Source organism: Blastocatellia bacterium (assembly GCA_016713405.1).
Classification (GTDB): domain Bacteria; phylum Acidobacteriota; class Blastocatellia; order Chloracidobacteriales; family JADJPF01; genus JADJPF01.
Genome location: JADJPF010000001.1, coordinates 346027 through 403697 on the forward strand (window position 1 = coordinate 346027; position 57671 = coordinate 403697).

At 34.5% G+C, this 57671-nt stretch carries 45 protein-coding genes (2 of these 45 only partly in view); 22 read left to right on the top strand and 23 right to left on the bottom strand.

What is annotated here, in order from left to right; translation table 11 throughout:
- Both IPK14_01495 and IPK14_01500 read right to left on the bottom strand, forming a co-directional pair.
- On the bottom strand, window positions 1-1392 hold the 5' portion of the coding sequence (locus IPK14_01495) for a PBP1A family penicillin-binding protein (protein ID MBK7992112.1). It extends 1083 nt beyond the left edge of the window; the window shows 1392 of its 2475 coding nt (coding positions 1-1392); its start codon is at window positions 1390-1392; its stop codon lies off the left edge, out of view.
- 283 nt (window positions 1393-1675) lie between these two features.
- Entirely contained in the window at window positions 1676-1924 is a 249-nt protein-coding gene (locus IPK14_01500; protein ID MBK7992113.1) for a hypothetical protein, read from the bottom strand.
- Between IPK14_01500 and IPK14_01505 the strand changes: the two genes are divergently transcribed.
- Genes IPK14_01505 through uppP form a run of 3 tightly spaced genes read left to right on the top strand, consistent with a single transcriptional unit; the run spans window position 1914 to window position 7685 of the window.
- Window positions 1914-2108 (top strand): hypothetical protein, encoded by a 195-nt coding sequence (locus tag IPK14_01505; GenBank protein MBK7992114.1) that lies wholly within the window; start codon window positions 1914-1916, stop codon window positions 2106-2108. The genes IPK14_01500 and IPK14_01505 overlap by 11 nt on opposite strands.
- A gap of 30 nt (window positions 2109-2138) precedes the next feature.
- On the top strand, window positions 2139-6797 hold the full coding sequence (locus tag IPK14_01510; GenBank protein ID MBK7992115.1) for a GAF domain-containing protein: 4659 nt from the start codon (window positions 2139-2141) through the stop codon (window positions 6795-6797).
- 36 nt (window positions 6798-6833) lie between these two features.
- Window positions 6834-7685: an undecaprenyl-diphosphatase UppP gene (gene uppP / locus IPK14_01515; GenBank protein MBK7992116.1), complete on the top strand. Its 852-nt coding sequence runs from the start codon at window positions 6834-6836 to the stop codon at window positions 7683-7685.
- A 21-nt stretch (window positions 7686-7706) separates the two neighbouring features.
- Here the strand turns inward: uppP and IPK14_01520 are convergent, their stop codons facing one another.
- Entirely contained in the window at window positions 7707-8180 is a 474-nt protein-coding gene (locus tag IPK14_01520) for a signal peptidase I (GenBank protein MBK7992117.1), read from the bottom strand.
- 308 nt (window positions 8181-8488) lie between these two features.
- On the opposite strand from IPK14_01520, the gene IPK14_01525 reads away from it, so the two are divergent.
- On the top strand, window positions 8489-9400 hold the full coding sequence (locus IPK14_01525; GenBank protein MBK7992118.1) for an MBL fold metallo-hydrolase: 912 nt from the start codon (window positions 8489-8491) through the stop codon (window positions 9398-9400).
- Between the two features lie 98 nt (window positions 9401-9498).
- Entirely contained in the window at window positions 9499-9693 is a 195-nt protein-coding gene (locus IPK14_01530) for a hypothetical protein (GenBank protein MBK7992119.1), read from the top strand.
- A gap of 67 nt (window positions 9694-9760) precedes the next feature.
- On the opposite strand, the gene IPK14_01535 is transcribed toward IPK14_01530, so the two are convergent.
- Window positions 9761-10168, bottom strand: a complete 408-nt coding sequence (locus tag IPK14_01535) for a YraN family protein (protein ID MBK7992120.1) — start codon at window positions 10166-10168, stop codon at window positions 9761-9763.
- Window positions 10169-10345: 177 nt separating this feature from the next.
- Between IPK14_01535 and IPK14_01540 the strand changes: the two genes are divergently transcribed.
- Genes IPK14_01540 through IPK14_01555 form a run of 4 tightly spaced genes read left to right on the top strand, consistent with a single transcriptional unit; the run spans window position 10346 to window position 15433 of the window.
- Entirely contained in the window at window positions 10346-11752 is a 1407-nt protein-coding gene (locus IPK14_01540; GenBank protein MBK7992121.1) for a response regulator, read from the top strand.
- A 52-nt stretch (window positions 11753-11804) separates the two neighbouring features.
- Entirely contained in the window at window positions 11805-13454 is a 1650-nt protein-coding gene (hutU, locus tag IPK14_01545) for a urocanate hydratase (protein MBK7992122.1), read from the top strand.
- Window positions 13455-13484: 30 nt separating this feature from the next.
- Window positions 13485-14060: a CDP-alcohol phosphatidyltransferase family protein gene (locus IPK14_01550; GenBank protein ID MBK7992123.1), complete on the top strand. Its 576-nt coding sequence runs from the start codon at window positions 13485-13487 to the stop codon at window positions 14058-14060.
- 2 nt (window positions 14061-14062) lie between these two features.
- The gene (locus IPK14_01555; GenBank protein MBK7992124.1) at window positions 14063-15433 is read left to right on the top strand and encodes an AI-2E family transporter; all 1371 of its coding nucleotides are present in this window, start codon (window positions 14063-14065) and stop codon (window positions 15431-15433) included.
- Window positions 15434-15490: 57 nt separating this feature from the next.
- Here the strand turns inward: IPK14_01555 and IPK14_01560 are convergent, their stop codons facing one another.
- Window positions 15491-18664 carry a glycosyl hydrolase gene (locus IPK14_01560; GenBank protein ID MBK7992125.1) on the bottom strand — a complete coding sequence of 1058 codons (3174 nt, stop codon included), beginning with the start codon at window positions 18662-18664 and terminating at the stop codon, window positions 15491-15493.
- Between the two features lie 126 nt (window positions 18665-18790).
- Window positions 18791-21439, bottom strand: coding sequence for an alanine--tRNA ligase (gene alaS / locus IPK14_01565; GenBank protein ID MBK7992126.1), 2649 nt, complete (start codon window positions 21437-21439; stop codon window positions 18791-18793).
- Window positions 21440-21657: 218 nt separating this feature from the next.
- On the opposite strand from alaS, the gene IPK14_01570 reads away from it, so the two are divergent.
- Entirely contained in the window at window positions 21658-22326 is a 669-nt protein-coding gene (locus tag IPK14_01570) for a hypothetical protein (GenBank protein ID MBK7992127.1), read from the top strand.
- A gap of 62 nt (window positions 22327-22388) precedes the next feature.
- On the opposite strand, the gene IPK14_01575 is transcribed toward IPK14_01570, so the two are convergent.
- Window positions 22389-23825, bottom strand: a complete 1437-nt coding sequence (locus tag IPK14_01575; protein ID MBK7992128.1) for a hypothetical protein — start codon at window positions 23823-23825, stop codon at window positions 22389-22391.
- Between the two features lie 281 nt (window positions 23826-24106).
- Window positions 24107-25396, bottom strand: coding sequence for a carboxypeptidase regulatory-like domain-containing protein (locus IPK14_01580; GenBank protein ID MBK7992129.1), 1290 nt, complete (start codon window positions 25394-25396; stop codon window positions 24107-24109).
- 247 nt (window positions 25397-25643) lie between these two features.
- On the opposite strand from IPK14_01580, the gene IPK14_01585 reads away from it, so the two are divergent.
- The 3 genes from IPK14_01585 to IPK14_01595 all read left to right on the top strand — a co-directional run bounded on the left by IPK14_01585 (window position 25644) and on the right by IPK14_01595 (window position 29784).
- Window positions 25644-26249, top strand: a complete 606-nt coding sequence (locus tag IPK14_01585) for a hypothetical protein (GenBank protein ID MBK7992130.1) — start codon at window positions 25644-25646, stop codon at window positions 26247-26249.
- Between the two features lie 471 nt (window positions 26250-26720).
- On the top strand, window positions 26721-29114 hold the full coding sequence (locus IPK14_01590) for a DUF4394 domain-containing protein (protein ID MBK7992131.1): 2394 nt from the start codon (window positions 26721-26723) through the stop codon (window positions 29112-29114).
- On the top strand, window positions 29101-29784 hold the full coding sequence (locus tag IPK14_01595) for a DUF11 domain-containing protein (protein MBK7992132.1): 684 nt from the start codon (window positions 29101-29103) through the stop codon (window positions 29782-29784). The genes IPK14_01590 and IPK14_01595 overlap by 14 nt, the downstream gene beginning before the upstream one ends.
- A 75-nt stretch (window positions 29785-29859) precedes the next feature.
- Here the strand turns inward: IPK14_01595 and IPK14_01600 are convergent, their stop codons facing one another.
- Window positions 29860-32064, bottom strand: coding sequence for a serine/threonine protein kinase (locus IPK14_01600; GenBank protein ID MBK7992133.1), 2205 nt, complete (start codon window positions 32062-32064; stop codon window positions 29860-29862).
- Window positions 32065-32308: 244 nt separating this feature from the next.
- On the opposite strand from IPK14_01600, the gene IPK14_01605 reads away from it, so the two are divergent.
- Together IPK14_01605 and IPK14_01610 are read left to right on the top strand one after the other, a co-directional pair.
- Window positions 32309-33052: a cyanophycinase gene (locus IPK14_01605; GenBank protein ID MBK7992134.1), complete on the top strand. Its 744-nt coding sequence runs from the start codon at window positions 32309-32311 to the stop codon at window positions 33050-33052.
- Between the two features lie 77 nt (window positions 33053-33129).
- The gene (locus IPK14_01610; GenBank protein ID MBK7992135.1) at window positions 33130-34662 is read left to right on the top strand and encodes a 4-hydroxybutyryl-CoA dehydratase; all 1533 of its coding nucleotides are present in this window, start codon (window positions 33130-33132) and stop codon (window positions 34660-34662) included.
- Here the strand turns inward: IPK14_01610 and IPK14_01615 are convergent, their stop codons facing one another.
- Genes IPK14_01615 through IPK14_01635 form a run of 5 tightly spaced genes read right to left on the bottom strand, consistent with a single transcriptional unit; the run spans window position 34663 to window position 39426 of the window.
- On the bottom strand, window positions 34663-36624 hold the full coding sequence (locus tag IPK14_01615; protein ID MBK7992136.1) for a PAS domain S-box protein: 1962 nt from the start codon (window positions 36622-36624) through the stop codon (window positions 34663-34665).
- A gap of 6 nt (window positions 36625-36630) precedes the next feature.
- Window positions 36631-37380 (bottom strand): DUF2470 domain-containing protein, encoded by a 750-nt coding sequence (locus tag IPK14_01620; protein MBK7992137.1) that lies wholly within the window; start codon window positions 37378-37380, stop codon window positions 36631-36633.
- 26 nt (window positions 37381-37406) lie between these two features.
- Window positions 37407-37835 carry a hypothetical protein gene (locus tag IPK14_01625; protein MBK7992138.1) on the bottom strand — a complete coding sequence of 143 codons (429 nt, stop codon included), beginning with the start codon at window positions 37833-37835 and terminating at the stop codon, window positions 37407-37409.
- Entirely contained in the window at window positions 37759-37986 is a 228-nt protein-coding gene (locus IPK14_01630) for a hypothetical protein (protein ID MBK7992139.1), read from the bottom strand. The genes IPK14_01625 and IPK14_01630 overlap by 77 nt, the downstream gene beginning before the upstream one ends.
- Window positions 37987-38004: 18 nt before the next feature.
- Window positions 38005-39426, bottom strand: a complete 1422-nt coding sequence (locus tag IPK14_01635; GenBank protein MBK7992140.1) for an MFS transporter — start codon at window positions 39424-39426, stop codon at window positions 38005-38007.
- Between the two features lie 232 nt (window positions 39427-39658).
- Between IPK14_01635 and IPK14_01640 the strand changes: the two genes are divergently transcribed.
- The 4 genes from IPK14_01640 to IPK14_01655 all read left to right on the top strand — a co-directional run bounded on the left by IPK14_01640 (window position 39659) and on the right by IPK14_01655 (window position 45839).
- Window positions 39659-40540: a hypothetical protein gene (locus tag IPK14_01640; protein MBK7992141.1), complete on the top strand. Its 882-nt coding sequence runs from the start codon at window positions 39659-39661 to the stop codon at window positions 40538-40540.
- An 81-nt stretch (window positions 40541-40621) separates the two neighbouring features.
- Window positions 40622-42406 carry a carbamoyltransferase gene (locus IPK14_01645; protein ID MBK7992142.1) on the top strand — a complete coding sequence of 595 codons (1785 nt, stop codon included), beginning with the start codon at window positions 40622-40624 and terminating at the stop codon, window positions 42404-42406.
- 383 nt (window positions 42407-42789) lie between these two features.
- Window positions 42790-43149, top strand: coding sequence for a PadR family transcriptional regulator (locus IPK14_01650; protein MBK7992143.1), 360 nt, complete (start codon window positions 42790-42792; stop codon window positions 43147-43149).
- A gap of 185 nt (window positions 43150-43334) precedes the next feature.
- A complete protein-coding gene (locus IPK14_01655; GenBank protein MBK7992144.1) occupies window positions 43335-45839 on the top strand; it encodes an ABC transporter permease in 2505 nt (834 codons plus the stop codon).
- On the opposite strand, the gene IPK14_01660 is transcribed toward IPK14_01655, so the two are convergent.
- The 8 genes from IPK14_01660 to IPK14_01695 all read right to left on the bottom strand — a co-directional run bounded on the left by IPK14_01660 (window position 45826) and on the right by IPK14_01695 (window position 54489).
- A complete protein-coding gene (locus IPK14_01660) occupies window positions 45826-46806 on the bottom strand; it encodes an RluA family pseudouridine synthase (protein ID MBK7992145.1) in 981 nt (326 codons plus the stop codon). The two genes, IPK14_01655 and IPK14_01660, sit on opposite strands and share 14 nt — an antisense overlap.
- A gap of 25 nt (window positions 46807-46831) precedes the next feature.
- Window positions 46832-47686, bottom strand: coding sequence for a hypothetical protein (locus IPK14_01665; GenBank protein MBK7992146.1), 855 nt, complete (start codon window positions 47684-47686; stop codon window positions 46832-46834).
- Window positions 47687-47765: 79 nt separating this feature from the next.
- On the bottom strand, window positions 47766-50261 hold the full coding sequence (locus IPK14_01670; protein ID MBK7992147.1) for a glycogen/starch/alpha-glucan phosphorylase: 2496 nt from the start codon (window positions 50259-50261) through the stop codon (window positions 47766-47768).
- Between the two features lie 138 nt (window positions 50262-50399).
- Window positions 50400-51332 (bottom strand): 1-phosphofructokinase family hexose kinase, encoded by a 933-nt coding sequence (locus tag IPK14_01675; GenBank protein ID MBK7992148.1) that lies wholly within the window; start codon window positions 51330-51332, stop codon window positions 50400-50402.
- 21 nt (window positions 51333-51353) lie between these two features.
- A complete protein-coding gene (locus tag IPK14_01680; protein MBK7992149.1) occupies window positions 51354-52124 on the bottom strand; it encodes a glucose 1-dehydrogenase in 771 nt (256 codons plus the stop codon).
- Between the two features lie 52 nt (window positions 52125-52176).
- A complete protein-coding gene (locus tag IPK14_01685) occupies window positions 52177-52575 on the bottom strand; it encodes a hypothetical protein (protein ID MBK7992150.1) in 399 nt (132 codons plus the stop codon).
- A 102-nt stretch (window positions 52576-52677) separates the two neighbouring features.
- Window positions 52678-53796: a hypothetical protein gene (locus IPK14_01690; protein ID MBK7992151.1), complete on the bottom strand. Its 1119-nt coding sequence runs from the start codon at window positions 53794-53796 to the stop codon at window positions 52678-52680.
- 48 nt (window positions 53797-53844) lie between these two features.
- Window positions 53845-54489, bottom strand: a complete 645-nt coding sequence (locus IPK14_01695) for an ABC transporter permease (GenBank protein MBK7992152.1) — start codon at window positions 54487-54489, stop codon at window positions 53845-53847.
- Window positions 54490-54632: 143 nt separating this feature from the next.
- Here IPK14_01695 and IPK14_01700 point away from each other — a divergent pair, with 143 nt between their 5' ends.
- A complete protein-coding gene (locus IPK14_01700; protein ID MBK7992153.1) occupies window positions 54633-55034 on the top strand; it encodes a hypothetical protein in 402 nt (133 codons plus the stop codon).
- A gap of 27 nt (window positions 55035-55061) precedes the next feature.
- The gene (locus tag IPK14_01705) at window positions 55062-55526 is read left to right on the top strand and encodes a peroxiredoxin (GenBank protein MBK7992154.1); all 465 of its coding nucleotides are present in this window, start codon (window positions 55062-55064) and stop codon (window positions 55524-55526) included.
- Between the two features lie 4 nt (window positions 55527-55530).
- Here IPK14_01705 and IPK14_01710 read toward each other — a convergent pair whose 3' ends face one another.
- Window positions 55531-56595, bottom strand: coding sequence for an SH3 domain-containing protein (locus IPK14_01710; protein MBK7992155.1), 1065 nt, complete (start codon window positions 56593-56595; stop codon window positions 55531-55533).
- Between the two features lie 233 nt (window positions 56596-56828).
- Between IPK14_01710 and thiO the strand changes: the two genes are divergently transcribed.
- Window positions 56829-57671, top strand: the 5' portion of a protein-coding gene (gene thiO / locus IPK14_01715) for a glycine oxidase ThiO (GenBank protein MBK7992156.1). The gene runs 291 nt beyond the window's last position; the window shows 843 of its 1134 coding nt (coding positions 1-843); the start codon lies at window positions 56829-56831; the stop codon falls past the right edge of the window.

Here is a 57671-nt window from a genome sequence, read left to right on the forward strand (position 1 = left end):
AGTGCTGTAATCCCGACCACCAACCATTGCAAGAATTTCACCTGTTTTAGGATTTATAGCAATCAAGGCTGCTTGTAAAGAACCAGGCTTAAAACGTTTGCTATTATCTTTTTCTAGTTGTGCTAGGCCGTTTCTTAGTGCTTGGTCAGCAGCACGTTGAAGATCCATATCTATTGTAGAATAAATACGATAAGAGTTTTGAGTAAAAATCTGATCTCCTAATTCTTCATTTACTTTAGTTTGTAGATAATCTAGAAAATATGGGGCTTCAGCATTGCTACTAGATGATTTAGGTCGTACTTGCAAATCCGACTTTTTAACTTCTTCTGCTTTTTGTGGGTCTAGGAAATTTGCTACAACCATTGAATCAATAACTTGATTGCGACGTTGGATTGCTCTATCAGCGTGTTGAAAAGGGGAGTAATAACCAGGGCCGCGAATAATGCCAGCTAAAAAAGCGGATTCAGATAAATTAAGGCGGCTAACATCCTTGTTAAAGTAAAATTTTGCTGCTTCTCCAAAACCATTAATTGAATAACTCCCGTCTTGACCTAGGTAGATTTCATTGCAATACATTTGAAAAATTTGCTTTTTTTCTAGTCTAGTTTCTAGCAAAACAGATATAAAAGCTTCAGAGAATTTACGCTTAAAAGTTCGCTCTGAGGTTAAAAAGAAATTTTTGACTAATTGTTGGGTGACAGTTGATCCTCCTTGTTGGACTTCGCCTTCTGAAAGATTGCGCCAAATTGCACGGGCTAGACCGCGAAAATCAATTCCAGGGTGATCAAAAAAACGACGATCTTCTATTGATACAATTGCATTAACTAACTCTTGTGGTAAGTCTTTATATTCTATATTTTTACGCTTTTCTTTATCGCTATTAACAGATGTAAGCAGTTCTGGTTCAATAATGGTTTCTGAAAGTTCTTTTTTGCTATCTAAATCATAAATAGAATTAAGGTTTTTTCCATCCTTAGAAAATTTAATTTGTAAATGTGGGAAAAAAATCTGCTCATCAATATTAGTGTTATCACTAGGATCAATTTCTATTAAATTATCTGTTGCAGTGTAAAAACCTCGTTTTGGGTCTCGTAACTTTGCATCATTAATATAACCAATGTGGTCTAAATAGGCAGTTAATTCAGCCTTTTTAGTATAAGGGCCTACTCTAAGTTTTACTGGGGCTGTATAAATACCAGTAGCACGAACAAAAATATCACCTTGGAGTTTTGCATCTATCATTTCAGAATAAATAACATAAAAGTAAGCAAAAATCCCTGTCATAGCTAATACTAGAATACCTAAACAAAAGACAAGTCTGGGTGTAAAAATACGTCGCCACAATCTTTTGCTTTTTGGGGTCACTCTTTGATTAATTACTCGTTCTACCATATTTTTTGTCCTTGGTTACTTTAGAGGGAATCTTTGCAAAAAGATACGAAACGACTTAAATTCTGTTGCTAATAAATTCTGATTATAGCAGTTTGTAGTTGAAGTGTTACAGGATTTATTGTGCTGTAAGTGTTTGGGTAGGAAAATAGTTTTGTGCTAGGCTAGATGGAAATTTTAACCCTACAAAATATAAATAAGTTATAGTTTTTGGAGATTTTAATTTTATGAAAAAATTTGTGATTGCGTTAGCTTTTGTTGTGTTTTTTGTGGCTTGTGATGGAAATCAGCCTAAACCAGTAAATGAAAATGAAAAAATTAATTCTTGAGAAGTAAAACCAGCAAGTACAACATCTGGTGGCACATATGGTAGTTCTCCAACATCTGGAGGGGATACAACTGCTGCTGCACCAGCCGCAGGAGCAAACACCAAAGTTCCAGAGCCAGAAAAGCCTGCCGAACTGGTTAATTTAGAAAAAGAGTATGAGAAAAATCCTAGTAATGCAGAAAATAAGAAAAAATTAGTGCAAGCCACTTATGAACTAGGACGTAAAATAGAGTATGATGAAGCTTTACCACCATTTGTTAAATATCGCCAAGCATTAAAGCTTTTTAAGCGTGTTTTGGAACTAGATCCAACACATAAGGAATCTTTAGCAGAAAAAGAACAAATAGAAGCAATTTATCGATCGATGGGGCGACCTGTTCCAGAAGTGTAATAATTTCGGCCATGTTAGGTTAAGTTCGAGATGAGCAGAACAGAGGATTTTGTACGTAGTTTACTACCAGCTAGGCAAAGCACTTTGCCTAGCCCATCAAAAATTTTCTCTGAAGCAGTTATTTTACTTGGGCAAGATTTTTCTGCTTCTAGGGTAGTGATTTTTACTATACAAAAAGGCCGCGCAGGGGCTAAAGCAACTTATGAGTATTGTGCTAATGGGATGAGTTCTATTTTAGGACAATCTTTTCCCTGGGAAGAAGATTATACAGAAGAATTACTAAATTCTTCTTTACCACTGCCTGTAAATGATATTGCTACAGATAAACGTTTTAACAACAAAAAAATAAGTTCTGATTGGAAGATAACTTCTTTAATGTCTATGCCTATTCAATTAGGCGATACAATTGTTGGACTAATTACTATACAAACTGAAGATTCTCGTAAATGGGAAATAAGCGAAATTTCCCATTTTGCCCATTTAATAAGTGGTCTATCTTATATTTTAGAACTAATTCGTCCTTATGCTGAATTACGCAAACAATTTGATAGGTATTTACTAGTTAATGAACTAGCTAGACAGTTTACACTAATTAATAATGTGTCAGATTTATTTCATACTCTAGTGGTAGAGTTAAGACGAATATTAGCTTTTGATTTTGTTAGTCTAAATATTATTGATGAAACTACAGGTCGTTTACTTAATACAGAACAGGCACGCTATAGTACAGGAAGGTTTCAATTTGGGCATTTTCTACCAGCAAGTTATTCAATTCCTGGATGGTGTGTTGCTAATTGGCGATATTTAATTATTCGTAATTTAGCTAAAGAGACTGTTTTAAGAGTAAGGCGAGAATGGCTAGATGCGGGGTTAATTGGTTGTGCTGCTTTTCCATTAACTTTTGCTGATCAAGTTATAGGAGCGATTTTATTTTTTACTCATTCTAAATCTGGATTTGATGATACAGAAGTACAAATTTTGCAGCAGTCTGTTGAGCAAACCTCAGCCGCAATTCATCGAGTACGTACCGTAGAACAACTAGTAAAAAATGTAGGAATTGATGTTCAAGCAGTCAGAAGAGAAGAGTTAATTAAAAGAATTAGTAAAGCTATTGGTTCACAGCTAGATTGGGAATTAGTTCTTCAACATGCTGTTAATGAACTTGGACGACATTTAGCCGTTAGCCGGTGTTATATTATTTTGTCTCCTCAAGAGGATGAAACTAGCAATATTGTTTTTGAATATCGTGCTAAAGATATATCCCCATTAACACGATCTGTTTTTCCAATAAAAAATAATTTTGGACTACAAGAAACCATTTCTAGTGGCGAAGTTGTAATGTATGTTGATGCACAAAGTGAAGAATTACTTAGATCTATAGAAGAATATCTTAAAGATAATAATGTACGATCTACTTTATATTACTTAATAGCAACAACAGGTGATAAACGAGCTTTTATTGGGCTAGATCAGTGTGATCGAACTCGGACATGGACAAAAGATGAGCAGAATTTAGTTATAACAGTTTCTCAAGAACTAGCTATAGCTTTAGAGCAAGCAGAACTAATTGCTAAACTACAAAGGCAAGCTGAAAGGGAAGCATTATTAAATAGGCTTACAGCATCAATACGAGCTTCTTTAGACCCAAAACAAGTTTTGCAAACTACAGTAGAAGAACTAGCAAAAACCTTAGCTATAGATCATTGTTTTATTGGATTAGCTGATAGCAACAAAAAGCAAATAGTTATTGAAAGTGAATTTTGTGCTACAGGAATAAAATCTTTGCAAGGACGAGCAGTTGATAGAAGAATTTTTGGAGATAATTTAGATTGGTCAAATAGTGGTAAATTTCTTTCTGTTACTAGTTCTGTAAGGTTTTCTAAAGAAGAGAGAGAAAAACAAGAGCAAGAAAATGAAGCAGAGACAACAGAATCAACAGGCGATACAGGGTTGCCGGCTGCGGCTTATGTTCCGGTTTATGTAGATAAAAGCTTAATTGCCATAATTGGGCTAAAACAACAGGGTAAACAACGTTTTTGGAAAAAAGAAGAAGTAAGTTTGCTTAATGCAGTTGCTGATCAAGTAGCAGTAGCGATTAGCCAGGCAAATCTTCTAGAGCAAAGTCGCGCACAAGCTGAAAAAGAAGTTTTGTTAAATCAGATGTTTAAGACCCTGGCAGACTCTTTTAATCGTAGTGAAATAATTGAAAAATTAGTTGTACAACTAGGACAATCTTTGCTTGTTGACCGGTGTTTTATACTACTTTATTTTGAGCCAATTTATGATACATCACGTCTTCATAGTTTAGAGCATAAAAGCGAATATTTAGCCACAGATATTTCTTCTGTAAAAGAGAATTTAGAGTTTTTTCATCCTAAACTCCTAAAATGGTTAGCCAAAAATCAACGTTTATTAGTAGTTAATGATGTTGCAGATTATCCTTTTGCTGAAGGTAAAACAGAACTAATTAATACAGGTGTAAAGTCTTTATTAATAGTCCCAATTGTTCAATCTGGAAAACTTATAGGTATTATGGGTCTTCATCAGTGCGAAAAAGTGCGTATTTGGCAAGAAACAGAGATTGACTTAGTTGCTGCAATTGCATCACAAACCGCAGTAGCAATAAATAATGCTTATCTATTTCGTCATATTGCTGATAGTCAAGAACATTGGCAGCGAACCTTTGATTCTATGACAGATGGCGTAGCACTGTTGGATCAAGAAGGAAAAGTAATTTGTGTTAACCAGGCATTAAACCGGCTTTGTAATCCTAATAATGAAGATTTGGTAGGAAAACATGGATCAAAGCTCTTTTCTGTTGCTCCTGAAGCTTATATTGGATTTGAACCTATTGCAGAATCATTAAAATCTAGTGTTAGTATGCAGGTGGAAGTTCAAGATTTGCGAAGTCGTATTTTAAGACAAAATATTGACCCTATTTTGGATGAAAAACGCAAAGTTGCCAACCTGATTTTAGTAGTAAGAGATGTTACTAAGGAAAGAGAAGCAGAAAAAGAGATGGCTCAGCGTAACCGTGAACTATCTACGCTAAATGCTATATCTGAAGAAATTAGTAAATCGCTAGAAATAGATAAAATTATTATTAGTGCTTTTGCTAAAACTGTTGAAGTGATGGGAGCCGATACAGGACTAGTTTTATTGTTAGATGAAATGCAAGAATCCTTACGACCTGTTGCCTATCATGGGCAACAGCCAGAATCAATTCTATCTTTAATCACCCAACCTAATAGTCAAAGAAGTTTGATTAAATCCGCAGCAGATTTTAAACAAACTTATGTAATAGAAAATATTGATAAAGATGAGATGCCAGATCCAATTTTTAGAGATATTGCTCATCGTTTAGGCTTGCGAGCAGTTTTAATTACTACTTTACAATCTAAAAATCGTGGTTTAGGACTACTTTTAGTTGCTCATCGTCAAAAACATAAGTTTCAAACCAATGAAATTCAATTAATTAATGCAATTGGTCGTCAAGTTGGCGTAGCAATGGAAAATGCTAGATTAGTTGCGAGTTTACAAGAAGCTCTACAAGAACTTAGAGAGGCTAACCGATTAAAAGATGAATTTCTTGCTACACTCTCTCATGAACTACGTACACCTCTAACTTCTATTCGTGGTTGGACAGAATTATTAATTGAACATGAAGGACTTGAGGAAGATGTTTACAATAGCTTAAAAGCTGTTCTAAATAATGCTGATTCACTTCAACAACTAATCAATGATTTATTAGAATTATCAAGAATTGAAAACCGAGTATTAAAACTAGAAATTGAGCCAACAGATATAAATCTAGTAGTAATTTCTGCTGTGCAAACAGTAAAACAAATGGCAGATAACCGAGCAGTTATAATTGAGCAGAATTTAACCATGAACTTGCCTGAAATAAGTGCTGATACTAACAGACTTCAACAAGTATTTTGGAATTTGCTATCTAATTCAATAAAATTTTCTCGTGCTAAGGGATATGTAAAAATTAGCACTTCTTACAATGATAAGTGGATAGAAGTAAGAGTAGAAGATAATGGTATAGGTATAGAACCAACTTTCCTACCTTTAGTTTTTGAACGCTTTCGTCAGGCTGATAGCTCATCTACCCGTCGTTACGGTGGTTTAGGTATAGGTTTATCTCTAGTAAAATCTCTAGTAGAAGTTCACGGGGGTGAAGTTCAAGCTGAAAGTGCTGGAAAGGATCAAGGTAGTACTTTTGTTGTACGTCTACCAATCTCACCACAAAGTATTATAATTGAAAATAGAGATAAACAATTTGATGGGGTAAAGATCTCTAGCAATCAACCGAGAATTTTAATAATTGAAGATTTAGAGGATAGTTTAAGGGTTTTGACTTCTATTATAGAACGTCAAGGTCATGAAATTTTAACTGCTCGTAGTACTGAAGCAGGTTTAAGAATGGCTGAAAGATTTTTGCCTAAAGTAGTTTTAATGGATGTTAATATGCCTGGGCGTAATCCTTATGATGTTATGCTAGAACTTCGTAAGTCTTCAGAATTAGCAAATATACAGGTAATAGCTATTTCTGGCTTTTTGGCAGAAAATGAGCGTCAAAAAATTCTTTCTACAGGCTTTGCAGGCTTAATTACTAAACCTTTCCGACGAAGCGAGTTAATAACATTAATCAATAATACACTAACTCCAAATAAAATAGATTAATAGATTAATAAATTTAATGTATTTTAAGGTATCGTTATGACTTTTTGGCAAGCTTTACTATTAGGTATTATTCAAGGTTTAACCGAATTTCTACCTATCAGTAGCACCGCACATATGACACTAACTGGTAAATTACTTGGAACAATGGATAAGCTTTCTCCAGAACAATGGACAGCTTTTATGGCTGTAATACAACTAGGGACATTACTTGCAGTGCTTGTATATTTTGCTCCAGATCTAATTACTATAACTAGGGAGTTTTTTGTTGGTAATTTATATTATCTAAAAGGTCGTGACATGATCCTTAGTCCAGATGCAAGACTTGGCTGGTATATTATTATTGGCTCAATTCCTATTGTAGTATCTGGTTTATTATTTAAGAAAACTATAGAAGGTGTTTTTACTAAAAATTTATATGTTATTGCAGGTAGCCTAATTGTTTGGGCTATATTTCTTTCTTTAGCTGAATTACACGGCAGACGTATCCGCACTGTAGAACAATTAACTATATTTGATACTATTTTTATTGGAATTGCACAAGCTTTTGCTTTAATTCCTGGCTCATCTCGTTCAGGTACAACAATTACAGCAGGGCTTTTTATGGGTTTAACTCGTGAGTCTGCTGCACGCTTTTCATTTCTTTTAAGTATTCCTTCTATTTTTGGTGCAGGAGTTTATGAACTTTATAAATATAGACAAGAATTAGTTGGACAAATGAATACTTCTGTAATAGTTGCAACAATTGCAGCCGCAATTGTTGGATATATTAGCATTGAATTACTAATGCGTTATTTGCAAACTCATACAACTTATGTATTTGTTGGTTATAGAATTACATTAGGAATAATAATTTTAACTTTGGTACTCACAAAAGTAATCAATGCTTAAATTTTTATATTAATAAAATAATTAATCTTTTTTTGAACGTTGTTTTAATCTATTCAATAAAGTAAATAACCGAGATAGTAATCTAGTAAAAGGATTATTAAGATTTATTAATTTATCTTTTCGTTCAATTAAAGTCACTCGACCTAGTACATTTGATTGTGGAATAGAGACATCATCATAACTAGAAGCATCTCCACAAGTGGTAAGATAACTTACTCCACTACGAACTTCAACTTTAGTAATTCTATGGACTAATGCAGTATTACTTATACTAGCAAATAAGATAATATCTCCAACATGAATTTTTTGTAGACCAACTGCTTCTACAGTAACAAAATCACCATCACAAATATTAGGTGTCATACTATTGCCAGAAACTTGCATACGAAAAGGACGCTTTTTAGCTAATTCCTGACGAGCTATTTCTAAAATATTTGGTAAGGTGAGACCAATTTCTCGGATAGATTTGGGTTTTGTCTTGCTATAAGTTTGCATATTGCTGACCTTTATAAAATAGCTACCTTTTAACAGTCCAATAGCTAAAACTTGCAGGCAGGCTTGGCTAAAGGGTCTATAAAAGTCTTTTTGCTTAGGGTTAATCATATTAAAAGCAGAGTAAGACGGCAAGAGCATTTTAAAGATTCTTGCCAGCTATTTGTTTGATTCTAAGCTATTATTAATAATCTTTCTCTAAATATCTTCTATTTAGTACAAAACTTCTATCTCCATAACTGCTAGAAAAAATTTTTAATAAAGGGTATAAAAAATACTTTGTTAAAAATTACTTAGGATCTAGTAAATAAATGCGTGTTCATCACTTAAATTGTGCTACCATGTGTCCCTATAGTTCTTACTTAGTTAATGGCCCTAGTTATGATAATACTAGCAATATAGATAGTAAAAAATTACCTTTTTTAACATTATTAGGTATAACTTCTGCTACTAAATATGGGTTTTTCTCTCCAGGTGAAATGGTATGTCATTGTTTATTAATTGAAACTAATGAAGGATTAATATTAGTTGATACTGGAATAGGTTTGCAAGATATTGAAAAACCAACAGTTAGACTAGGTAAGTTTTTTGTAGCAGCAGTAAGACCTAAATTAGATAGAGAAGAAACCGCTGCTCAACAAATTCTTAAACTAGGTTTTAAGCTAGAAGATGTTAAACATATTTTTGTTACCCACCTAGATCTTGACCATGCAGGGGGACTTTCAGACTTTCCAAAAGCTAAAGTGCATGTTTTTGAGACCGAATATAAAGCCGCTATGAACCCAATTAGCTTAAAAGAAAAAAATCGCTATCGCTCGCTTCAGTGGGAACATAAGCCTGATTGGGCAATACATTCTTTAGAAAAGGGCGAAACCTGGTTTGGATTTGATAAAGTACAAACTTTAGTAAATAATGAGACAGAAATATTACTAGTACCATTAGTTGGGCATAGTCGCGGGCATTGTGCTATTGCTGTTAAAACAAAGGAAAATTGGTTGCTACATTGTGGAGATGGATATTTTTTTCATGGAGAAATGTCTCCAAGCGGCTATCATTGCACTCCAGGATTATGGCTTTTTCAAAATATTGTTCAAGTAGATCCTGAAGCTAGAATAAATAATCAAGAGCGCTTACGTAGACTTGTACAATCTCATTCTAATGAAGTAAAAGTGTTTTGTGCGCATGACAAGGTAGAATTAACTAACTTTCAAAATGGAAAATAGGGTTTTATTCTTGACAGATTATAACGCAGCGCGTCATAATTTTGCTGCTACTAAATAACTTCAAATATGTTTTTTGAATAATAATAAAGGAAATTTACATGCAACAAGTAAAAGTTGGTCAAACTTGGCAAAGTCTATCTAACCAAAATGAAATTGTAATTAAAGATTTGCAAAACAAAATAGTTGTAGCTGAAGTTACTAAAACTAAAGGGCTTGTATTTGATACAGTGTTTAACCTTGTTAACTCTTATAAATTAATTAAAGAGAGTATTTCTACTAGCAAAACAAACTAGAAATAAATTAATATTTTGCTTTAGATATTATGTCCTACTTAAGGACTATTAGTAGTACTTTGCTTTTTTACAGATCAAAATTATTTTTGCTTTTATTAGAAAAGAAGTTTTTCTCTAACCTAATCTCTAATTTATCTTCCATTAACACAATAGCTACCACATCAAAACGATAAACTATATTCTTAAGCTGTAATAATTGTCTATATTTTTTAGCTACTTTTTTAAGTTTTAGTTGCTTACGTAAATCAACTGCTGCTTCTGGTGGTAAAAAATCGCTGCTTCTAGTCTTAACTTCAATAAAACAAAGTACATCTTCATCATATGCAATAATATCTATCTCTCCAGTGATAGGTTGGCCTGATAAACTACGACGTAGATATACTATAAAATTAGTTACAACAATTTTATAGCCTTCTTTTTTTAAGAAATCTTTTGCTATTTCTTCACCTTTTTTACCTAAAATTTGAGTAGATATATTTTCTGTTTTGCTGATCATAAACTTCCTAAATTAAATAAGATTTTTTATTATTGTGAATAGATGCAAAACTAAGAAATAAGCTGATTTGATTTGTCTCCCGCTAAAGCTTGCCTTAATATAGAAGCAATTTTCCCACTCTAAATCATTTATTAATTAACTTTTTGGGGTTCTATAATGAAGACAATTCTAGTAGCAGTACGCGATGAATCACTACTTACAATTATTAGTGAAGTCTTAAGCACTGTTGCTGCGGAAATGCAAACAGAAATTGATCCAACATTAGAAAAAATTGAAGAAACAATGCCTGCTTTAATTATAGTTGATTATACTGAACATCCAGAAAAAGTAGATGATTTATTTAGACAAGTTATTGAAAATGTTACTACTACAACTATTCCATTTATGTTTATTATCCCAGAATCAGGTAAATGGAGTGAAATAGAAGATTTTCGCTTAGGATTTGATACTAAAGTTTCAAGAGAAAGACCTAAATTAGGTATTCAACTACGTGTCCAAGCAATTCTAAAGAAAACCCGTACAGATGAAGTAGCTAATAGTAAAACAAAAGATTTACAACAAATTGTACAGTCAATCATTAAAAAAACTAAAGGTGTGGGTGAAGACACAGGTAGCTATTTAGCTGCTAAACCTTTAATACAACGTCCAAAACTATTGATTGCTGAAGATGAACCATTAACACGGGATGTTTTGCAAGCAGCCTTAGAAGAAGAATATGACCTAGTTTTTGCTTTTGATGGAAGTAAAGGCTATGAACTAGCTTTAAGAGAATTACCAGATTTAATTATTTCTGATTATATGATGCCCATTATGGATGGTATGCAGCTACTACAAAAAGTTCGTAGCCATCCAGAACTTAAAAGCATCCCTTTTCTTTTCCTAACTGCTAAAAGCAGCACCGACGATAAAATAGAAGGGCTAGAACAAGGTGCTAGTGAATATTTAAGTAAGCCTTTCTCTGTACGTGAACTACAATTAAGAGTTAGACGATTAGTTGAAGATGCTCAATATCGTCGTGGTACTTCAGGAGCTTTACAAGGCCAACTTTCTGAAGTAGCACTCCCAGATATATTACACATAATTAATAACAACCGAAAAAGTGGTGAGCTAGTAATTAATACTAGTTTTTTACGTGATCCAGTTCATATTTACTTTCAAGAAGGAAATATTATCAATGCTTCTTATGGAAAAAATTCTGGCTTAAAAGCTTTTTTTCGATCATTAACCTTAGAACAAGGCAGTTTCACTTTTGAAACTAAGGTATGTAATGTTAAGTCATTGATTAAAGATCGTATGGAAAACCTTTTATTAGAAGGTTATCGCCAAATGGATGAATTTGAGATGTTAAGAACTAAATTTTCTTCTGGCCTAGATGCTCACCTTAGACCAGGTACGGAAAAGGCTGTTCAATCAGGTCTCTCTAATGTTGATGCTATTGTACTTTTTGCCATTGGCGCACAAGCAACAGTTCAAGAAGTTTTAGAAAAAGTTGCTTTTACAGATTTTGAAGTAATGGAAAGTATTATTAACCTTCTTGACGCTAGATTAATTACCACAGATTAATAACTAATAAAGAAAGCCCAAAATAATTTTTTATGCTTATGGAGGCAATTTAATGCAGGAAATTCGCGCAGCACATGGTAATAAACTTCAATGCAAGGGTTGGCACCAAGAAGCTGCCTTACGTATGTTAATGAATAATCTTGATCCAAATGTAGCCGAAAAACCTGAAGATTTAATTGTTTATGGAGGAGTTGGTAAGGCTGCGCGTAACTGGGCATGTTATCAAGCAATTGTAAAAAGCTTAATTAATTTAGAAGACGATGAAACTTTGTTAGTCCAATCTGGTAAACCTGTAGCCATATTTCGCACTCATGAATATGCTCCAAGGGTTTTAATTGCTAATTCTAATTTAGTTGGTAATTGGGCAAATTGGGATGAATTTCATCGACTAGAAAAACTAGGTTTAATGATGTATGGTCAAATGACCGCAGGAAGCTGGATTTATATAGGGACACAAGGAATTGTACAAGGTACATTTGAAACTTTTGCCTCTGTTGCGGATAAGCATTTTGGAGGTAGTCTTAAAGGTAAATTAGTAGTTTCTGGCGGTATTGGTGGAATGGGTGGCGCACAACCTTTAGCAGCAGTAATGAATGGAGCAGCTTTTTTAGGTATAGATGTTGATCCATCAAGAATAGAAAAGCGCATTCAAACCCGTTATTGTGATCAAATTTCCTATTCTTTAGATGAAGCCTTAGATTTAGTTTTAACAGCTAAAGCCCAAGGTCAAGCTTTATCAGTTGGCTTAGTTGGAAATTGTGCTGATGTTTTACCAGAACTTGTAAGACGTGGCATTGTTCCAGATGTGCTAACAGATCAAACTAGTGCGCATGATGCTCTAAATGGCTATGTTCCCAATGGTTTGAGTTTGTCAGAAGCTTTTGCTTTACGTGTAGAAAATCCAAGCGAATATATAAAACTCTCTCAAGCTGCAATGGCTAAACACGTTGAAGCAATGCTAGAGCTACAAAAAATGGGTGCAGTAACTTTTGATTATGGCAATAACATTCGCGCTCAGGCTAAAGAACAAGGTGTAAGCAATGCTTTTAATATACCTGGATTTGTACCTGAATATATTCGTCCGCTATTTTGTGAAGGAAAAGGGCCTTTTCGCTGGGTAGCTCTCTCAGGGGATCCGGCTGATATTCGTCGCACAGATGATTTAGCCCTAGAACTTTTTCCAGAAAATGAAGCTCTAGCACGTTGGCTACGTTTAGCGCGTGAAAGAATCGCTTTCCAAGGTCTTCCTGCAAGAATTTGTTGGCTAGGTTATGGCGAACGCGCTTTATTTGCTGAAGCAATGAATGACCTAGTTAAACAAGGAAAACTTTCTGCCCCAATAGTTATTGGGCGAGATCATTTAGATTGCGGATCGGTTGCCTCTCCTTTTAGAGAAACTGAAAATATGAAAGATGGATCTGATGCAATTTCTGACTGGCCCATATTAAATGCTTTGCTAAATACGGCTTCTGGTGCTAGCTGGGTGTCATTTCATCATGGCGGTGGAGTTGGTATAGGTTATAGTCTACACGCAGGCCAAGTAAGTGTTGCTGATGGGACTGCCCTGGCCGCTAAACGTCTTAACCGTGTTCTTACTAATGACCCTGGCATAGGGGTTGCACGTCATGTTGATGCTGGTTATGATGAAGCCGTTGAAGTTGCTAATAATAAAGGCATAAAAATCCCTTTACTAAATCAATGATTAAACTAAAAGCTGTTAGCCTAAACTCTTGTGAAAAAAGAAGATTTAACTATTCCCAATCTATTAACATTACTTAGAATCCTGTTGATTCCGTTTTTTGTTTGGGAAATCCTAAAGCTAAATTTTACTTTAGCCTTGATAATCTTTTTTATTGCAGGTATTAGTGATGGTCTAGATGGTTTTTTAGCTCGCCGATTTAATCAACAAAGCAGACTTGGTCAATGGCTAGATCCTATAGCTGATAAATTATTACTTACTGTTACTTACCTGGTTTTAACTTTACCTGATAAAGGTTATCAACCCCTACCCATTTGGTTAACTGCTGCTACCATAATTAGAGATATAGGTATTGTTGTAGTAGCATTAATTATTCGCCAACTAACTGGCTTTAGTGACTTTAAGCCTTCTCAACCTGGTAAATGGAATACAACAATTTTATTAATTACAGTTTTAGTCTTTCTTATTAGTAATAGTATAGGTTACTATCAAGAATACTTAATTATTTTTTATGTTTTATCTCTGTTTATGACTGTTTTTTCTGGACTACATTATATTTATTTTGTAAACCAAGAATTAGTAGAGTATCGCCGCACACAAAGGGGTTAACTATGCCATCATCTACACAAAACCTACCACCTATTGGGCCAAGCTCTAACAAATGGCCTAAAATGTTTCCTTTTATTGTTACGCTTTTAGGCTTTCTATTGCTTGCTTATATGGGTATTGGTGTAGTGCAGCGTTTATCACAAATTATTGCTCCTGTTTTTGTTCCTCTGCTAATTTCTCTAGCCGTTGCATATATTTTAGAACCTTTAGTAGAACGATTTGAGGCTTATCGCTTTTCTCGTTCCAATTCAACTATTATTGCTTTACTGCTGACAGGTTTGTTTTTAGGTGTACTTTTATTTGTTTTCTTACCAAAATTCTGGCTACAGCTTTCAGATATTATTGCTAGACTTCCTAATGTTGTTAAATCTGTTGCTACCTGGGCCCAACCTAAATTAGATACTCTTCGCGCTCGCAATCCTGCGGCCTTTGAAAAAGTTTTTGAAAGCTTTAATGAATTTACTCAAGATCCTTCAGCCGTTACAGAACCTGTTGTTGGTTTTGTTAAAGGTAGTATCTTACAAATTGGTAGTATTACAGCTAGCGTATTAAACTTAATCTTAATCCCATTATTTATTTATTATATTCTAGTAGATTTCCGTATACTTACAGGAATGCTTTATCAAACTGTACCCCCACGTAATCGAGGAACAGTTTCTGAACTATTTGGACAAGTTGATGCTGTACTACGTAACTTTGTTAGAGGACAACTAATTGTATGTAGCGCGATGGCTACACTTTATGTTATTGCATTTTTCTTTTTAGACGTGCCTATGTGGTTTGCTTTAGGCATATTATCTGGATTTGGTCATATAGTTCCTTATATTGGTACTGGTTCAGCCGCAGTTTTAGTAATTAGTTTTACTGCAATTAGTCATCCTGAAGCTTGGCGAATAGTTGCGGTTATTGCTTGTTATCCAATTGTTCAAAGTATTGAAGGTTTTATCTTAACTCCAAAAATTTTAGGAGAAAAACTAGAACTCCATCCATTTATGGTATTAGTTGGCATTATTCTTGGACATCATTTATTTGGAATTTTAGGAATTGTTTTGGCTGCTCCTGTAATGGCTAGTGCTAAGATATTTATTGGCTACCTCTACCAACGTTACTTAAAATCCACTTATTATCAACGCCCTGCTAGCGTTTCCTCCCAAACTATCCCTTTTGTAGAAGTTGGTTCAAGTCAAATTGTTAGCGATAATAGTTTTGTTAGTTTTACTACAGGTAATACAGGTAAACTTACTATTCCAAAACTTATTAATCCTATAGTTACAGAAGCAACATTTATTATTGAAACAGAGAAAAAAGATAAAGAAAACCAACAAGAAGAAGATAGCAAAGATAGAGAAAAAGAATCTATTGAGACTTCTTAATTTTTAAGTTGATGATCTTGGCAATTTAAGAGCCAAGATCATCAATAAAAACAATGGTTATTTATTTCTTGCCTTTAAGATTATTGCTGGAAAGTTTTGCTCCTTAATTGATTGATTAAGATTCTTCAAATCTTGATCTATTAAACTAGAAAGTTTTTGTAACTGAACATCAACCTTGCCTGATAATTCTTGATAAACCGCATAAGCTTGTTTTGTAGGCTTATAATCTCCATCTCCAACCGTATCAGCCAACAAAGTTAACTTATCATTTAACTTAATAGGAAAATTAAGCGGATCTTGGGAACTACGATTCTTCGTCTGATAAAGCTCTTCTTCTACTGCTGTAAGCTTTTCTTTTAAGCTTTTAGCTAATTCCAAGCTATTTTTGGCTATTGCTTGGTCTTTTAATCGTGAAGAAATATCGTCAAGCTGTTTTTTTACTTCTCGAATTTGAATAATTGCTAAATGAGACTCATTGATTTTATTACTAATTTTTGTTAGCAAATCAAACTGCTCTTGAAAATCTTCTTGTGTGCTAGTGTGACGAGGATCTTTTTTTAGCTCAAAGTTTTGTGTAAATGTTTTATCTCCAACAGTTAGCTTTACTTGGTAATTACCGGGAACAACTCTTGGCCCTGCAGGAGTTCCACCCCATAAAATCATCCCAGCAAATTTAGTTGGGTTTTCAACTCTTAAATTCCAAATAAAACGATTTAGTCCTTGTTGATAAGTAAAACTGTCAGGTCTGTTTGGATCGTCGTCTCGCTTTTCTTCGCCATCTTTATCTTTGCCAACAAAAGTTTTTAGTAATATGCCTTTGCTATCAAAAAATTCTAATTTTACTTGGGTATTAGCATCAGGTTTATTCTTGAAATAATAGTTTACCACTGCTCCATTAGGCGCATTTTCTCCAACTGTTGCAGTTGGTTGGAGTTGTGGAGCAAAACCAGCCATTCTATAAGGATCTTCTGGCTTAAAAAGATGATAGTCTGATTTAGCTACTTCATCAGACATTTGATGTAAAAGTGTCAAATCATCAATTATCCAAAAGCTACGACCTTGAGTAGCTGCTATTAAGTCTTTTTCTCGCTTATGAATTACTAAATCTGTAATTGGCACAACAGGTAAGTTTAATTGTAGTGGTTGCCAGTTCTCACCATCATTAAAGGAAACATAAACCCCAAGTTCTGTACCAGCATAAAGTAGCCCTGCACGATTTGGATCTTCACGAATTACCCTTGTAAATGCTTGATCTGCAATACCATTAACTATTTTTTTCCAAGTTTTTCCATAATCGCTAGTTTTATAAAGATAGGGACGAAAATCATCAGATTTATACATTGTCCCAGCAATATAAGCCTTGGCTGCACTGTGTGGAGACGCTTCTAAGGAATTAATTTGAATCCATTCTGGTAAATCTTTTGGAGTAACATTTTGCCAGTTTTTGCCGCCATCTTGAGTAATATGCACTAGTCCATCATCACTGCCTACCCAAATTAAATCTTTTTGAAGGGAAGATTCCATTACAGCAAAAATTGTATCGTAATACTCTACGCTAGTATTATCTTTAGTAATTGGCCCGCCTGATGGCCCTTGGCGACTTTTATCATTACGTGTTAAATCTGGACTAATTTCTTGCCAGCTATCACCTTCATTTGTGGACTTAAATAAAACATTTGCTGCTGCATAAATAGTGCTACTATCGTGAGGAGAAAATAAAATAGGAAAATTCCATTGAAAACGATATTTTAAGCCTTCTGCGCCTGCTCCCATTGGGTTATCAGGCCAAATGCTAATATCTCTGGTTTGTCCTGTTATATGATCATAGCGAGTAAAAAAGCCGTCATATGAGCCAGCAAAAACAATATTAGAATTTTTTGGATGAGGGGCAATCCAGCCACTTTCACCACCGCCAATAGCATACCAATTACGGCGATCTATTGAACCTCCATTAGTACGACTTGCAATTTTTACTGTTGAATTATCTTGTTGCGCTCCATAAATGTTGTAAGGGAAGTCATTATCTACAGTCACACGATAAAATTGTGCTGTAGCTTGATCTTGTTCTGTCCAAGTCTTTCCACCATTAAAAGACACGGACGCGCCGCCATCATCACCATAAATCATACGTAGCGGATTATTAGGATCAATCCAAAGGTCATGATTATCTCCATGAGGAACGCTAATAGGTGAAAAGCTCTTTCCACCATCATTTGACTTATGAAAGTGGACATTTAACACATAAACTGTATCTAAGTTTTTAGGATCAGCATAAATTCTGGAGTAATACCAAGCGCGTTGTCTTAAATTTCGGTCTTCATTAACTCTTGCCCAAGTTTTGCCAGCATCATCAGAACGAAAAACACCGCCTTCTTCAGCCTCAACAATTGCCCAAACTCGATCATGATTTACTGGTGAAACTGTAACACCAATATTTCCAATTGTGGTTTTTGGTAAGCCTTTATTTTGAGTAAGCTCTGTCCAAGTGTCTCCACCATCAGTAGACTTAAATAGTCCGCTACCTTTACCACCACTTTCTAAGCTATAAGGAGTTCTACGGACTTCCCAAAGCCCAGCATAGAGAGTATTTGCGTTAACAGGGTCAATAATTAGGTCTGTTGCTCCTGTTTTTTCATTTCTATAAAGAATCTTTGTCCAATTTTTTCCGCCATCGGTTGAGCGAAAAACGCCGCGTTCCGTGTTATCACCAAATAAATGTCCAAGTGCCCCTACATAAACAATATCAGGGTTTTTTGGATGAATACGAACTCTAAAAATATGACGACTATCTTTTAATCCAATATGTTTCCAAGTGCTACCAGCATCAGTTGATTTATAGATTCCATCACCATGAGAGACATTGCCGCGAACAGTTCTTTCACCCATACCTAAATAAATTACATTAGGGTCACTTTCAGCAACAGCAATAGCACCTACTGAACCTGTTCCAATTTGTCCATCTGTGATTGGTCGCCAATTTTCGCCACCATCAATTGTTTTCCAAACTCCTCCACCTGTTGCACCAAAATAATAGGTAAACTCGTCTGATGCTACACCAGCAACAGCCGCAACCCGCCCACCTCGGTAAGGGCCTATGGAACGCCATTTTAGATTTTTTAATATTTCAGCAGATTCTTGTTTTTGTGCTTTAACACTGCTAGGGAAGTAATTAACTATACAAACTATTGATAATAAAATACTTGCAATATAAACAAGATTTTTAATTTTCATGATTTATTTTTTCCTATTGATTGGTGTTTAACAGGCGATAAAACAAATAAAGATGCTAAAGTTAAATATCTTAATTCTTTAGCATCTTTATTGATTATATTAACCTTAAAAAGAAAATAACTTAACCTAATTAGCCGATAGCATTTTTTCTACAGTCTGGTAACTAGCTGTAAGTGCATCATCAAGTTTAGTTGCATCGCGGCCTCCAGCCTCAGCTAGATCAGGTCTTCCGCCACCATTTCCACCAACTATTGCAGCCAGTTCCTTAATAATTTTACCTGCATTAAGTTTTTTGGTGAGGTCATTAGAAACACGTACTAGCAAAGCTGCTTTGTTATCTTCAGCCGTTCCTAAAACAATTACACTTGCACCTAATTTTTGGGTTAACGTGTCGGCAAGTTGACGCATACCGCTACGGTCTAAGTCTTCAACTTTTTGAGCTAAAACTTTTATATTTCCAATTGAGCGAGCATCATTAATTGAGCCTGCAACTGATTGAGTTGCAAGTTTAAGTTTTAAGCTGTCAATTTGGCTAGAAGCTTGTTTTAGAAGTGATTGTAAACGCTCAACTTGTCCTGGAATATCATTCCAAGAAGCCTTAAACCCAATAGCTAGATTATCTAAAAGGTTGTAGGCTTGTTGGTAACGCTCTATTGCTACGGGCCCGGTGATAGCTTCAATACGACGAACTCCAGCAGCAATTGAGCTATCAGTTACAATCTTAAATAAACCTATATCGCCAGTAGCTGAAACGTGTGTACCGCCGCAAAGCTCTGTACTAAAGCCTGGGACGCTAATGACTCGAACTTGGCTAGAATATTTTTCCCCAAATAATGCTACCGCTCCAGAAGCTAGAGCTTTTTCTAGCTCCATTTCTTGTTTAGAAACATCTGTATTGACTTGAATTTGCTCATTAACTAAACGCTCTATTTCAGTAATTTCTGAGTCTGTAAGGGCTGCATAATGGGTAAAATCAAAACGTAGGCGGTCAGGAGCAACTAAACTTCCTGCTTGTTTAATATGTGGCCCCAGAACTTCTTTTAATGCAGCGTGTAAAAGGTGTGTAGCAGTATGATTAAGCATAATTCGGCGACGACGTTCACCATCAACTAAGGCTGCTAGTTCATCACCTACTTTTAATGTGCCTTGCTCTACCTTTACTTTATGAACAATCAGACTGCTAATAGGTGAAAAAGTGTCTAAAACTCGCACCTGGACAGAATCATTTTCTAAAAGTCCTGTGTCGCCAATTTGACCACCAGACTCAGCATAAAAAGGTGTGCGATCTAAAATTACCTCAAATATATCTTTTTCATCTTGGCTAGGTGTAAGTTCAGCAACTTCTTCGTCTTTAGAAACTAGAGCTAAAACTTTAGCTCCAAGAAGTTCAGTTCCTTGATAACCAGTAAAAGAGCTTTTCACACGTTCAGCTAGTTGTTGATAAATAGCTTTGGTTTTTGTTTGAGCCGGGGTAGCACAAGCAATTTGTGTTGTTTGTTGTAGTTCTGCTAGAGCTTGTTCAAAATTTTCTTCTGACCATTCATGATTTTGGTGTTCTAGCATAACTTTCATTAAATCTTGTGGCATTCCAAAAGTATCATAAAGTTTTGCTAGCTCTTTGTATGGCGGCATTTCATTTCCATGACGCTCAACCAAATCATGGAACTTAGGTAAACTGCTCTTAAGTGTATTACGGAAGCGACGCTCTTCACCTTGAACAATTTTACTAATAAAATTACGGCTAGTTAAAAGCTCTGGAAATGGGCCGCCCATCATATGGGTGACATAATCAGTAATTTGATGAAAGAAAACGTCTGAAAGCCCTAAACGATGGCTACCATGATAAATAGCTCGACGCATAATTTTACGTAAGACATAAGCTCGACCAACATTACCAGGTAAAATTCCATCAGCAATAGCAAATGCTGTAGCACGGGCATGATCGGCTAGCACACGCATAGACATTCCTTCAGGTGTGTTAGCTTGATATTCACGACTAGACAAATCACTAATAAAACTTAAAATTGGACGGATTAAATCAGTATCATAATTGCTTTTTACGCCTTGAAGTACCGCGCTAATACGTTCTAGTCCCATTCCAGTATCAACAGAGGGTTTTGGCAGCGGGGTTAAAGTTTTGCTAGCATCTCTATTAAACTGCATAAAAACTAGGTTCCAAATTTCCATTACATCATCACCGGGCCCATTAACCATTTCTGCTTTTTGTAATGAAAGATCGTCGCCCATATAATAATGAATTTCTGAACAAGGCCCACAAGGGCCTGTGTCGCCCATTTGCCAAAAATTATCTTTTTCCCCAAATTTTAGGATTCGATCTGCTGGCGCACCAACTTTTTTCCATAGTTCTAACGCCTCGTCATCATCTTTATAAACAGTAAACCAAAGTCTATTAAGCGGGAGTTGAAATTCTTTTAATAATAAGTCCCAAGCAAAAACAATGGCTTCTTCCTTAAAATAATCTCCAAAAGAAAAATTACCTAACATTTCAAAAAAGGTATGATGTCGAGCGGTTTTTCCAACTTCTTCTAAATCATTGTGCTTACCACCAGCACGAATACATTTTTGAGAAGTAACAGCACGTGTATAATCACGGGGTTCTAAACCTAACAAAACATCCTTAAATTGATTCATACCAGCATTAGCAAAAAGTAGTGTTGGGTCATTGGCTGGTAGTAGAGGCGAGCTTTTTACAATACGGTGTTGATGGGTAGCAAAAAATTCTAAAAATTTCTGTCTAATTTCATGTCCAGTCATGAGGATAAAGTTTCCAGTCTTTTGAGTTATTTAACAATCTGTAAAAAATCGTAACTAATTAAGATAGTGTAATTGCCGTTTAACTGCAAGACTTGAGAACTTAGAGCTTACGGAAAAAATTTTTTCTAAAAAGGCAACTTTTTTTGGAACTTTTTTCTGCTTTAATGGTTCAAACGTAATAAGAAGCTTTTATAGCTAAGAGAACAGGGGAAAAAGCGATGAGATTCAAACGAAAGGTAATAGCTGGCATTTTATTGACTATGCTTTGTCCATTTATTGATGGTAACGTTTGGCTCTTCGCTTTACAACAACCTCGAACAGAACCCCAAAAAAACGTTAAGGAAATTGTTGAAACTGCAAACCAACCTAATGGAGCAGAAATATCAAAAGAAATTCGTGCTTTAGCAAAAGAAATCCGTCAGTTAAATGCTCAACAACGTAAGATGACAGATTTACTTTTTTTAAAAATAGAGCAAGACCGTTTAGATAAATTAACAGATAGATTTGCTGCTATTGAAAGCGAACTAAGAATTCTAATGGCTCGTGATGCACAACTAGATTTTAGATTAAAAAATATTGATAGGGAATTTCTTACAAGAAGCTTTCTTAATCGTAGTGAAGGTGAAAGAATTATTAGAACAGAAATAGAAAACGAAAAAGAACAAATTGCTAAAGAAAGAACAAGACTAGAATTTGAAGAACAGAAATTGAGACAAGAAATAAATATTACTAATAGTCAAGTGGAATTAATAAGAGTAAGACTTTTAACTAATTCTAATGGGACAACAATAGAAGATAGCAATGATGTTTTAGAGTATTATCAAGAAAAAGTGCCTACAAAAAAGTCTGAAATAGATGAAGAGTTGTTGAAGGAAAATAAAAAATAAATATTATACTTTAGAAAGTTAAGTAAAATAGCCCAGCAGTTGCTGGGCTATTTTACTTAAGCTTAGAAAACTAAGCGGAAGCCAAATTGAAATTGACGAGGTGCAAAAGCATTACGAAATCTATCTGAGGTAGCAATAAAGCGATCTCCATCTCTAGCAGGCAATTGGAAATTGCCTTGTGCATCGGCTGGAAAAATACGACCTATTTCGCTAATGTTAACACGGTTAAATAAATTAAAAGCTTCAATAAAACCTTGAAATTCATAGGTTTCGCCCAATTTTACAGTTCTTGAAAGTCTTACATCAACGTTAGCAAATCCACCTGTTATGCCAGCATTACGAGGTAAACTAACACCTTGGAAAAATGGTCTATCACCATCTCCGCTATCTCCATCCATATTAAGGTCTGCACCTGCTAATAAATTAAATGGACGACCAGAGTTTAAGGTAATTATAGAAGAAAGTTGAAAGTCTCTTAAAATAGGATTTTTAGTGTAATTAAGTCTCCAAAGTCCTGATAAAACAAAACGACTTCGTACATCTTGAACCGATAAACTACGCTCATCACCTATTCTAAGTGGGTTAACAGGTTTATCTACTACATCAGTACGTAAATCAAAAGCATTATCAATAGCTTTTGCAAAAGTATAGCTTACTAAAACGCCAAAATTACCTGTAAAACGGCGATTTACTGCTATGGTTAAAGCACTAAAGTAGCTATCGTTAGCAGTTTCAAATTGTGTAATTTGGCCCGTCGTTGGATCTGAACGACCAGTTCTTAAACTTCCTAATAAATCGCCTGGAATAGGTCTAACTACAGGGTTAATTTGTCTGGAATTAAATAGTTTAACACCACGAACATAAGTATAGCCTATAGATGCAACGGTAGAATTATTAACTAAGTAATCTAAACCGAAATTTGTTTGTTGGGTATAGCTATTACGAACATTGGGTTCAAATTGTAAGGTATTAGTAAGTTGTGGTTCAAAATTTATACCTGCTGGGATGTCGTTACTGATTGGAAAACGACGGCCTGGCAATGTGTTATAAGGCAGTATAGAGAAAGGGAAAGGGATAACAGGAATTTTTAATGCTCCAGATGTGCTTAGTTGAGAGAAAAATGCTGCGCCAACTAATGGTGTAGAAAAGAATAAGCCATAAGAACCACGAATTGTTAGTTTAGGTAGTTGAGTAGGTCTAAAAGCAAAACCTATTCTAGGACTAAAATTACCGTTATTAGTAGGCATAAAACGAACGCGGTTAATATCATAACGAAGACCTGCCCTAATTAAGAGATTTGGTCTTAACCTAAAATCATCTTGTACAAATGTTGTAAAAAATTTTGTAGGAATAATTAAACGAGTGTCCCCAAAACCTTGTACAAAAAGCAATGGTAAGGGCAAACTAGCTAAAGGTAAATTAGCTGGAAAACCTGGTGCTAGAGCAGGTATTAACGCTGATGCAGCGGTTAAAAATGCTCTTTGCTGAGGAGTTCGCAAAGTAGGATCAAATGCTTGTAAAGAACTTAATACAGGTAAGTTAGGAATGCCGGTTAAAGCAGAAAAATCTATAGGGGAAAACGTTGCATTACCTTGGTCAAAAAATGGAACACTACTTTTCTTATCTGGTAGATTTGTATAGTTAAAGTCAATCCCAAATTTAATTTGGTGTCTTCCACGTGTTAGAGAAACATTATTAACAATTTGAAAAATATCCTCTACACGAGGTTGGCGAGAAAGAAAACTACCAAAAAGAATATTTCCTTCTGGAGCCGCAATACTTATGCCCGGCCTTGGTTAACTTGGACAACTGTTTGATCTCGATGACCATATAAAAATCGAGTTTCATTAATTAAATTAAGTCGAGTATTTACATAGACATTGTTAAAAACTACAGTATTATCTGTTAAGTTTTGAATTGAACCCGTATCTTCTCCAAATAATGCTCCAAACGGTTGGAATGCACCATTATAAGCTCCACCAAAGTTGTAACGTAGATAAAATGTGTCATTAGGGCTTAAACGTCCATCTAAACGACCTAAAAGGTTTGTTGTAGCAACAGAAAATGGAATAGCTCCATTTCTAATTGCAAAACCTTGGCGACGAGCAGCAGCTATAGAATCATCGCTAATAGTAACAATATTATTTTGTTTTACAGACAAACGCTCAAATGAAGAGAAGAAAAATAATTTATCTTTTTTGATTGGGCCGCTTAAAGTTGCCCCAAATTGATATTGGGAAAAATCTGCGTTTGTAGCAGCAAAAGTATCTCTAGCACTGATTTCATCATTACGATTTAAGAAGAAAATTGTGCTATGGTACTGATTACCACCACCTTTAGTAACAATATTTACAATGCCGCCTAAGGAACGTCCAAATTCAGCAGAATAATTGTCTGTAATAATTTGAAATTCCTGGACAGCTTCCTGGCTAAAAGTTGCACGCACGGATCCTGATCCTATATCATTATTACTTAAACCATCTATAGTAATATTATTAAAACGAGCAGATTGACCATTAAAGGAAAGGCCCGAGGTTGCGGTTGCGCCTTGGACAGGAACACGGTCAACTGTAACTCGTGCAGCAGTTAGAGCAAAATCTAAAAATTCACGTCTATTAATGGGTAAAACGGTAATTTTTTCTTTTTCTACACTTGTACTAGATTCTATATTTTCTTGAGATGCTGGATCGCTAGCTACTACTTCAACCACTTCAGAAGTTGCTCCAATGGTTAAAACAAAATCTGAACGAGTGGAAATACCTAATAAAAGTGAAATACGTCCCATCAAAGACTTAAAACCATCCGCAGAAACACTTACCTCATAAGCTCCTGGTGGGAGTTGAGAAAGTGTATAAAGACCATCAGTTGAAGAAACAGCTTCACGTGATAGATTTGTATCTGTTTGAGTGAGTAAAATTGTTGCACCAGCAATTGAAGCACCTGACTCATCTGTAACACGACCTGTAATAGCGGCAGAGGTCGAGCCAGCAGATTGAGCAAATGTTAAAATTGGGGCAGTAATGGCTAGAAAGAATACTAGTTTAAATAAACTTGTTATTATGTGGTGCATAATATTCCTCTTTTCTGCATTTCTACATTTTTGTTATGGGTTAAAAAGTATACTACAAAGCATTAAATTCTAGCTACTTAGATAAATTATTTATTAACTATGCTTTAGTTAGTTATAGCTTTTAAGATTTTACCTAAAACTAGCCAATAATAAGTTGCTAGAATATCTGAGATAACATAAAATCCAAGTTGCTTCTGACTCAACACTAAATTAAATCTATTAATGTAATCGTTACAAAGGTTTCAAAATGTGGTTTTTCAATCGAAAAACTAAAATTTCACCAAATTTTGTCTTAAAGGCTGTTTTGGCAGTTTTAGTATTGTTTTCTGTCTTAACCACATTACTTCCATTAAACATATTTATAGGTTTTTTTGCATCAACAAAACAAATTTGTTCAATGTCTTGTTGTGTTGATGGAGAGACATCTTGTTGTATTAGAGACAATTCAGAAAAAAGTAGTTATGACACAAGTAAAAGGCAAACTAGCAATTTATCTAAATCTCATTGTCATTTGATAAAGGAAGAAAAAGATAGATCTACTAGTATTGTTGTAGACACTACTACATTCAAGAGATTTAATAATGTTGAGCGGGTAATTTACTTAAACCAACTAGCTTTAATTGAAGAAAAAAGTAAAGTTAATTTTTCTTCACAAAGTTTAGAAAAACCTTGCCTTTGCCCCATATCAACAGCAACACAGCTAAGTAATTTGGAAAGCTTAGTAATATTAACAACTTTACATTCTGTTTGTTTTCAGCTAACTAAAACAAATTCTTTCTTTGATAAAGAATTAAAAATAGCTTTTGAAAAATTCCAAAAATCTCATTCCCGCGCGCCCCCAACTTTGAACTAAAATTTTCTCACTAAAATAATTTAACCTTAAAAGCGTTGTTAGTTTAGTTAAAAGAGTATTTTGTATTTTGTTTATAGTAATTTTACATTATGCTAACTATAGCTTGTGTGTAGTGCATTATTAAATATCAAAATAACTTAAGATTACTCTATTTTGGGCAAAAAATATTTGTAATAAATGACTTTATTAAATTTTATAAATTTAGTATTCCTTTATTTTTGTTATTAAGATTTTTGTTTTTTTTATGGTTATATTTTAATTTAATTATTTTAATTAAGGAATAAATTTTGCTGCAAACTATTATGACCAGTGTTTTTATGTGAAAATTTCCCAGTTAGTTACTGGGGTTGTGTTAGCTCTTTATTAACTTTATTTTGCTATGTAAAATACCTAATAATAATAAATTAGCTATAAATTTATATAGTAGCAAAGTTAAAGTTATGTAAATTTTGTACTTAGGAGTATATATAGATGAAATTTATCAGTAAAATGTTTTTTGCTTTAATTTTAAGTATAGTTTGTCTTTCTACAGCTTTTGCTCAATCTAAAGGTCGTGTTGGAAGAGAGACAGTTTTTGCTTTAACTACAACAAATCGTTTAGTAAGTTTTAATAGCTCAACACCAGGCACTATTATTAATACTGTATCAATTACAGGATTGCAAGCAGGTGAATCATTAGTTGGAATAGATTTTAGACCAGCTACTAGAGTGCTTTTTGCTGTTAGTAATATGGGTAGAATTTACACCATTAACACTAGTACAGGTCTTGCTACTCAAGTTGGAATGCAGCCTGTAAACTTGACAGGTGCAAACTTTGGTCTTGATTTTAATCCTTCCCCAGATCGCATTAGAATTGTAAGCAATACAGGTCAAGACCTTCGCCTTAATCCTAATGATGGTACTATAGCAGGAACAGATACACCGTTAGCTTATGCAATGGGAGATCCAAATAATGGTAGAACTCCTAACGCATTTGCTTCAGCTTACACTAATAATTTTGCTGGTGTAGGTGCTACAGCTACAACACTTTACAACATAGATGCAGACTTGGATGTTCTTGTAACACAAGGATCACTTAATAGCGCGCCTATTTCACCAAATAGCGGTCAATTATTTACTGTTGGTGCTTTAGGTATTAATGTTACAAATGTTGGTGGTATGGATATTTCTGATGTTAATGGAACTGCTTTTGCGGCTTTTACCCTTAACGGTGAAATGATGTCAAAGCTCTATAACATTAATTTAGCTACAGGTGCAACTACTTTAGTTGGCAATATTGGTGGTACAGAACAAATTCGAGACATAGCAGTTGTAGTTAATGGTGAAACTTTAATTGGTATTACTGGTACTAATAGAATTGTGACATTTAATAGCACTGCACCAGGCACAATTTTAAGTTCTACTTTAATTAGTGGTTTATCAATGGGTGAAACCATTGTAGGTGCGGATTTTCGCCCTGCTACAGGGGATTTTTATGCTTTAGCTAGTACAGGTCAAGTTTATATTATTAATGCTGCTACAGGTACAGCTAGCAAAGTTGGTACACCAAGCGTAACACTTATGGGTACTGAATTTGGTGTTGATTTTAATCCTGCTCCTGATCGAATTAGAGTTGTTAGCAACATGGGACAAAATCTGCGTCTAAATCCAGATAATGGTGCATTAGCTGGAACAGATACTCCATTAGCTTATGCAATGACTGATACAAATACCGGTAGAACTCCCAGAGTAGTTACATCAGCGTATACTAATAATGTTGCTGGTACAGGTGCAACAGAAACAACACTTTATGGGATTGATTCCACCTTAGATATTTTAGTTACTCAAGGCTCTGTTAATTCAACTCCTGTTTCTCCAAATACAGGACAACTTTTTACTGTTGGCCCATTAGGAGTTGATGCTAATGATATTACTTCTTTAGATATCTCTGATGCTAGTGGTTTAGCTTATGCAACAATCACTTTACCTGGAGAGACTGTTTCTCGTCTTTATCGCATCAACCTTACCCCAGCAAATGCTACAACTCCAGTTGCTACTCAAGTAGGAATGGTTGGCGGTACAGAGCAAATTCGTAGTTTAGGTGTGGTGCTTAGAGTAGAAAATGTTTTAGGTTTAACTAATGATAACCGTTTAGTCAGATTTAACCCAAGAAAGCCAGATACTTTAATTGGTTCACCAATACAAATTACAGGGCTTCAAATGGGAGAATCTTTATTAGGTATAGATTTTCGTCCAGCTACAGGATTTTTATTTGGCCTAGGTAGTACAAGCCGAGTTTATACAATAAATACAAACACTGGTGTTGCTACTGCATTAGGCGGCGCGCCATTTATACCAGCATTAGCAGGTATGGAATTTGGTTTTGATTTTAATCCTGTTCCTGATAGAATTCGTGTAGTTAGTAATACTACTCAAGACTTACGCTTAAACCCAAATAATGGTGGCATTGCTGCTGTTGATGGAACTTTAGCTTATGCAATGGGTGATGCAAATGCAGGGATGACCCCAAATTGCGTTGCTTCTGCTTATACTAATAGTTTCCCAGGACTAACTATTACTAATTTATACAATGTTGATTCCAGGTTAGACAGCCTAGTCCTACAAGGTTCACCAACAGGTGCGCCAGTTTCACCTAATACAGGTCAATTATTTACTGTTGGCAGATTAGGTATTGATGTAACAGATGTAGCTGCTTTAGATATTTCTGAATCAACAGGTATTGCTTATGGTAGTTTTGTATTAAATGGTGAAACATCTTCTCGTTTCTATAGAGTAAATCTAGCTACTGGTGGTGCTACACAAGTTGGCACATTACCTGTAGGTGGTATGGCTCCCAGTTGTTTTACGGGATATGGCACTAATTAACAATGTTGGACTATCAGTTGTTGCTGTTGCTCCTGCTACAGCTTTATCAGGCAGTAATTTTACTTATAGTTTAACAGTTGCTAATGCTAATCCCAATAGCTTAAGTAATGTTGTTTTATCAACAGCAACTCCTGCTAACACTACATTTCAATCAATTAATGCTCCTATGGGCTTTACTTGTATGACTCCATCTGCTGGAGGTACAGGAGCAATTACTTGTACAGGTTCAACACTTTCAGCAAGTTCTTCTGCTGTGTTCTCATTAGTAGTAACTCCAAATGTAACTATGAATGGGACAAATGTTTCATTGATGGCAATGGTAAGAAGTGATACACCTGATGTTAGTGGCGTTAGATTTGATAATACTGCTTCTAGTGCTACTACTATGGTTAATATTCCTGGCCCAACTATAATGGCAGCAAATATTAAAGTTACTAATATGAAGATTACTGCTACTGGAACAGGATTTTCTGGAACTACAGTTTTAGTTGATGGTGTTGGTTTTGCAAAAGCAGCCAAACTTGCTTCTAACAATACCAAACTAACCCAAAAAGGTAAGTTAACTAATGGTATGTCAATAAACCAAGCTATTCCAAAAGGTAGAAGTGTAATGATTACCTTCCGCAACAGCAACGGCGGAGTAACAGTTGTACCATTTACCAGACAATAAGCAGGTTAATGAGTTTTTTAGTTTTTACATTGAGTGATAGATAGCCGACCCAAAAGGTCGGCTCTTTTTTTGTGTTTATTGACTATTAACTCGGTAATAAGCACGGCTACGTTCTCTCATTCGTAGTTGCCATTTGCTACGAGGGGCATTTTCTCCAAATTGCCCTAATGCCTCTTTAAAACTTTCACCACCTGCTTGCCTTAGTTTTAAGTACAACATAGCTATACTAATAGAGAGTATTGGTGCTGTCAAAATTATTAACAATAATGAAAACAATGATTTGGTGGTCTGAATATTAATAGTTTTAGTTTCTTTGTCTAATTCATCAGTTTTTTTAATATTATTTTCTATCAATGTTGGATTTGTAGCTGTTGGTAAGACATCTTTGTCCCCAAATTTTTTTTCTAGTAGTTTTGCTAGTTCTTTGTTTGGATCCGAGTTTGTAACAACAGATTTACCAGATTTTAAGTCTAAATCTATTTTTTTATTACTAAAAACATCTCCATTAGCAAATAAAATTGTCATTAATAACATATTAAGTAGCGAAAAGCGAAATACTACCCACCAAAGCCGTTTTACTAACTCTTGAGAACGTTTCAAAGCTTTGCGGTTACTTATATTTTCCATCATTACTACTGGAACAAAGAGCATATAATCAATAAACTTTTTTATTGCAGGTATAACAAACAATATTGCCCAAAGAGATAGGAATAAACTAGATAGAAGTTTAGTAGTAATTAAAGGAAAAACTCTTTGTTTTAATAGTATAAATATAGGTTTTAATTCAACCTTGTGAAAAGGTCTTACCATTAATTGAGCTACTGTTGGTACTGTAGTTCCATAAACTATTGCTTGACTTAACATAAAGCTTAAACCTGCAAATGAGGCAAGCAGTATTGCATTAATAAAAAATAGCTTTTGTGGAAGCACATTTATTAATAGAAAGTTTAGTTTGGTCAATAGGTAAAATATAACAACAGGGGAATAACTAATTAGGGAAATTTTAATAAATGTTGGGAAGTGGTTATTGTATAAAGAAATAGCTTGACGAAGTAAGCTAGCAGCACCTTCACTACGTGCTTTTAGAGCAGTAGAAAAAGCTGCTACTGTTGCAGGTCTTTCGGCTGCGTTTTTAGCTAAAGCTGACATTATTAATGTTGATACAGCTTTAGGAATATCGCGGCGCAGTTCTTTGATATTTTGTGGAGTTGTGTTTGTATGATGTGTAATCAATGTTTGAGTGTCACCGCTAAAGGGAGGGTTTCCTGTAAGCATTTGATAAGCAATTACACCTAGGCTATAAACATCTGAACGGGTGTCTAGAGTTTCGCCTCTACATTGTTCAGGAGACATATAAATAGGTGTGCCTAAAACCGTCCCAACATGTGTAACTAAAGCTATTTTATCTTCTTTAATACTAGCAGTATTACGACGTACTTGGACTTGAGTTTGTGCTTCATCCTCTGATAAAGAAGTTTGTACAGCAGTAGGGGTTTCATTAAGTGCTAAACTGCTATTACTATTTTTATTATTTGGTGAAGGTTGGACGGCTGTTGCTGATTCGCTAAATTCCAAACTTGGTTTTATAGTTGTTGCAAGAGAGATTGAAGATGTAGTTGCAATGGCTTGAGGTGATGTTTTAGCTATAACATTAGGTTGTTTACTATTATTATCTTCACAACCTTTGTTAAAAATCTTTTGAATAAAACAGTCTTCTTCTGCTTCAAAAATAGCTGTTCCACCATTTGTTATTTGTGCTGGAATTTCTCCAAGTTTAGCCAGGCCAAAATCTAAAACTTTTATATTATAACTACCTAGTCCATCAGGTTCTAACCAAATGTTGTCAGGCTTTAAGTCTCGATGAATTATGCCTTGAAGGTGTGCTGTATCTATTGCTGCACAAACTTGTTCTAAGATATTGACAGCAAATTTAAGTGGAAGTTTTCCTTCTTCAACTAAAACTTCACTTAAAGTACAACCATCTAGGTATTCCATCACTAAATAAGCAATACGTTCATTTGATAATTGAGCAAAACCAAAGTCAGTAACATCAACAACATTAGGATGTCGGAGCCGTCCAGCAGCTTTTGCTTCACGCTTAAAACGTTCTACAAATTCAGGATGACGCATAAATTGTGGAGCAATAATTTTTACTGCTACAGGGCGTTCTGTACCTAGGTGAGTTGCTAGATAAACAGCCCCCATTCCACCTTGACCAAGTTTTTCTTCCAGACGATATTTTTCATCTAGCACTTTTCCTAGTAAGTCTTCTAGTGCCATAATGTCTCCGTTTTGCCAGCTTTTAGCTGTAAGTATGGCGGTTTTTGTTATTAGCTTTGGGCGTATTTACTGTATATTACTAGGATTTTAGCTAAAAAGCTAACAACGGCTTACAACTAATAACGGGTAAATAAAATATTTATTACATAAAACTGGAAAAATTAACAAAAAATTTTTAGGTTATGATTTTAGATTTTGTTGGATAAATAAAATATATTTTTTAAAGGTTCTAGATAAAAATAAGATGACAGGAAAATATTTTTTAGTAGGTGGTGGCCCAGCAGTAAGATCAATAGGTGAACCTTTGATAGGTGAATTTATTAATGCTGTTGGCGGTAAAGATGCAAAAATAGCAATTATAACGGCTGGAACAAATGACCCAGCAGAGGTAAATGCTTGTTATTGGGAAATTTTCTTGTATTGGGGACTAAAAGATTTATTTTCCCCTAAAATTTTTGCTCGTGAAGATGCTCAAGCAGACTGGATTTATCCCAGGTTAGTTGAATGTGATGGAGTGTTTATTGCAGGGGGTTCACAATATAAATTAAGTCAACGACTTGCTGAAACTCCTGTAGAGCAGGCAATTAGAGCTATTTTTAATAAAGGTGGTGTGGTTGGAGGGACTTCTTCAGGTGCTTCAATTTTTGCTGGCCCAATGATTTTATCTGGTGGAACTCTAGACCCACATTTAAGACCTGATATGGTAGAAATTGGTCAAGGTTTTGGAATGTTAAAAGATATTTCTATTGATACACATTGCGCTTCTCGTGGACGGTTGCCTAGAATTATCTCCCTTATAGCACATTATCCGAAAATACTTGCAATTGGTATTGATGAAGATACCGCACTTTTAAGCGAGTCCGAAAATATTCTTAAGGTAGTTGGTAAAAATGCAGTCTATTTTTTAGATGCAGCAAATGCTCACCCAACACATAGTGAAAAGATGAGGAACATTTATGTAGCAGCGATATTGTTTTACATGCTTTAACAGCAGGTGACAGGTTTGATTTAAGCACTAGAAAACCTGTTTATTAATAAATTAAGTATATTAAAATAGAGGTATTTATGAGCGTAGCTGAATTATCTAAAGCCTTGGTTTCAGGCCAAGATTATATAAATAGTTTAAGAGGCAGAAAATTAAAAGTTTATCTTTTAGGTGAACTTGTTGAAGATATTGTTGATCATCCTATGATTCGCCCTAGTATTAATGCTGTTGCTGAAACTTATGATTTAGCTGTAAAGGAAGAAGAACTTGCAACAGCTATTTCTCCATTTACAGGCGAGCGAGTAAATAGATTTTTACATATAGCAATAAGTCAATCAGATGTTGTTTTACAAAATAAAATGCAGCGACGTTTAGGACAACTTACAGGGACTTGTTTTCAACGTTGCGTAGGTATGGACGCGCTTAATTCGCTTTATTCAACAACGTTTGAAATAGATGAAAAATACCAGACTCCTTACCATAAACGCTTAAAAGACTTTATTTTACAAGCTCAAGAGCAAAATCTTGTTATCAGTGGAGCAATGACAGATGTTAAGGGTGATCGTAGCCTTGCACCTCACGAGCAAGCCGATCCAGACCTTTTTGTTCACGTTACCCATCGAACTAGTGAAGGCGTTTTTATTAGTGGTGCCAAGGCTCATCAAACAGGTTGCTTAAATTCTCATTGGATGATCATTATGCCTACAATGCGCTTAAAGGCTGAAGATAAAGATTATGCAATAGTTGGAGCAATCCCTGTTGACGCTAGTGGTATTACTTATATTTATGGTCGGCAATCTTGCGATACTCGCAGCTTAGAAGGCGGCTCAATTGATGTTGGAAATGCTCAATATGGCGGCCAAGAAGCTATGGTAATTTTAGATAATGTTTTTATCCCCAATGAGCTAATTTTTATGGATGGAGAATATGAGTTTGCCTCAATGCTAGTTGAACGCTTTACGTGTTATCACCGTCGCAGTTATGTTTGTAAAAGTGGTGTTGGAGATGTCTTAATTGGTGCTGCTGCAACGATTGCTGAATATAATGGGGTAGAAAATGTTTCACATATCAAAGATAAAATTGTTGAAATGACTCACTTAAATGAAACAATTTATGCTACTGGTATTGCTTCATCCTATCAATCACAAGCGACTAAATCAGGTGCTTTTATTTGTGATGATATGCTTGCTAATGTTTGTAAGCATCATGTGACAAAAATTCCTTATCAAATTGCTAGACTCGCTCAAGATTTAGCAGGTGGTTTAGTTGTAACTATGCCATCAGAAAAAGATTTTTCCCATTCTGAAATAGGAGTTTTACTAGAAAAATACTTAAAAGGACGTGCAGATATTCCAACAGAATATCGAGTAAGAATACTAAGACTTATTGAAAATATGACTTTAGGACGTAATGCAGTAGGTTACTTAACAGAAAGTATGCATGGAGCAGGTTCACCTCAAGCCCAGCGTATTCAAATTGCTAGACAAATGCAGCTTTCTCTTAAAAAACAGTTAGCTAAAGAATTGGCTGGAATTGAAGAACCAAAACGCACTCAGTTAACAACAGAGCTAACAGATTATTTTGGTCGAGTTTTTGATACAAAAAGCAAATAGCTAATCTATATTAGTACTTAATACAGTAGCGATAGTTTCCAGTAATTTTGCTGCTGTATATGGTTTATGTAAAAAAATTGTGTCACTAAAATTTATGTCAAATTTATCTTTAAGAGCAAAACCACTGGCATAAATAATTTTTGCTTGAGGATTAATTTCTCTAATTTTGTTAGCAGTTTTTTGACCATCTAAATTAGGCATTATTAGGTCTATTATTGATAATTTAACTGCTTCTTTATTATTTTGATAAAACTTTATAGCCTCAATACCGTCTTTAGCTGTAACTACCTTATAACCATTATGTTCTAAAGTAGTTTTAGTTACTTGGCGGATTAAAACCTCATCATCAACTAATAAGATTAATTCTCCTTGACCGGAAAATATTTCTAAAGAAGTTTGGGAAACTCTTATATCTTGTTGGTTTGTTAAAGCAGGGAAATAAACTTGAAATGTAGTTCCTATAGAAGGTTCACTATAGACAGAAATAAAACCTTCATGGCTTTTTACTATAGCTAAAACGGTTGAAAGCCCTAAACCTGTACCTTTACCTATTTCTTTAGTAGTAAAAAATGGCTCAAAAATCTTGTTTGCAACTTCTTCTGTCATCCCTAAACCTGTATCACTAACAGAAATTACAATGAAATTACCTAATTTAGCTTCCAAGTGAGTTTTTGTATATTGCTCATCGGTGCTAACGTTGGAAATACTAATTGATAAGTCACCACCTTCAAGCATTGCATCACGGGCATTAATACATAAATTCATTAGAACTTGATTAAGTTGTGTTTCATCTGCCTTAAATGCCCATAAATTGTTGGGAATTTTGATTTTAATATTGATATTTTTTGGAAAGGTTTGTATTAATATTTTTTCAATCTTTTCAATTAGTTTTTTAGGATTAATTAGTATTCTTTCTCCTGCTACTCCACGAGCAAAGGAAAGCACTTGTTTAACAAGATCTGCTCCTCGTTTGCTATGCTCTAGCATTGCTTGTATTAATTCTTGTTTGTCAGGCTCGTGCTGATCTTCGGATAAAATTTCTAATCCCATTATCAATGGAGCTAAAACATTATTAAGATCATGTGCAATACCTCCTGCTAGTGTACCAATACTCTCCATTCTCTGGGAGCGTAGAAATTGAGTTTCTAAGGCTTTCTTTTCTGTAATATCAGTATTTACTAATAATTGTGCAGTTGGCTTTGCTTCAGTATTTATTACTAATCCACGTCGGCTTTCTACTATTATTTTTTTGCCAGATTTAGTGTATTGGGTTAGCTCTCCAAACCATTCCCCTTTAGTCAATACTTGATTACATACATCTAATGGATGGCTTAAGTCAGTTGCATAAACTAACTTATAAAATTCTTTTCCTATAGTCTCTTCTTTTGTCCAACCGTAAATGCGTTCTGCGCCTTTACTCCAAAACATTACTTTATCCTCTAGGTCAAGAATAAAAACTGCATTTGGAGCAAAATCTAATAGGGCAGTTTGCTCATAAAGTCGTCTCTCTAATTCTAGTTGTGCATTACGCAAGGCTTCTTCTGTTTTTTTACGTATAGAAATATCTCGTAAAATTACATTAAAGTGATATTGTGAATTTACTTTATATTTAGAAATAGAAGCATCAGCAGGAAATTCGCTTCCATCTCTGCGTAGAGCCACTACTTCACGTCGCTCTGCCATTGTTCGAGCCACTACATTTGATTTCTCAAAATTTTTTACTTGTTGTGGGTGAGAATCAGCAAACCGCTTAGGAAGAAGTAAACTTAAATTTTGTCCTAAAATTTCTTCTGCCTTGTAGCCAAAGATTTTTTCTGCACCTTTATTAAATAAAATTATTTTTTGATTGCTATCAATGGAAATAATTGCATCTTCGGCTATATCAAGAATAGTAGCTAAATGTTCAAGTTCGACTAAATTATTGTCAATAGGCAGTTTAATAGTTGATAACTCGTTACTCATAAAAAATTAATCTTTTTGTGATTTTTCTAGTGACAAAGTTGGTAAATAGGCACGTGCTTTTCGAGCCATTAATACTAAAGCTGCTCTAGCATCTTCGGCTGTAACAATTGCTTTTTCAAAGGTAAATCTTAGCCTTATGTTATCTGCTAATAGGTCAAACCCTTCTGTATCAATACCTATCATTTTTACTTCACTAACGCTAACCTGTTTAAGACCCTGGCAATAATCTTTCATTGTGCTTAAATGGTCTTCGTTCATATGTGCCAAAATATCTGCTTCAACACGGTGCAAGGCATTTTCAAGCAAAATATCTTTTGGTTCAATCCAAGCAATTTTTCCAAAACCACCAATAAAGCGAGCGCGAGTTAAATTAAGTTGATAGAACTTAAAGTCAGATAATTCTAAATGAGTTTTTGAATTAGGGAAATATCTAGCATAAGATTGTCTAGTTTCTTCTATATTTTCTTTTAAGCTTGTAGCTTCACCTATCCAGGTAAGTCTAGCACTTTCTTGTACATCCTTAGCTTTTAGATCAAAAATGGTTAAAGAAACTTTGTTATTAGCTTCAATATTTTTAGTATGTTGGGCTAAAGAACTAATAAAGATAATTGGTAGCCCATCTTTGTTTACCAAAAAAGGTGTAACTGAACCAAATGGATAACCAATTAAATCTAAAGAATGTGTAGCAAGTACACCTGTACTATTAGCTCTTAAAAAATTGCGTGCTATTTTGCCTATCTCAGATCCACTAGACATAACTTGCTCCAAAAAATAAAGTTATTTTATAAGTGAGGGCGGTTTTCTAATGAAAGAAACCAATTATTATTTTTTAAATACCATTGATGAGTTCTAATTACAGTTTTAGACTCTTTTTGATCTTTACCGCGGCGAGATTCTAAAACCTTTACTATTGCTACTGTATTATTCTTTATAAATGTTACTTCTTCTATTTTATAGTCTGTAATGGTATAAGAATATGAGCCTAAATACTCTGTAAAAGCTTGGTCTAGCTCTTTTTCAAAATTTCCATTTTTGAAAATACACTTTAATATAGCTTCTTTATAAGGTTCGCCAAAATCAGCACTATCAATAGAGTTACGAATATATTTTTCTGTAAATTTTCCTTCTTTTATTTCATCTTTTACAGAGATATATTGTTTTTTTAAGAAAGATATGTAAATATTTAATATCTTCTTGATTATAGTATTCACGCATCACAAGACTTTTACGCGCCTGGCGAGCAGCCATATATTCTTCTGTACGTTTACGAATAAATGCTTCTAAATTAACTTCTGCCAAAGAAACAGGTAGTAAAGTAACTAGTAAGATAAAAAAAACTGTTAATCCAACTAGATATTTCATAGCTCTTAACTCCAAGACTTAATGGCCTCCTGCGTCTTTCTTTTGTGGTTTAGCATTCCAAATACGTAACATTAAAAGTCCGCCCATAATTGAAAAAGGAATAATACAATAAGTCCATACTCCCCAACCAAATTTATCAATTATTTTTCCTAATCCAAAACCTGTAAAACCGCTAGCAATGTATTGTACTCCGTCTAAAAGTCCTGTAACCGTTGCGGCTGCTTTTTTGCCTCCAAAGTCGGCAGAAGCTGTTCCAGAAAGCATTCCATGGACTCCAAAAATCCACATACAAGAAAAACCTACCATTGCTGCTGCCATTGCTGGAATACTTACCCAACCAAGTATTAATAAACTGATCACCTGTCCAATATAGAAAATAAATGCTACTGGAGGACGACGAGATTGGAAAACTTTGTCAGATAAAAAGCCACAAAGTAGACCGCCACAAATTCCACCAATTGTAATACCTAGTCCAGCCCATTCAGAAACATGAGACTTATGAACTATGTGATGAACTTCTTCTAGAAAGCGGTTAAAGTAAGCAAGTAGGCCTTGGCGAACAAAACCAGTACAAAACTCAGCTAGAGCTAAAGTAATAATAATAGGATTACTTAATACCTGTTTTAGCAAATAATTCCAATCAACTGGTTTATCATCACCTGTTGAAGCATCACCAGTATTAAAGTTTTCAAAACCTGCTTCTTTAGGAGTTTCTCTTACTACTATTAAATCAACAACAAACATAACAACAAGCATTATTGAAGGGATAATAAAAATTGCATACCAGTCAAAGTTTTTAAGAATTACTCCACCTACAGTAAATGCTAGTAGATAACCGCTAGAAATCATAATGCCAAATATACCACCAAAAACGCCTCTTTCCCTGACATGAAACCAAGGAGCATTAACTTTTACTACTGATAAAGCTCCAAAACTTTGGAAATAGCTATTAAGTGCATAAATAAGGGCAATAATAAATAGTGCTTGAGCTTTATTACTGGAAAGTATTGGAGCAGAAAAAATGCTATTTATGCCATTGATTATACCGCTAGCTACACCTCCTAGTGGGCCAAGAGGATTATCTTGCATTAAAAAACCACTGAAAATTGTTAATCCTAATAACAAATTCATTGTAGCTGCCCCAATTGTGCCAAAAAGAATAGCTTTTTTACCTCCTATTCTATCTGCTAGGGGGCCATTAAACATTACACTAAGAGCATATACCCAAAAACCGGCTGTAAGAATTATTCCAAATTGAAAGTTATCTACACCAAAAGTGCTTTTAACTGTTCCAGCTACTACATTTATGTTATAACGTCCCATATAAAAAGTAGCGTAAGTTAAGCCTAAAGGGAACCAATTCATAAAACGTCTAATTTTATATTCCCGGCTATGTTGGATTTTGACATCCCCATCGCTTGTGGTTGAAAGGTTAGCCATAAATTTTTGAAATGCTCCTTAGTAATTAGTTATTAAACACTTAGTATTTTAATTGGCAGGTGATAACAGAAAAATAATAATACCATAAAGCACTAATTTAACATTGTGGAAGTTTGCCAAATTTAATTACACGATTAGCAAACTTTAGGTCGTGCTTTGGATGAACTAAGAAAAATAATCGGCTATAATGGCTTGTTATTAATCAAGTTACAAAAATCAATAAGGAAAACTTATGCACTTAGTCTCTGACTTTGATGGGGTTTGGACAGATCCACGCGCTGAAGCAGATGCAATACGGGATCTTATGGTTACGCTTTTAAGTGATTCTACGAGCTTATCTATAGAAAGAATAAAAGAAATTTTTGCTGAAATAGAGGGAAATTTTGTTATACATCCTTTTAAGTATGGTTGGTTATATGAAGAGTATATTACAGCTTTTGCTATGGAAGATCTTTACGGTCGTAACCATGCTATAGCTACTTGTCTTTGGCAAAAAGAGCCAAATTTTCCCGAAAGCGAAGCCTTACGTGAAGCAATAGAAAAAATTGCTGAGAATGCAGATAGATTTTCTGATATCTGTTTTCGAGATGGTCGTAGCCAATACCGTGAAAAGAATAAAACTCTTCTACTAAAAGATGCAGCACAAGTAATTTCACAAATTCGGGATGCAGATTATCGAATGACTATAGTTTCTAATTCTAAGATTACACATATTTTAGATTTATTTGAAGCAGCAGAAATTAGTTTAGAAGGCTTTCAAATTATTGGAGGGGCAAGAAAATTTCATCTTGGTATGGTTGGAAGTCTTCCAGAAACTTGGCAATGGCAAGAGGCTACAGTTTCATTACAACGCCCACATTACTTTGATTTACTTGAACGATTAAAGCCAGATGCAGTAGTTGGAGATGTTTTTTCTCTAGATCTTTCAGTACCTCTTTATTTGCGTTCAACTAGAGATGGTTGGCAAAATTTCCGTGCAGGACTAATTAAACAACCTTATACCCCTAGCTGGGTAGCAAATGAAACAAATGAAGCTTGGGCAAAAGAACAAGGGCTAGATGTTTTAGATGGTTTAGGTAGTGTACCTAGTTGGTTAGCAAATCTTTCTAAATAACTATAATTTTTTGAACTATTTAGCAGCTAATTGCTTATTTATTTAATAATCTAAAGCTGCTCTTAAATATTTATCAAACTTATGTATGTTTTAGGACTTTCTTGTTATTATCACGATTCTGCGGCAGCTTTAGTAAAAGATGGAATGTTGGTTGCAGCAGCAGCAGAAGAACGTTTTGTTAGACGTAAACACACCTCAGAGTTTCCAGAAAAAGCTGTAGAATATTGCTTAAAAGTAGCTGGTATCAATATTAATCAAGTTGATCATATTTGTTTTTATGAAAAACCATTTGTTAAATTTGATCGAATTTTGATTAATATATTAAGTGAATTTCCTCGCTCTTATTTTTCCTTCTTAAAGTCTATCCCTCTTTGGATGAAAGACCGTCTTTGGATGAAAAGCAAAATACAAGAGGCTTTAGGCATAGAGAAAGAAATTCTTTTTAGCCAACATCATTTATCTCACGCAGCAGCAGCTTTTTTGGTTTCTCCTTTTGAACGTGCTGCAATTCTTACGGTTGATGGTGTGGGTGAATGGTGTACTACTGGCATGGGTTATGGTGAGGGAAATCAAATTCATATGGAAAAAGAAATAGATTTTCCTCATTCTCTAGGTCTTTTTTATAGTGCTTTGACAGCTTACCTTGGTTTTAAGGTAAATGATGCTGAATGGAAAGTTATGGGGCTTGCTCCTTATGGAGTGCCTCGCTATGTAGATAAATTTAATGAAATCATAGATATAAAATCAGATGGTAGTTTTAGATTAAATCTAAAATATTTCTCACATCATTATGCTACTAAACTTCCTTTTAGCCGTCATTATGAAAACCTATTTGGACAAGTAACGCGAGATCCAGAAAGTGAAATTACTCAATTTCATAAAGATATGGCTGCTTCAGGTCAAAAAGTAGTTGAAAAAGTTATGGTGACAATGGCACAAAATGCTTATAACACCTATAAAACAGAAAATATCTGCATTGCTGGTGGTGTAGGCTTAAATAGTGTTGCTAACTGGAAAATCTTAAAAAATACTCCATTTCGTAATATTTTTATCCAACCTGCTGCTGGGGATGATGGCGCGGCTATTGGAGCAGCATTTATTGTTTATAACACAGTCTTAAATAATCCTCGTCGCTTTGTAATGACACACGCTTATTGGGGGCCAGAATTTACAAATGCAGAAATTAAAGCTTTTTTAGATAGTACAAATATTCGTTATCAAGAACTATCCGAAGCGGAAATGCTTAAGAAGACAGCTAGACTTATTGCAGATGACAAAGTAGTAGGTTGGTTTCAAGGTCGTATGGAATTTGGCCCACGTGCTTTAGGCGGACGATCTATTTTAGCTAATCCTTCTAATCCAGAAATGAAAAATATTATTAACAGTAAAATTAAGTTTCGTGAATGGTTTCGTCCCTTTGCTCCTTCAGTGCTTAGAGAATCTGTTAGCAAATATTTTGATATGCAAGGCGATAGCCCTTTTATGCTGCTTGTTCCTGATGTGCTTCAAGATAAACGCGCTCTACTTCCAGCAATTACTCATGAAGATGGAACAGGGCGAGTTCAAACAGTAACAGAATCTGATAACCCACTTTATTATAAATTGATTAAGGAATTTGAAAATATTTCTGGTATTCCTGTAGTTGTTAACACTTCTTTTAATGTTCGGGGTGAGCCAATTGTTTGTAGCCCTGCCGATGCTTATAACTGTTTTATTCGCACAGGTATAGACGCTTTGGTTATGGGAAATTATGTTTTAACCGAAAAACCATTTACAAATATTTATACAGAAGAGGAGATAGTAGAGTTAGAAGGCGCGGTCAAATTAGCTAAAAAAGGCAAGACTACGGCTGACTCACTGGTTTAATCGATGGCAGGTAAATTTGGCATTGCAAAAGAGTTTTTTCAGTTTCTAAAAGCGGAAAAAAAATGGTGGTTAATTCCGCTAATGGTTTTATTTGTTTTAATAGGATTGTTTATAATTTTTGCTGAAAGTTCAGCACTTGCACCTTTTCTTTATCCACTATTCTAGTCTAAAACCCTGTTTTCCAATATTTTAACCATAATAGTTATAGCCTAAAAATCATTAGGTTATAACTTCTTTATACTTTTCCAACATAAAAAATAAAATTTTTCTTAATTAAAAATAAGCTGTAGACATTCTATAGCCTGATGATGTAGACTGCCTACATCCTAAAGGTGTAGATTATCTACAGCTTTAAAATAAAACTTAAGAGAAAACAATAAAAAATGACAAAAAAAACTAGTTATGAAAATCGAATCGAATTACTACAAGGAACACTTGATTTACTAATTTTGCAAATTCTTCAATGGGGGCCTCAACACGGCTACGGTATTATCCAAGCTATTCGTAGCAACTCTGGGGAAGTTCTACAAGTTGATACAGGCTCACTTTATCCAGCTTTGCACCGTTTAGAGCGTCAGGAGTGGGTTAGCTCTGAATGGAAAGTTTCAGAAAATAATCAGCGGGTCAAAGTTTATAGCCTAACTATTGCAGGCAAAGAACAATTAGCTTCAGAGCGTTCTAGGTGGCAACAGCTTAAAGATGCTATGGAAGCTGTCTTAAATCCTGCCATAAAAGAGAGCTAAAAAGTATGAAAATACCACTTTGGGGAAATAAGCAAAGAGAAAAAGAATTAAACGAAGAGCTAGAAAGCCATTTGCAAATGGCTATTGCTGACCGAATGGCTAGAGGAGAAAGCCTTGAGCAAGCAACTATTTTAGCCAAACGTGAGCTAGGCAATATTACTTTAATTAAAGAGGTGACAAGAACTATGTGGGGTGGTCAATTAATTGAACAAATAATACAGGATTTATTATTTGGTGTAAGGATTCTTAAAAAAAGCCCTGTTTTTACAGTAATTGCTATCTTGTCTTTAGCCTTTGGTATTGGGGCAAATATGGCTGTTTTTCAGCTTCTTAATGCTGTTTCCCTTAGGCTTTTACCGGTAAATTCTCCTGAAGAACTAGCAGAAGTACGCATTAGCTCAAATGATGAAAGGTCAGGACATTTTACAGGCAATCGATCTTCTTTAACCTATGCACTTTGGCAAGAACTTTACAATAATCAAACTGCTTTTTCTGGGATTTTTGCTTGGAATAGTACTCAACTAAATCTTAGTCAAGGCGGAGAAGTTCAATTAGCTAAGGCTTTATATGTAAGTGGAGATTTTTTTAATGTATTAGAAGTAAAACCTGTTGTAGGACGAATGTTTACTAATGCTGATGATAAAGCTGGGTGTGGTAGCAATTTTGTAGTAATAAGCTATCAGTTTTGGCAGCGTCAATATGGAGGGCAAGCTTCAGTAATTGGAAAAACGCTCTCTTTAAATAATAATAATTTTGAAATTATAGGAGTTACTCCAGCTAGTTTTTACGGTGTTGAGACAGGAAAAACTTTTGATGTTGCAATACCTATTTGTTCTGAAAAATTAATAAATAAGGAGGATAACTTAACTGATAGGCAAGAAGCTTGGTGGTTAGGGGCTATTGGCCGACTAAAACCAGGTATTTCTATTGAGCAAGCTTCTGTACAACTAAATACTATTTCCTCATCAATGTTTCAAAAAACACTCCCAAGTAATTATACAAAAGATGATGCTGATAAATATGTTCAGCTTAAATTAGGTGCTTTTTTTGCTGGATCAGGGATTTCTTTACTACGTAAAGCTTATGAAACGCCTCTTTGGGTACTAATGGCAATTACAGGGCTGGTTTTGCTAATTGCTTGTGCTAATCTTGCTAATTTGCTTTTAGCAAGGGCAAGCGCGAGAGAAAAAGAAATAGCTGTAAAATTAGCTTTAGGAGCATCACGCGTTCGGCTTGTTCGCCAATTTTTATTAGAAAGTCTTTTGCTTGCAGCATTAGGGACTGTTGTTGGTGCATTTATAGGACGAATCCTTAGCAGTGTTTTGATAACTTTTATTAGCACAGAAAGACGACAAGTATTTTTTAGTTTAGAACTAGATTGGAGAGTTTTTAGCTTTACAGTAGCTTTAGCTATTTTAACTTGTTTGCTTTTTGGGTTAATTCCAGCACTTCGCGCAACTAGTTGCGATCCTGCAATTATGATGAAAGCGGGTCAACGAGGTTTAACAGCTAGCCAAGAACGTTTTGGTCTAAGACGTATTTTAGTTGTTTCTCAAGTAGCACTTTCACTTGTTCTTTTAGTTAGTGCAATACTTTTTATAAACACTTTGCGTAACTTAAATACATTAAATGCGGGATTTCAACAAAATGGTGTTTTGATTACTACAATGGATATGGCCTCTCTACAAATTCCTAAAGAACGAAGGCAAATAGCTAGAAAAGAAATGCTAGATAATCTTAGAAATATTCCTGGAGTTGAATCAGCGGCAGAAACTTTTATGGTGGCTATAAGTGGTAATGGTTGGAATGAATATATTTTAGTTAATGAACAAGCTAAAGATTTATCAAACTTTAATGCAATAAGCGATAAATACTTTGAAACCCTAGAAATTCCTATACTTGCAGGACGTGACTTTAATGAGCAAGACAACTTATCTTCTTCAAAAGTTGCTATTGTTAATGAGTCATTTAAGCGTAAGTTTTTTCCTGATAAAGATGCTGTAGGTAAGACTTTTCGCAAAGAAGTCGGGCCTGAAGATAAAGATTATCTTTATGAAATAGTTGGAGTTGTAAAAGATACTAAATATAGAGAACTTAAAGAAGATTTTGGGCCTATTGTTTATGTTCCTATTTCACAACAAGAAAAACTAGAAATGTATTTGACTTATATAACACGCTCTAAATCAAGTCTTAACAGCTTAATTTCTGCAATTAAAAGTACAACAGCAAAGGTTAATCCTAGTATATCCCTAAAATTTACTGTTTTTAGTAGTCAAATAAAAGATTCTTTAGTCAGAGAACGCCTAATGGCTACACTTGCAGGGTTTTTTGGCATACTAGCTACAATACTGGCTACAATTTGTTTATATGGTGTAATGTCCTATATGGTGACTCAACGTAGGAATGAAATAGGAATCCGTATGGCTTTAGGTGCAGACCGAGGCCATATTATTAAAATGATTTTATTAGAAGCGTGTAGCTTGCTAGCTGTTGGATTAGTTGTTGGTACTTTATTATCTTTAGCTATGTCATATACTGTAAGCTCTTTGCTTTTTGGCCTAAAACCTTATGATTTTGTTACATTTACCTTATCAATAGTTATATTAGCTATTGTTGGGATAGTTGCTAGTTTTCTACCTGCACAGCGGGCTTCTAAACTTGATCCAATGATTGTTCTTAAGAATGATTAGTATTGCTTAAGCTATCTAGACATTGCTTAAAGTCTGACGGTAGAGGGCTTATAATTGTTATTTCTTTTTTGCTAATAGGATGTTGCAAGCTTAAACTATAGGCATGAAGCATCATCCTATTAGCAAATTTACTGGATTTTCCTCCATAAAGCGAATCTGCAAATATAGGCATTCCTTCTTCTGATAAATGAACACGAATTTGATGAGTTCGTCCGGTTTTTGGGCGTGCTTCAATTAAAAGAGCAGTTTTTAGTTTTTTTAATAAAATAAATTCTGTTTCTGCACTCTCTCCGCCATTTTCAACAGCACAATATTTTGCTTGTTTTCCTTTGTTAGCGCGAACTCGTCCAAGAAAATTTTTTATTGTCCAAGTCCTAGTATTTAATGGTTTTATGGGAATACTTACAATTGCTTGATAAACTTTAGTAATTTTGTGTGTGCTAAAAGATTGTGCAAGTCCAAGATTAGCCCTTAGATCTTTAGTAAATAGAATTACTCCCGAAGTATCACGGTCAAGGCGTTGATGAATACCTAAATAAGGGTCTATTTTTTTATCACGCTCGGAAAGAAAATTTTTTACACTTTGAAATAAATTATTTCTAGCTTCATCTATTGTTGGTTGTGTTGGCAACCCGGCAGGCTTATCAATAGCTATTAGAAACTCATCTTCAAATAAAATTTGTTTTTCAGACAAAACAAATTGTCTATCTTTAGAAGTTTGATCGCCAGCTTTTAACTTTGCTAAGTCTAAATAAACCTCTATTTGTGCGTTAGTTAGCAAGGTTTTTGATGCAATTCTAACTCGATTACGGTTTAGATAAACTGCTCCTGCAATAATAAGTTTGCGGATTTTTGCTTTAGAAAGTGGTTCTGATAAAGTTTGTGGAATTGCTTCTGCTAAAAACTGGTCTAGACGTTTGTTTGCGTCTTTAGCAGAAACAGTAAAAGAAAGTTTACGAAGTGCCATAGAAAAATTTACTTAGTTCTAGTATTTAAGGAGTAGCTTTATACTCTTTACCATCAAATTGATAGAGTTTATTTTCATTAACAGGAATAATCTGGTTTTCTTCGCCTTTTGTTCCAGAAGTCATTATTTTAAAGTCAAAAAAGCTAAGGTTTTTTCCTGGGACAAATTCATAGACAGAAGAAAATTTCCAACAAGGGCCAAGCTCATCTCCACAAGTGCCAGAATTATCTCCACCTGTTTCAACACTTAGTATTTTTTGAAAACCTTTATCTAGCCTAGTAATTAAGCTTAATCCTTCATAAGTATAGCCTTGCCCAGTGTCGCCTGTTTCAAAAAGAACACCATATTTATCATTACCAATTTTTACTAGTTTTGCATCTGGAGCCGTTCCATAAGAACCTAATTCAAAAAGATATTTTTGTTCAAACTCTAGTTCCCAGTTATTAGCAGTTTTCTTAAATAAAGCAGCAGAAATTATTGGCGCACAAGCATGACAATCATATTCAGGCGGTATAGCAGCCGTTATAAGTATGTTTTTTTCTATTCCAGTTTCTACAAAAGCAGATGTTAGGACAGGAGTAATATAAAATTCATTGTTTTCAAATATTTGTGAAGAGGTGTTAGCAGATGAAGCAATTTTGGCAAGTTCTTCTTTGGCTGGTCGCCAATTAGCTTCTTTTTGCTCTTCATTGTAGTTACCATAAAGAAATTCAAAAGCTTTTTTCTCTGAAAATTCTCCAGAAATAGTTTTACTATCAGTTTTTACTTCTTCTTGTGAGGTTGTTTTGCTTGGTGTTGGAGTGGCAATATTTTCTAGCGACCTAGTATCATCACAAGCAATCATAAAAATTAATAAAAATAAAAAAGTAAATTTTCGCATAAGTAACTTATTAATTAATAGATTAACTAAAAGCCTCAGCTAAATTTGTTCTAGCTGAGGCTAAAAAACTAAAGAAAAACTATAAAGAACATGTACTCATATCAACAACAACAGATTTAGCATCCCAAATCTCATCTGCATATTGTTTAATGGTACGATCACTAGAAAACTTACCCATACTAGCAACATTGTGGATTGCCATCCTAGTCCATTTATCTTGATCTAAGTAAGTTTGGTTAACTAGTTCTTGGCATTCAATATAAGAAGCATAATCAGCCAGTAACAAATAATTGTCACCATCTTTAAGTAGACTATCAACAATTGGATGGAATAAATCCCGATGATGAGGGCTAAAATAACCATCTTGAATCATATCTAAAACTCGTTTTAATTCTAAGTTCTCTCGGTAATAATCATAAGGGTTATATTTAGGTTTTAATTCTTTTACTTCATCTGTTGTTAAGCCAAAAATAAAGATATTTTCTCTACCAACTTCTTCACAGATTTCAATATTTGCCCCATCCATTGTGCCAATAGTTAAAGCACCATTAAGAGCAAATTTCATATTTCCCGTTCCAGATGCTTCTGTGCCAGCAGTGGAAATTTGTTCTGAAAGGTCTGAAGCGGGAAAGATTTTTTCTGCTAGTGAAACTCGGTAATTAGCTAAAAAAGCAACTTTTAAGAGTCCTCTAATTCCAGGGTCATTATTTACTACATCACCAATAGAAGTAATTAATTTAATAATTAATTTTGCCATTCTATAACCTGGTGCTGCTTTACCACCAACAATAATTGTTCTTGGTACAAAATCTTTTGCTGGATTATCTTTAATTCTATTATAAGCCGTTATCATGTGTAGAGCATTAAGCAGTTGGCGTTTATATTCGTGCAATCGCTTGATTTGACAATCAAAAATAGAGTTAGTATCCACTAGTAAGTTATTTTCTTGTTTAATTAAATCTGCTAGTTTTTCTTTATTAAGCTTTTTAACTTCTTGCCATTCTTGACGAAAACTAGCTACTTCTGCTAAAGGCTTAAGTTGTTGTAATTGATAAAGATCCGTTGTCCAACCATCTCCTATTTCACGACTAATTAAATTTGAAAGCTTTGGATTACATTTCTTTAACCAACGGCGTTGAGTAATTCCATTAGTCTTGTTATTAAAGCGTTCTGGATACATTTCATAAAAATCTAGGAAAAGCTCATTTTTAATGATCTCTGTATGTAGTGCAGCAACGCCATTAATGCTATGACTACCAACAATTGCTAAGTTAGCCATACGAATCCGTTTTTCAGGAGCTTCTTCAATAATTGACATTCTAACAAGTCGTGCTTCATCCCCAGGATATTTATAACGAACTTCATTAAGGAATCTATGGTTAATTTCATAGATTACTTGCAAATGACGTGGGAGTAAATACTCAAATAATTCTACTGTCCATTTCTCTAGTGCCTCTGGTAACACTGTATGGTTAGTATAAGCAAATGTATTAGTTGTAATTCCCCATGCTTCTTCCCATGATAAACCTTCAATATCTACTAAAATACGCATTAGCTCAGGAATAGCAATTGCTGGATGGGTATCATTTAATTGAATAGCATTTCTTTCAGCAAACTTTTCAAAATTATCATGATGCTTTCTATAACGTCGGATAATATCTTGAAGTGTAGCAGATACAAAGAAATATTCTTGTTTAAGGCGGAGTTCTTTACCTTCAAAAACATTATCATTTGGGTAGAGTACCTTAGAAATATTTTCTGAATCGTTTTTAAGCTCTACCGCTTTCATATAATCACCTTCATTAAAATAGGTGAAATCAAAATCACGAGAAGCTTTTGCTGACCATAGCCGTAAAGTATTTACAGTATTATTATTGTAACCAGGTATTGGAGTATCATAAGCCATTGCTAAGACTTCTTCTGTATCTAACCATTCATTGACTAATCGATTATTACGGTCTTTATATTGTAATACTCGACCATGAAAATGTACTGGATAAAGATATTCAGGACGGGCTATTTCCCAGGGGTTTCCATAGCGTAGCCAATTATCTGGTGCTTCTACTTGATAGCCTTCAACAATTTTTTGGTTAAAAATGCCATATTCATAACGAATACCATAACCATAGCCAGGAATTTCAAGGCTTGCTAGAGAATCTAAAAAACAGGCTGCTAAACGTCCTAAACCACCATTACCCAAACCTGCATCCCATTCAAGCTCACGAATTTGTTCTAAATCATAACCTAACTTGTGCATAGCCTTGTGGCATTCATCCATTAACCCTAGATTTACTAGACTATTTCCTAGAGTGCGTCCCATTAAAAACTCTAAAGATAAATAATAGACACGCTTAACATCTTGTGAATAGTAAGTTTCTTGGGTACGAATCCAACGTTCTAATAAGCGATTACGCACAGTTAGGGATAATGCTGTATAAATGTCTTGACTAGTAGCAGTATGACGATCTTTAGCTAAAAAGAATTCTAAATATTCTTGAAACCCTCTTTGTAGCGAAGCAGCATCCATTCCATGATAAAACATCTTGATGGCTTCTGGTTCGATTTTATTAGCCATAGTATCTCCTTAAGCTAGATTTATTGGTATAATATACTTTTGATTTATTGATTTAGTTATAGAAAAGTCAAAGAAGCATTTGACCATAGTTAATAAGGGCAAGTAAAGATATAAAAGCAATACAACCTTAATCATTATTTAATAAATTAACCCATTTTTTAAACGTTCAACCTCTGATAGGTTTATATTAGCTCCACCAACTAAGGCATTAGCTGAACCTGCGGCCACACCCCAAGAAATTATTTCTTGAGGGTGTTTGTTTTCTATAATTGCACTTGCACAACCTGCTAAAAAAGCATCTCCACAACCTACACAATTTATTGCATCAAGTTTTGGTGCTGCTAAAAAAAGCTCTCCATTTGACCAAGTGGCTGCTACTCCTTTATCTCCTAAAGAAATTAGCCCTATAGCCACGCCTGATTGATGGATTTCTCTAGCTGCTATTAAAGCTTCTTTATCAGAAATAGATTTATTTAATAAATTTTCAGCTTCGTCTCGATTAGGTTTAATTAAGTAAGGTTTTGCTTGTAAGGCTAGTTTAAGAGTTTCACCGCTAGCATCAACTAAAGCAGGGATTTTATAGGAATGTGCTAAGTTAACAAATTGTTGGTAAGAATTATTACTTACTCCTCTTGGTAAACTGCCGCTACAAATCAACATTGAGGCTTTAGGTAAATAAGTAATTAATTCTTGGTAAAATTGATTAAATTCTATAGAAGTTATTTCTGGCCCTGGTTCATTAATAACAGTGTCTTGTTTTTTATTTTCATCAATTAAGATATAACAACTACGAGAGCCTCCAGAAATAGGGATTAGCCGAGCAGGTATTTTGCTATCTAGTAGATTTTGGCGGATATGTTGACCTGTAAAACTTCCAACAAACCCAATTACTAAAACGCGCTTGCCCAAAGCTACAAGAGCGCGAGCAACATTAACGGCTTTGCCTCCTGCTTGCTCAACTACTCTTGTAGCACGAGAAATCTTTCCTAACTCAAAATTAGAAAGATAAATAATTCTGTCAATACCTGTGTTTAAGCTAACGATTAGAATATATTTATCTGTATCTAGCATAAGGATTTAGAGACTCAACATTTATCTAGCACAAGTTAACGCCCGTCCACCATCAATAGCATAATTAGCACCTGTAATCCAACCTGCTTGATCAGATGCTAAGAATAAAATCAAGTCTGCTACTTCATTCGTTGTTCCTGCTCGTCCAAGTGGGTGAGTTGTCTTGCTACGTTCTAAAAATGCTTCATAATTTTCTTCACTCATACCGCTACGACGATGTAAATTAGTTACTACTACTCCAGGATTTACCGAATTAACACGGATCCCTTTTTCGGCTAACTCTAAAGCTGCACAGCGTGTAAGTTGATCTACAGCAGCTTTACTAACACAATATGCTAAAACTCCCGGAAAAGACCTTAGTCCAGTAACACTAGACACATTAACAATATTTCCATAAGGTGCTTTCATAAATGGAAGAACTAATTGCATTAATTCAAAAACAATACGTAAATTTATGTGCATCATTTCATCCCAAGCCTGCATAGATGTGTTAGAAATATTACCCATGCTAATAATGCCTGCTGCATTGACTAGGATGTCAATTTTGCCAAATTTTTCTACTGCTTTTTCAACAGCTTCTTTAGGGCCACTACTAGTTGCTAGATCAACTACAATTGGAAATGCTTGACCACCTTCTTGATTAATAGAATTTACTATTTGAGTTAAATTTTCTTGGTTACGTCCAATAAGTCCTACATTGGCACCAGCTTGAGCAAAACGACGTGCTGTAGCTTCCCCAATACCAGAACTTGCACCTGTAATTAATGCTACACGATCTTGAAATTGTTTCATCTATTTTTAACCTTTTGTTTTATTTGCCATCCATTGGCCCATCTACACGTAGCTAGGCATAATAGCCGCCTTTTAGAGCAAAGGCATTCTTAAAACCTCTTTCTTTTAAGATACCTACATAATAATTGCTTGTTGCTTCATCTGGACAAGCACAGTAAGTAACTATTACTTGATCTTTTGATATAGTTTTAAGTTTATCGTCAAGTTCTGTAGGCTCTTCTACTCTAATATCACCTTTAATGCGTTTTGTGCTGCTTTTATATGGGCCAATGCTACGAACATCTATAATTACTAGTTTTTCGTTTTTGTTCATTTTTGCTAGTAATTCTTCTGCTGTAATTGATGGATAAGTGGAAGTTTCTTGTTGATAGGCAGCTTGAATATTAGTAGTTATTATTGGATATACTAACATTGTTGCTAATAGTGTTACTGATAAACCAAAGGGTTTCATGCTTAATTCTCCTAGGTTTAATAATTTTGGTAATTTAGAAAAAACTATAACATTAACTATTTTGCTATGTCTTGTCTTTGGTGCTGGTAAAGACAAGAAAGGTTAATTATTTTTGTCTTTTTGCTTTTCGCAACCTCTTTCTATTGCTTTACCTAAGCTCATAAATGAAATTATTGTGCTTAAAGTAAGAGATAGTGAGCAAATGCCTAATCCAAAAGGTTTAGCCCAAAAAAAGTAGAAAAGTAAAAAGGTTGTTATATGTAAACTTAAAAAAATTGCTAATGCTGGTATTAGCCAAGGCTTAAAATTTAACCAAATTTTAATACTCATCCATGGGTTAATTGTTCCTAAAAAAGAACGTTGCAGTCCAGCCATAGCTAGCGAAAGAGGATAAAAAACTATTGCCCAGCAACTAAGCAAAGCAGAAATACTATAAAACTTTATCCCATGACTTTTTGGAGCAATATAGACAGTTGTTATCAATGATACCAATACTATTTGGAGTATTTCATAGCCAATATAAATTATAATTGGAGAAAAGCTTAATATTGCTGATCCAAGCCAGAGATAAAGACATTCAAAATTATCTGTAAAATCATTAAAATTGATGACTTTCAATGACTCATGTCCTTGGATACGATTAATTAAATATTGTGTTGCAATACTACCTAAAACTAAATAACTAATAAAAGAAGCAGAAAACCCTACCCAGGGCCCAATTAAAACCAAGTGTATTTTAGGAGTATTTGCTATATCGCTAGCCGTTTCCATCATTGCAGCTAAAACCCAAACTGTTAACCAAATAGTAGAAAAGCTTTTCCATTTCCTAGTAGGGAATTTAATAACTTCAATAAGTTCTTGTGCGTAAGAAAGGTTAACTTTTTCTTTTGGTTGTTCCGCTAGTTGTTGTGCTGTAAAACAAAATGAATCTGAATTAGGACAAACTGCTACCCCACCATAAATATTTACACATTGACTGCAACGCCAATTTATACAAACTCGACAAAAATATTTGCCTTCTGTATCTGGATGTTGAAAACATATTTTAGGCAAACTTAAAGGATCTATTTGTGGGACAACTTGGCTTACAGGTTGGTTTATATCATTATTTTCAGCTTCAAGTATATTTTCACTATCAGAATCAGTCTGAGGTTGTGCTGGAGTAGGCTTAGTTGCAGCAGCAGAAAATTTTACTAGTAAATTATCTTCAGAATTTTGCATAGTTTAATAATTTTAGCTACAAAGTTTTACTAATTATAAAGATTAATTTTAAGGATGAGTAACTTTTTTTTCTACTATTGCTAATAATAAATCTACTAAAAGAGCTAGTAAGGCTGCTGGAATTGCTCCAGCTAAAATGACTTGATGGTCAACCATTGAAACACCACGAAAAATATAAACTCCTAAGCCCCCAGCCCCAATAGCCGCTGCAATAGTGGCTACACCTACACCAGTAACAGCAGAAATTCTAATTCCTGCAATAATACTTCGCGCTGCTAAAGGTAGTTCTAGGCGAAAAAGTTTTTGCCAATAAGTCATTCCCATTGCTTCAGCCGCTTCACTTAAGGCAGGATCAATGCTTTTTATTCCTGTAATTGTGTTATGGATTATTGGTAGTAAAGCATAAAGCACTAGTGAAATAATTGCTGTACGCATCCCAATTCCACCTAAATAAGGAATTGGGATTAAAAAACCAAAAAGAGCTAAACTAGGAATAGTTTGTACAATATTTGCAACACTTAGAATTAATTTACTTAGTCTTGGGTACTTTATTAATAAAATAGCAAGAGGTATACCTAGGAAAATTGCTGTTAAAGTAGAAATAATTACTAAAATTAAATGTTCTATACTACGATCTATAACATCCGCAAAATTACGAATTAAATATATTTGTGCTAGTAAGATGACTATCATAAGCTATATGTAACTGAAATAAAAAAATAGGGTTAATAGTTTGATGGTTTTTATTAAGCTTTGTTATAATAGCCGTTGCTTAAGTAAAACTAAATTAGTCCAAGAAAAAATAAAGGCTCAAAACTTGTATTTGATAGATATTTATGGTACTTGTGCATAGAGAACCCAAAAAAAAATATAATAGCGAACCCTCTATTCGAGATGTTGCTTTGTATTTAGTTACTACAGGCCCAGCAAAAAATATTTGGACAATGTCAACAATGTCCAAAAGAGAGTTAATAGAATTAATGCCAGTATTTGATAAAGAAGAAACAGTAGTTAATTTGCTGGTAGAACTACAAGAGAAAACTTATCAAGCCACAACTGTTTCATTAGGAAGATTAACCACAATGGTAAAGGATAAAAAAGTGCTTTTTATCTTAAATCCTAATGTTGCTATTTGCGATGGTCAAATGCTCTTAAAGGAAGGCCCTAATTGGCATTTACCTTTAGAACAACTTAGTAATCTAGTTTCTGTTGAACAGCAAAAATTACAAGAAAAATGATTTAATTATTTGAGAGGAAAATAACTTATGCCAAATGTTGGTGAGAAAGCTCCAGAATTTTCGCTGTCTGCTAATGATGGAAAAACTTATTCATTAAGCCAATTCCAAGGTAAAAATAATATTGTTTTAGTTTTTTACCCTGGGGATGATACTCCAACTTGTACTAAACAACTTTGTGACTACCGGGATGGGTGGGAAAGATTTCAACAATTTGACTCGATTGTCTTGGGAGTAAGCACCAATGATATGGAAGCACATAAAAAATTTGCAACCAAATATAATTTTCCTTTCCCACTCTTAGAAGATCCAAATCGTGCTATTTGTAAGGCTTATGGCGTAATGATGCTAGGTGGTTTATTAGGCGTAACTAACCGAGCAGTATTTATTATTGATAAACAAGGTGTTATTCGATATAAACACGTTGAAATGATTCCTATTACTAGGCGAACTAAAGAAGAATTATTTGATGCTCTAAAAGCTATTGCTAAATAATTAGCTAAGAGTTCTCCATAGGTTCGTCAGCAAGAATTTGTAAAGCTTCTGTAGTGCTATTAACTTTTTTAGCTTGTGTTCCTGTTATTTCATAGTCATCAACAATAATAACATTAGGGTCATCTTGGCTTAAATAACGAATCTTAAAAGTAGGTTTAGCTGTAGCTAAATCATTTACTTGTGTGCTTTCTATAGGAAAAATACCACTAATGCCAGATATGTTATAAAGTAAATCATAGCGAGACTTTTTATTATTCCAATAAAGAACCCTAACGCGGTCAAAATCTTTGTTGGAATTTGGCTCGCGCTCAATTGATAAATACATTGGATGCTCTTTTCCTGTTGCATCAGTTGTACTAGTTAAAATACGCCAGGAAACAATTACTTTATTTTCAGACATTAAGGCAAGTTCTTCTGGAACATGAATATCTACTAAACCAGAATAAATCCAACCTACAGTATTTTCAGGAGTTTTAACTAAATACCAAGTGTCGTATTTAATTTCAGAATTAGGATTTTTCTTTGATTTTTTTGATTTTTTAGCTTTTGGATCGATTTGTTTTAATTTTGGATCTGTTATGTTGATAGTTTCAACAGGTTTAGAACCAGGTCTTTCTGTATGCGCAACATCATAAACTTCTAAAGTTTTAGCACCAAAAATCTTATAGACCTTGACTGTATCACGACCCGGACGCAATCTTAGATTAGCATCATCCAAAGTATCAGCTTTCATTTGTAATTCTCGCGTTTCAACACGTTTTTTCAGTTGCATCCATTCTTCTAAGTACTCACGACGTAAAATATCGCGGGACTCTACCCAACCAATTTTGCCCGAAGGAACGCGCACTTTAAGCCAACGGTTTTTTGGATCTTGAAGAATTTCTATTGAAACGCCTTCTTTTAATGTGTCTATTCTTTCACTTCTCGCAACAGGACGTTCATAAATATAAGTTTGGGGTGATAGTGTAATAGAACTAAAAAGCATTTCCGGTTCGCTGATTTTATTAAGTGAATTACACCCTGTTGAAAGACTTAAGATTAGTAAAAGGATGATTATTAAATACTTCATGCTTATTTACTACCTAACAATTAATTTTACCAAATTATAGCAAGATATAGTAATTAGAGGTAGTAGCGAAAACGTAAAAGAGGTGTAAAGTTAAAGTAGAAATATAGTAATTTAATATAAATTATTAAAACAGGAAAAATTAATTTATTTATTGGCAATCATACTTTTACAAAAAGGCTAATTTTCGTAGACTTAAAGGCTTCAACCAAGAAAATTTAAGAGACTAAAATTTAATGTATTCAGATATTATTGTTATTGGTGGTGGTTTAATAGGGTGTGGTATTGCTGCACAACAAGCTAGCAGCGGGCTAAAGGTAAATTTGTTTGAACGAGGAGAGTTAATTAAAGAAGCTTCCTGGGCTGCGGCTGGAATGCTTGCTCCTCAATCTGAACTAACAGCTATTACACCATTATTTTTACTTTGTCAAAAAAGCTTAGCTATTTATCCAGAGTTCACTAAAAAACTTTATGAGCAAACAAGATTAGACCCTTGTCACCGTTCAGAAGGTTCTTTACAATTAGCTTTTGACCAGCTTTCAGCACAAGAGCTAGAAAAAAAGCTTAATTGGCAAGCATCTGCGGGGCTAAATTTAAGAAAACTAACCTCAAATGAAGTAAAAGAGTTTATACCAAGTATTTCTTCTAAAGTTCTTACAGGCTATTACTTGCCAGATGAACACCAAGTAGATAACCGTAAATTATCAGAAAGTATAGTAAAACAGGCTCAAATAGCTGGAGTAAACTTTCATCTTGGTAGCCAAGTCACAGAAATAATAGTAGAGCAAAACAAAGCTGTAGGAATAATTGCTAATGGTGAACGCCACTTAGCTAGCAAAATAATAAATGCTGCTGGTAGTTGGGCCAGCTTATTTAGCTTACCTAATTTTCCTAAACATATACTGCCAGAAATAAAACCTGTTCGTGGACAAATGCTAGCAGTAAAGGCGAGTCCTAAAACATTAAGCTATACTCTACATTCAAAACATATTTATTTAGTTCCTCGCTTTGATGGGACAATTATTATTGGTAGTACAACCGAGCATGTAGGTTATGATAAAAGTGTTACTATCAATGGT

Bases quoted from the DNA above. Each gene is read 5' to 3' on its own strand.
- IPK14_01510 (MBK7992115.1), top strand. From the start codon at position 2,139: ATGAGCAGAACAGAGGATTTTGTACGTAGTTTACTACCAGCTAGGCAA.
- uppP (MBK7992116.1), top strand. From the start codon at position 6,834: ATGACTTTTTGGCAAGCTTTACTATTAGGTATTATTCAAGGTTTAACC.
- IPK14_01520 (MBK7992117.1), bottom strand. From the start codon at position 8,180: ATGCAAACTTATAGCAAGACAAAACCCAAATCTATCCGAGAAATTGGT.
- IPK14_01525 (MBK7992118.1), top strand. From the start codon at position 8,489: ATGCGTGTTCATCACTTAAATTGTGCTACCATGTGTCCCTATAGTTCT.
- IPK14_01530 (MBK7992119.1), top strand. From the start codon at position 9,499: ATGCAACAAGTAAAAGTTGGTCAAACTTGGCAAAGTCTATCTAACCAA.
- IPK14_01540 (MBK7992121.1), top strand. From the start codon at position 10,346: ATGAAGACAATTCTAGTAGCAGTACGCGATGAATCACTACTTACAATT.
- hutU (MBK7992122.1), top strand. From the start codon at position 11,805: ATGCAGGAAATTCGCGCAGCACATGGTAATAAACTTCAATGCAAGGGT.
- IPK14_01555 (MBK7992124.1), top strand. From the start codon at position 14,063: ATGCCATCATCTACACAAAACCTACCACCTATTGGGCCAAGCTCTAAC.
- IPK14_01560 (MBK7992125.1), bottom strand. From the start codon at position 18,664: ATGAAAATTAAAAATCTTGTTTATATTGCAAGTATTTTATTATCAATA.
- alaS (MBK7992126.1), bottom strand. From the start codon at position 21,439: ATGACTGGACATGAAATTAGACAGAAATTTTTAGAATTTTTTGCTACC.
- IPK14_01570 (MBK7992127.1), top strand. From the start codon at position 21,658: ATGAGATTCAAACGAAAGGTAATAGCTGGCATTTTATTGACTATGCTT.
- IPK14_01580 (MBK7992129.1), bottom strand. From the start codon at position 25,396: ATGCACCACATAATAACAAGTTTATTTAAACTAGTATTCTTTCTAGCC.
- IPK14_01585 (MBK7992130.1), top strand. From the start codon at position 25,644: ATGTGGTTTTTCAATCGAAAAACTAAAATTTCACCAAATTTTGTCTTA.
- IPK14_01590 (MBK7992131.1), top strand. From the start codon at position 26,721: ATGAAATTTATCAGTAAAATGTTTTTTGCTTTAATTTTAAGTATAGTT.
- IPK14_01595 (MBK7992132.1), top strand. From the start codon at position 29,101: ATGGCACTAATTAACAATGTTGGACTATCAGTTGTTGCTGTTGCTCCT.
- IPK14_01600 (MBK7992133.1), bottom strand. From the start codon at position 32,064: ATGGCACTAGAAGACTTACTAGGAAAAGTGCTAGATGAAAAATATCGT.
- IPK14_01605 (MBK7992134.1), top strand. From the start codon at position 32,309: ATGACAGGAAAATATTTTTTAGTAGGTGGTGGCCCAGCAGTAAGATCA.
- IPK14_01610 (MBK7992135.1), top strand. From the start codon at position 33,130: ATGAGCGTAGCTGAATTATCTAAAGCCTTGGTTTCAGGCCAAGATTAT.
- IPK14_01615 (MBK7992136.1), bottom strand. From the start codon at position 36,624: ATGAGTAACGAGTTATCAACTATTAAACTGCCTATTGACAATAATTTA.
- IPK14_01620 (MBK7992137.1), bottom strand. From the start codon at position 37,380: ATGTCTAGTGGATCTGAGATAGGCAAAATAGCACGCAATTTTTTAAGA.
- IPK14_01630 (MBK7992139.1), bottom strand. From the start codon at position 37,986: ATGAAATATCTAGTTGGATTAACAGTTTTTTTTATCTTACTAGTTACT.
- IPK14_01635 (MBK7992140.1), bottom strand. From the start codon at position 39,426: ATGGCTAACCTTTCAACCACAAGCGATGGGGATGTCAAAATCCAACAT.
- IPK14_01640 (MBK7992141.1), top strand. From the start codon at position 39,659: ATGCACTTAGTCTCTGACTTTGATGGGGTTTGGACAGATCCACGCGCT.
- IPK14_01645 (MBK7992142.1), top strand. From the start codon at position 40,622: ATGTATGTTTTAGGACTTTCTTGTTATTATCACGATTCTGCGGCAGCT.
- IPK14_01650 (MBK7992143.1), top strand. From the start codon at position 42,790: ATGACAAAAAAAACTAGTTATGAAAATCGAATCGAATTACTACAAGGA.
- IPK14_01655 (MBK7992144.1), top strand. From the start codon at position 43,335: ATGTGGGGTGGTCAATTAATTGAACAAATAATACAGGATTTATTATTT.
- IPK14_01660 (MBK7992145.1), bottom strand. From the start codon at position 46,806: ATGGCACTTCGTAAACTTTCTTTTACTGTTTCTGCTAAAGACGCAAAC.
- IPK14_01665 (MBK7992146.1), bottom strand. From the start codon at position 47,686: ATGCGAAAATTTACTTTTTTATTTTTATTAATTTTTATGATTGCTTGT.
- IPK14_01670 (MBK7992147.1), bottom strand. From the start codon at position 50,261: ATGGCTAATAAAATCGAACCAGAAGCCATCAAGATGTTTTATCATGGA.
- IPK14_01675 (MBK7992148.1), bottom strand. From the start codon at position 51,332: ATGCTAGATACAGATAAATATATTCTAATCGTTAGCTTAAACACAGGT.
- IPK14_01680 (MBK7992149.1), bottom strand. From the start codon at position 52,124: ATGAAACAATTTCAAGATCGTGTAGCATTAATTACAGGTGCAAGTTCT.
- IPK14_01685 (MBK7992150.1), bottom strand. From the start codon at position 52,575: ATGAAACCCTTTGGTTTATCAGTAACACTATTAGCAACAATGTTAGTA.
- IPK14_01690 (MBK7992151.1), bottom strand. From the start codon at position 53,796: ATGCAAAATTCTGAAGATAATTTACTAGTAAAATTTTCTGCTGCTGCA.
- IPK14_01695 (MBK7992152.1), bottom strand. From the start codon at position 54,489: ATGATAGTCATCTTACTAGCACAAATATATTTAATTCGTAATTTTGCG.
- IPK14_01700 (MBK7992153.1), top strand. From the start codon at position 54,633: ATGGTACTTGTGCATAGAGAACCCAAAAAAAAATATAATAGCGAACCC.
- IPK14_01705 (MBK7992154.1), top strand. From the start codon at position 55,062: ATGCCAAATGTTGGTGAGAAAGCTCCAGAATTTTCGCTGTCTGCTAAT.
- IPK14_01710 (MBK7992155.1), bottom strand. From the start codon at position 56,595: ATGAAGTATTTAATAATCATCCTTTTACTAATCTTAAGTCTTTCAACA.